Below are 57,671 nucleotides of genomic sequence, written 5' to 3'. Positions count from 1 at the left end.
GCTGGCGGTGCATGGGCTGGCCAAGGCCGAGTCCGGTTCGGCCTCGGCGGTGTTCTCGATGTTGCGCAACCTGGGCGGCGCGGTGGGCACGGCCTTGCTGGCGCAACTGGTGGTGGTGCGCGAGCAGGTGCATTCGGCGCGTATCGGTGAGTCGCTGAGCATCTTTGAACCGGCCTTGCAGCAACGCTTGCCGGGCGGCGGCCTGCTGCAGGAGCAATGGCCGGATCAGCAGCAAGTGCTGGGCTTGCTCGACCAGGGGGTGCGGCAGCAGGCCTTCTTGATGGCTTACAGCGATGCGTTCTACCTGGCGTGTGTGGCGTTGACGTTATGTGCGGTGGCGGCGTTGTTGCTTCGTCGTACCTGATGGCTGTCGCGGGCTGTCAGCGCTGGGGTTTCAAACCCCGCAGCAGCAACTCCAGCCCTTGCAGCGCTTGCTCCAGGCATTCATCCGGGCGTTCGGCATGGGCAATCCATTGCGCTGTATCCACCAGGCTGCCATTGATCAAACGGGCCAGCGCCAGGCTGGGAGCCTGTTCAATCAACCCGGCGTGCATCAACCCCTCCAGCAGCCCGCGCAATGATTGGATGCATTGCTGCTGGGCTGCGGTATTTTCGCCAAGTACCGCCGGTGCATCTTGCAGCACGATGCGCTGGATCTCGGGGTCCTGGGCCATACGCAGATAGGCGCGACAGCGTTCGCAAAAACCATTCCAGGGGTTGGCGGCCTGGGCGCTGATCTGCTGTAGACGCTCGTCCATTTCGTTGTCGAGTTGCGCAACCACCGCAGCCAATAGCCCTTTTTTATCGCCAAAGTGATGGTACAGCGCCCCACGCGTAAGGCCGGCGCGGGCGGTGAAATCATCCATCGAGGTATTGGCAAAGCCTTGGCTGGCAAAGGCCTGGCGGGCACTGGCCAGCAGGCGGGCGCGGGTTTGTTCGATCATCTCGGCGCGGGCTCGGCTCATGGGAAAACGCTCGCTATCGGCGGGTGAGTGGTTGACATACGCTGCGTATGTTACTCATTATTTGTCACATACGCAGCGTATATCTTTTCCCCGGATGGCATTGAATGGCACGCTCCAGGGTTCCCAGCAAGAGGTCACGCACCATGGCAAACCCCTACGCCGAGTTGTTCCAGGCGCCAGGTTCCAGGGCTTTTGTATCGGCCGGCATGCTCGCCCGCATGCCGATTTCCATGACCGGTATCGGCTTGATCACCATGTTGTCCCAACTGCGCGGCGGCTATGGGTTGGCGGGCGCGGTGGCGGCGACGTTTGCCCTGGCCACGGCCTTTTGCGCGCCGCAGGTTTCACGGCTGGTAGACCGTTACGGCCAGGGCCGTGTCTTGCCGGTGGCGGCCATGATCGGTGGTACTGCGCTGTTGTTGCTGTTGCTGTGCACCCGTTTGCAGGCGCCGGACTGGACCCTGTTTATCTTTGCCGCCCTGGCCGGTTGCATGCCCAATATGTCGGCCATGGTGCGGGCGCGCTGGACCGCGATCTACCGTGGCCAGCCCCGGCTGCAAACGGCCTTTGCCCTGGAATCGGTGCTCGACGAGGTGTGCTTTATCCTCGGCCCGCCGCTGTCGGTGGGGTTGTGCGTGCTGCTGTTTCCCGAAGCCGGGCCCCTGGCGGCGGCGATTTTGCTGGCAGTCGGCGTGACCAGCTTCGTCCTGCAAAAACAGACCGAGCCTGCGATCCATGCGCATCATGGCCCTCAGGGGCGCTGGTTGATCGCCTCCCCCAAAGTGTTGGTGCTGATGCTGCTGTTAATGGCCATGGGCACCATCGTCGGTGTGGTGGATGTGGTCAGCGTGGCGTTTGCCGAGCATCAGGGCCAACCGGCGGCCGCCAGTATTGTGCTGTCGGTGTATGCCATTGGCTCGTGCCTGGCCGGGTTGGCCTTCGGAGCCCTGCGCTTGACGATGCCATTGCACCGCCAGTTCCTGTTCTGCGGCCTGGCCACGGCCCTCACCACCCTGCCGTTGCTGTGGGTGGGGGATATTCTCGGGCTGGCGCTGGCGATCTTCGTTTCCGGGCTGTTCTTTGCCCCCACACTGATTGTGTCCATGGCCCTGGTGGAAAAAGTCGTGCCGGCCAGCCGCCTGACCGAAGGCATGACGTGGTTGATCACCGGCCTGAGCATTGGCGTGGCACTGGGGGCGGCGAGTACTGGCTGGATGATCGACCGCTTCGGTGCACCCAGCGGGTTCTGGGTGGCGCTGGTGGCGGGGGCGGTGGTGCTGGTGTCGGCGCTGCTGGGCGTGCGCTGCCTGGGTCCGGGGATGGACCGTCAACCTTGCACGGGGTGATGCATGAGGGGAAACCCGGGCAGGCAAGGTGCCTGCCCGGGGGGCGCGCTTAGAAGTTGGTGCGCATGGTGAACATCATATTGCGCGGGTTGCCGTAGTAGCTGTTGCTCTCGATGGTGCCCGTCTGGGAGTAATACGTGCGGTCAAAGATGTTTTCGATATTGACCGACAGATTGACGTTCTTGTTTACGTCGTAGCCAATGCGTGCGTTGTAGATGGCATAGCCACCTGTCTCATTCTTGATCCCTTTGCCGACGTTGCCCCCCACATGGCGGCCATAAACACCACTTTGGATGGTGCTGCCTGCGCCGATCTGCCACTTCGAGTACTCACCTTGCAACTGATAGTTGGCCCAGGTGCGCAGCATATGTTCGGGCATGGAGGTCTGGAATGTGGTGCCTTCCAGGTCCGGGTTGTTCGGGTTATTGACGTACTCGCTGGTGTTGTAGGTGTAGCCAGCGGTCAGGTCCAGGCCAGGCATGACCCTGCCTGTGATCTCGGCTTCAAAGCCTTGGGAGCGCACTTTGCCGCCTGCCACATAGCAATTGCAGGTGGTTGGCTGGTTCGGATCGCGCTGGGCGAGCCCGGTGTAGGTGGTGCGGAAGATGGCGAAGTTGGTGTTCAGCGTACCGTCGTAGAACTCGCCCTTGAGGCCCAGTTCGTAGGTATCCCCCGAGCGCGGTGTCAGGGCACTGCCGTCAACGGTTTCGACGTTGAGTTGCGGGGTGAAGATCTCCGCGTAGCTGACATACGTCGACCAGTTGGGGTTCAGCGCATAGACCAGGCCATAGAACGGCACCACCTTGGCGTTGGTCTGCATGTCGCTCTTGGTGTGCCGGCCGTTCGTTTCGTTGAGCTGGTCCTGCTTGTAATCGAACCAGCTGGCACGTGCGCCGACGATCACGTCCAGCGGCTCGAACACATTGACCCGCAGGGAGCCGTACAGGCCTTGCTGGTCGAGGGTCGAGGTGGTGGTGCGGTACTTTTTGGTCCGCGCATATTTGGGGGGGGTGAAATTCAGGATATCCGGGATGAAGTCGTAGGCCCTGTTGTAGTCGGTGACTTCGTAACGTGCGGCAACCCGTTTGCTGTGGGAGAGGTTGGCACCCAGGATCACTTCGCTGCGCCGGCCCAGCATGTCGAAGTTGCCGTTGACGAACAGATCGGTATTGTACTGGTAGTTGTTTTCGCCACGGCCCTCGGCCCAGTTGTAGGCGCCGGAATTGTCGATCGGGTCGATCTGGCCGCCGGTGTTGCTGTACAGGGCATCCAGGTTGAAACGGGTGTAGTTGGTGGCCAGGGTGGCTTTCCAGTCTTCATTGAGCTGGTGTTTGGCTTCAAAGAAATACTGGGTCGACTCGACGTCGTTATAGTCCGATGGCGAACTGAGGTTGGTCGAGCGTTTGAAGTCGATCTTCGAGCCGTCCTTGTAGCCCGGCAGGCCCCAGTCCATGGTCGAGCGGTTATCGGCATTCTGATAAGTGAAGCCGGCACTGAGCAAGGTATCCGGGTTGAGGTCGAACTCCAGGACGCCGTAGGTCGATGCCCGTTTGCTCTTGCCACCGTCATAGAAATAACTACGCGTGTTGTAGGAGGTCGCCAGACGACCGCGCAGGGTTTTTTCTTCGTTGAGGGCACCCTGAACATCGACTTCCTGGCGATAGTTGTCCCACGTCCCGGCCTGGGTCACGGTGCTCAGCTTGAAGTCGCCGCTGGCGCGCTTGCGCACCAGGTTGATCGCACCGCCTGGGGAACCGGCACCCTGGAACAGTCCGGCCGAGCCCTTGAGGACTTCCACGCGCTCATAGGAGATCAGGTCTGACCAGTTCAGCGAGGTGATGCCGGTGCTGGTGCCGGCCGGGATCGGAATGCCATTGATCTGGAAATTGTCGATCTCAAAGCCACGGGCATACGGTTGGTTGTCGCCGTTGAGGGCACCGTAGGTGACCACCCCTGGCACGAGGCCGTAGACGTCGTTGAGGGTGGTGATGTTTTGATCCTTGATCCGTTGGGCCGTCAGCACCGTAACGGTTTGCGGGATCTCTTTGAGGCTGCGTTCGCTCTTGCCGATGGTCACCGCGCCGGTGGTGTAGGAGCGGGTGTTTTCAGTGTTGACGCCCAGGCCGGCTTGCCCGACGACACTGGTTGCAGCCAGTTCCAGGGCATCCCCGGATTTGCGGCTGATGCTCGCGGCATTGCCCTGGAAGCTGTAATTGACGCCGGTCTCTTGCAACAGCTTCGCCAGCCCCTCCTGTGCACTGAACGTACCGTTGAGGCGTGTGCTGTGTAAGCCCTGAATATCATTCGGGCTGTACAGCACTTGCACGCCCGACTGCTGGCCGAAGGCTTGCAGGGCATTGGCCAGTGGCTGTTCCGGGATATTGAAGTTCACCGCCTGCTCCTGCGCATGTGCCACCAGAGGCAGCGCCATGGCCATGGCCAGGCTCAGGGTGGTGAGGGAGAAGTGCTTGCTCAGGGCGTGAGACATCGCAACGGCTTTGACATAAGGGTTGAGTTGTCGGAGAGCGGGCCTTGTCATTTGTTTTACCTGGTCTGTAAGAGGCAGAAAGTTATTTTTTAGTTGTGGGGTGAAGCAAATCGTCAGTCGTACACAGGTTCTGTCAGGCGGGTTGCGCCTGAGTCATCACCCGGCCGCTCTCCATGCGCACCAGTTGGTCGGCGATATCGAAATAACGGTCGTCGTGGGAGATCACGATGATCGTCTTGCCCAGGCGCTTGAGGTCCGGCAGCAGTTCGGTGTAGAAAATCCGGCGGAAGGTCGGGTCCTGATCAGCCGCCCATTCGTCGAACACCAGAACCGGACGCTCTTCCATCCAGGCGTTGACCAGCGCCAAGCGTTTGCGCTGGCCGGTGGAAAGATCGGTGGTGGTGAAGTTGCCGTCGCGCACGCTGACCTTGTGCGCGATTTCCAGGCGTTCCAGGTAACGGTTGGCGTCGTCCGGGATGTGTTGGTCGCCTTGGACAATGTCATCGAACAGGTAATAGTCGGCAAAAATCGTGGTGAACAGTTGCCGGTAGTCATCGCGGTTGGTCGCGTCAATCGCGGCGCCATTGAGGTTGATCTCCCCCTGTTGCGGGGCATACAGCCCCAGCAGCAACTTGATCAGGGTGGTTTTGCCACAGCCATTCTCGCCGACGATAAAGGTGATATCGCCCTGGTTGATCTTCAGGTTCACCGGGCCCAGCCGGAAGGGCGCGCTGCCTTCGACGGCCGGGAAGGTGTAGCTGACATTGTGCAGTTCCAGGGTCTGCACGGGCGTGGCCGGTGCGCCCGTGTCGCTGAGCAGCAAGTGCGGTTCGGGTGAGGAGAACTGCTCGCCCAGTTCGGCGATACGCCGGAAGGCGATCTGTGCACGGCTGATGATGGGCAAGGTGCCGATCAGGTGTTCCAGCGGGCCTTTCATGTACAGCAGCACCAGGACAAAGCCGCTCATCACCGTCTTATCGGCGCTTGGCCATTGCGATTGCAGGGTCAAGGCCAGGCCGATGACCACGAAGAACAGCATCGAGCCGAAGCTCTTGGCGATGATAAAGGTGTTGATCGAGCTGATCTGGGTGTCGCGAATGGCGTCGGCGGTACGCTGGATGCCCAGGGTGAACATGCGCTGGCGGCGGGGACGATGAATGCGCAGTTCCTTGGCCCCTTCGGCAATCGCGTTGTAATGCTTCTGCAGTTCGTCTTCGGCTTCGCGTGCGGCGATGAAGCCCTTGATACCGCGGGCCCGGGCAATCGACTGGACCACACTGCCGATGCCGATCGCCACCAGGATCATCAGGAACATCGGCCACGACAACATCGCCAGGTAACCCAGGCAACCGAGGATCACCGTCAGGGAAATCGCCAGTGGGGCGAAGGCAAAGGCAAAGTCGCTGATGGTGTCGACGTCATGGGTCAGTACCGGAATCAGGCGGTGCGTGCGATAGCGCTCAATCTGCTCGATGGGGGTCGACAAGACCTTTTCTCCCAGCTCTTTACGCAACCGGGCAATGATGTGCTGGCCTACATAATTGGTACCGATGTCCGAGAGGATTGAACTGGCCAGGGCCAGCAGGCATAGGCCGGCGAACACGGCGATGACGGTCTGGGTCAGGCCTTCTGGGGCGTGCAGGGCATTGTTGATAGTGGCCAGCAACACGGTCACGCTCAGGCCCCCGATCATGCCGAGCACGATGGAGACACAGACGATCAGGCGGAAGGGCTTGAGCAGGGCGAGCAATTCTTTGATTGCCCCGCGTGTTGGCTTGTTCATGGAAGTTTCCTGCCAGGAGAAGAAAAAAGGGCCGCTAATAACCAAAACGAATGGCCTGGCGGTTTATTTAAAGGACCGCAACGGGTTGCGGTCCGGTGGCAGGATCAAAGGTCGCGTTCTACGCGAAAGCCCAGCCAGTCGCCGCTCTCGTTGGGGTACATGTTGTTGCGGTTGCCGGAGCGCGAGAAGACGGGGGCTTCGAGGTAGTCATTGCCACGGATGCTTTGCAGCTCACAGCTTTTCTCGACCCAGGCACTGCCGTCAGCCGGGGCGCCGACGTAGTTGGGGTGATAGCAATCGGCAACCCATTCGGAGACGTTGCCGTGCATGTTGTAAACACCAAAGGCATTGGGGGTAAAGGCCTTGGCCGGGTTTGTGTAGGTATAGCCATCGGTCGGGCCGTAGGTGTTGGCGTGCTTGGAGATCTGATACTGCGTGCCTTCATCGAAGGGGAACGGGAACGGGCCTGGGTTACCACCACGGGCGGCGTACTCGCGTACGGCTTCGCTGACCAGGCGGTACTGCTTGCCGGTCTTGTTCGACAGCCAGGCAATATAAGCCTGGGCTTCGGCCAGGTTCATGCACACAGCCGGTTGTTGTGATTGCTGGGGGTAGCTCGGCTTGCCGTTGGTGCAGCGGCGACCGGGGCGTACATCGAAGTCATTGAGGCGGGCGCCGGTTTCACTCTGGTAGGCCTTGAACTCACCGGCCAGTACCTGGAAACGGCTGATGGCAAAGGGTTTGGCAAAGGTCACTGGGTGCTGCGGGCTTTCGTCAGGCTCGTGGCCGATTTCATCGTCCGGGGTGCCCATGGTGAAGGTGCCGGCCGGCAACACAACCATTTCCGGGCAGTCCTTGCAGTCCTTGAAGACCTTGCCTGGCTGCTGCGCGGTGGTGGCGGCTGCGGCCAGGCCTGGCAGCAAACAGAGGGCGGTGGCCAGGGCCGCCAGGGTCTTGAGGGGGCGCGTCGAAGGGGTGGGCGTGCAAGTCATCAGTCGTCTCCATAGGAAAAATCGGCACTCAAGGGCGGCCTCAGAGTTTTTTGCCAAGCAGGGTCATAAAGCGATCGACTTCGGCCTCGGTATTGAGCAATCCCGGGGCGGTGCGGATCACCGGACCGGCGTCGCGGTGCACCGCGTCGCTGACCACACGGTTTTCCATGAGGTAGGCCGCCACTTTGTCACTGCTTTGGTCCTTGACCCGGAAGAAGGTGAAACCAGCCGAAAGCTCGGGGCTGGTGGGGGTCACCAGTTCGATCTGCGAATGGGCCAGCAGGCGCTCCTTCAGATAACGGTTGAGCCCGTGGATACGGGCCTGCACGTCGGCTTTGCCCAGTTGCAGGTGCAGCTTGAACGCCTCGCTCAAGGCCCAGCGATGTTCAAAGGCGTGGTAGCCGCCCGGTGACATGGTGGTGGCAAAGTTGGTGTCTTCGGAGAAGGTCGGCACCGTCGGGGTGACGTCCTTGAGCACTTCGGAGCGGGCGCAGATGATCCCGGTGCCCCGTGGTCCGAACATCCATTTGTGGGTGCCGGCGATAAAGAAGTCGCAGTGCATCTGTGGGAAGCTGAGGTCTTCCACGCCAAAGCCGTGTACACCATCGACCACATAGAGGATGCGGTCTTGCTCGTCGCGGTTGCGGTTGAGTGCCTCCACCAGCTTGCCGATTTCGCCGATGGGCAGTTTCACGCCGCTGCCCGATTGCACCCAGGTCATGCCCAGGACCCGGGTATTGGGGCGGATATTACGGTTGATGGCGCTGAGCACTTCATCCACCGAAACCCGATGGGCGTCCTTGAACAGCTTGATCTTGCGGACTTGGGTGCCTTGCTTCTTGACCCGGTAGTCGAGGGTGAATTCGGTGGAGTAATGCTCGTGGACCGTGGTCAGAATCTCTTGATCCGGGCGCACATGAATGCCGCCGTAGATCATCGCCAGGCCTTCGGTGGTGCTGCCGGTCAAGGCAATCTGCCCCGGTTTGGCTTGCAGGTAACGGCCAGCCCAGTCACGGACCTCGGCTTCGCGTTTCCAGGTTTCCTGCAAGTCCCAGTCCATGGCCAGGCCGGGGTTGCGGTCGATCTGCGCGCGGTACCGCTCGATCGCATCGCGGACGGGCTTGGGGTGGGAGGTGACCAGGAAATTGGAGAAGTGGATGTAGTCAGGGTCCTGGGTGAACAACTGGCGCAGTTGCGCCCATTTTTCCTCGGGCACGGGGGGTGAAGCGTTCGCCAATGCGTGCCGGTTCAGGACGGCTGCGCCCAGGGGCAGGCCTGCGGCGAGTATCCCGGCCTGTTTGAGAAACGTACGGCGATCAGTCATAGGTAGGTTCACTTGTCGGCAAAAGGCAAAGGCAATCAGCGGTCGGCCACCGGTGTGGCGGCTTTTTGCACCTGGTCCCAGACCCGCAGGAAGTTGCCGCCCCACAGTTTGGCGATGTCCGCCTCGGAGTAGCCGCGGGTAATCAGCTCGGCGGTCACGTTACGAATCTCGCTGACATTGTTCCAACCTTGCACACCGCCCCCTTCGTTGAAGTCAGAGGCAATGCCAACATGGTCGATGCCGATCTTGCGCACGGTGTAGTCGATGGCGTCGCCGTAGTCTTTGAGGCTGGCCTTGGGCTCTTCTTCAAGGATCGAATACAGGCCGCTGGCGTATTGGCCAAACTTCTGTTCAGGCCAGGCGGAGATAATCGGGTCGCCCGGCATCAGCGCCATGGCCAGGTTCGGCAGCGGCGGCAGGTCGAAACGCGCGCGCAGGCGATTGAGCTTGTCCTGGGTGGGCTGGGTCAGTGGGCGCAGGTATTGGGAGAACCCGACGACCTGGACCACGCCGCCGCTGTTCTTGATCAGTTGCATCTCTTTATCGGTAAGGTTGCGCGGGATATCCACCGAGGCGCGAGGCGCCGAGTGCGAGGCCACCATCGGCGTGCGGCTCAGTTGCGCGACCTGTTCCAGGGCCTGGGTCGACATCTGCGAAACGTCGATGATCACCCCCAGGTCATTGAGGCGATGCACGGCCTGTTGGCCGATGTCCGACAGGCCATTGAGGGCGTCGGGGGAGTCGTTGAAAAAGGGCAGCGGGCGCGAGGAGTCGGCCCAGCTGTTATTGCCGATGTAGCTGAAGCCGAACATGCGCATGCCGCGTGCGGCCCACATGTCCAACAGGTTGAGGTCGTTACCCAGTGGGTAGGCATTGAGCATGCTGATAAAAATCGCGAACTTGCCTTCGCCATGCAGGCGTCGGAAGTCGTCTGGGGTGTAGGCAATGGCCACTTGATTGGGAAAGTCGCGGACCATCCCGGAAATGATTTTGTAGCGCACCTCCTGCTGGTTGCGTGCTTCTTCGACAAACCCGGCGGTGGGGCGATGGGGGGCATTGTCGCCGTTCCACATCTCGGGCCAGCCGAAGATCGTCAGGGCGGCCCCGGACAGGCGCCCACGGTTGGCCTTGACCAGATCGAACTGGCCGTCGCCGTCTTTGTCGGCTTCATGATTGTGGGTGCCGAAATTCAGCGGCAGCGAGATGTGACTGTCGAAGGACAGCAAGCGATCCTGCATTTCATTGGCTTGCTTGATCACCTCCAGCGGGTAGCCGGCGTTGCCCTTGAACCAATGGTCCCAGGCCAGAAAACCGGCCCCGGCGCCAATGGCCAAGGCCAGCGGCAGGCCGATGTAAAGAGCCTTTCTCGAACGTGGTTTTGTCATTGCCATCTCAGTTGGTTCGCCGTCGAAGTGCAGGCGCAAGGGCCTTTGCTATCTGGGAAGAACGAGCGATGGAAAGGGAAATTTAGGCCGCACGCCCGTGGCGGTAAATTTCCTGTGGCAACAAACGTTCTAGCTTGGATAAAGCCTGCTCCATGGCTGATTCCGGCCGGGCAAACCAGGCGGGACAATACAGGTAGGAACATGACGATTTCTCGACGAGGGTTCATCGCAGGCCTGGCGCTGACGGGCGCCGCAGTGCCCGCAGCCTTTTATGCCCATCGCGAGTTGACGCGTGAAGAATTCCCGGTCACGCCGGAAGAAGCGACGGTTGACCTCGCCGATACGGCCGGCCAGCGCCTGGCCGATTCCCTGCGAGGTGTCTGGAGCCTGCGCTTGGAAGGGCGTGATGGCGGGCTCCACGGTCTGCCACGTGAGGGGCTGGAGTTGTTTTTGGATATTGCTCCGCGCGGGCGCGGCTTGCGTGGCTACCTGGATACTGGCGAACAACTGCGTGCCGATGCTGAGCCGCGTTATCAGGTGATGGGGGACTTGGTGCCGGGCGAGGGGGCTGAGCTGTATTGGCGCCTGATCGACCGTGAGTCGCCGGGTGGTGCGCCGGTGTATGAACTCAAAATGATGCTGGATGAAGTCTGGGCGGATTTCGGCAATGCCGGCAGCGGCACCCTCAGCGGGCAAATCCTGCGCCTGGACCGGCCTTTGGCGCTCCCCGAGCTGGACAGCCGTTTTGTTGCCACCAAACACCTGTTTCCCGAGGCCCGGGAGCGTATTGGCTTGAATCAGACCTTGCTGGCCTGGCTGATCGCGCCTGAGCATCGCCTGTTCCACCAGCTGTGGCACGCCTCTCGCGATCAGTGGCACAAGCTCGCCGAAGACAAGCGCGACGCCTTGCGCGGGATTGGCTGGCAGCCCGGGCCACGGGATCAGGAGCGCGATGCCCGCGGCCCGCGCAAAGACCGCAACGGCTCGGGGATCGACTTCTTTTTCATGCATCGGCACATGCTGGGTACGGCGCGCTCGATGCAGGATTTGCCGTCCTGGTCGCGTTTCCCCGCGCCGCAGCCGGAGCTTGAGCGTGATCGCCAGGGGTTTGCCCGTTACTTCGACAACCACGATGGCTTTGCCCTGCCGCCCACCTGGCTGGCCAGCGGTGACAGCGATTACACGCAATGGGTCAGCGATATCAAGGCCAGCGAGACCTACCACAGCAATTTCCAGGTCTGGGAGTCGCAGTATCGCGATCCGCGCTATCTGGCCAAGCTCACCCTGGGGCAGTTTGGTTCGGAAGTTGAGTTGGGCCTGCATGATTGGCTGCACATGCGTTGGGCCTCGGTGCCACGGGACCCATCCAATGGCGCCCCGGTGCCATTTGCCCGCGACCCGGCAGACTTCGCCGGGCGTTGGTATGGGGCGCAGAATGACTTTCTCGGCGATCCGTTTTCCTCCCATGTGAACCCGGTGTTCTGGTATTTCCATGGCTGGATCGACGACCGTATCGAGGACTGGTTTCGGGCGCACGAGCGTTTTCATCCCGGTACCGTCAGCCGCCTTGAAGTCAATGGCGTGCCTTGGTTCGCGCCTGGGCGCTGGGTGGAGGTGGCGGATCCCTGGCTGGGCCCGGTGACCCACGGTTGCAGTACCACGCCGGGGTTGCAGATGGGTCGGTCGGTGGAGATGGATCCAGAGACCATGAAGCTGGCGCTGCGCATCACGTTTAGTGCGGATGACGAGCAGCTCACCCAGTTGTTTCGCAAGGTGCCCCGGCGCCCCTGGTATGCGCGGCATTTGAAGGTTGCAAAGGCGCCAGGGGGCTGATGTGGGGGCGGGTGTTACCCGCCGCGCCCGGAGTTGACCCAGAAATTCACCGACAGCGAGGTGGAGACTGACTCCACCTGATGGAACCAGCCTTCGGGCAGGAACGTCACCTCGCGGCCGCCGCTCCACGGTATTCAGGGGTGGCAGGCAGGCTGGAATTCGTTCGCTCAAGCGCGGCGGCGTTGGGTAGCGCTTGTTCTTGTCGACCCATATTGCCGCTGATCTTCAGGCGCCGGCATTGGCGAACAGCTGGGTCAGAATGCTCTGCAAATCCACGGCGATCCCTCTTGTATTGGCGATGGGCCTGAGCAAGGGAACGAGCGCTGTTGCATAAAATTTATACGTGATGTTGCAGGCACGCTGGCGTGCCCCTAATTTGCCCAGGTCTTCATCCGTTCCTTTTACACGTAATGGATTGAGGTAAACGTGGTGACCAAGCTGACACTGCTGTGCTTGCCGTACTCCGGCGCCAGCGCCATGGTCTACAGTCGGTGGCGGCGTAAACTGCCGCAATGGCTGCACGTGCAGCCGGTAGAACTGCCGGGCCGTGGCGCGCGTTTTGATGAGCCCCTGCAAACTGACATGCATGCCCTGGCGCGCCAATTGGCGACGGAGCACAAGCCGGCGCTTGAAGCCCCTTATGCGCTGTTCGGGCATAGCTTGGGGGCCTTGCTGGCGTGTGAAATGGCCCATGCGTTTCGCGCCCTGGGCTGCCCGGAACCCGTGGCGCTGTTCGCTTCCGGCACGGCCGCGCCGACCCTGCGCAGCGACTACGACCGTGACTTTGCCGAGCCCAAGACCGACGAGCAACTGATTGATCAGTTGCGTACGTTCCAGGGCACCAGTGAAGCCGTGCTGGCGGACAAGGAACTGATGAGCCTGACCTTGCCGGTACTGCGTGCCGACTTCTTGCTGTGCGGCCGCTTCCGTCCCCGGGAGCGGCCACGGCTCAAGTGCCCGGTCCATGTGCTGGGCGGCAAGGAAGACAAGGCCACCACCGAGCAACTGATCGGCTGGAGCCAGGAGACGGGCGGCAGCTTCTCGGTGGACATGATGACCGGTGGCCACTTCTTCATTCATGAGCATGAGGCGCGGGTGCTGCGGGTCATCAAGGAACACTTGGAGGGGCATCATCGCCGCTATACCCAGATGAGCGCGCTCGCTCGCTAGAACCGCGCCTGCTGGCGCCATTGATTGTTTACAGGAGGCCCGTGATGGGTGTTGCCTTGGGATTTTCCGTTGGTCCGTTACGGGCAGGGCAGGGGCGCTTGCCGCTGCTGGTCGAAGCCACTGAGCCGGACACCAGCCTGCTGGCGGTGTTTGAAGAACTCAGTGCCTTGGTGGATGAGCACTTGCTGCGCGACGGCGGGATTCTGTTTCGCGGGTTTACCCTGGCGGGGGCCGAGCAGTTTCGCGAGTTTGCCGCCAGCTTTGGTCACCCGCTGTTGAGCTACGAGTTTGGCTCGACCCCGCGCAGCAGTGTCACGCAAGGGGTGTACACCTCGACCGAGTATCCGGCGCACCAGCGTATCCCGCTGCACAATGAGCAGGCCTACTCCCGTGACTGGCCCATGCGAATTTGGTTCTACAGCATGATCGCCGCCCAGTCGGGAGGCGAGACGCCGATTGCCGATAGCCGTGAAGTCTACAAGCGCATCCCGGCGTATATTCGCGAGCGTTTCGTCAGCAAGGGCCTGATGTATGTCCGCAACTTCGGCAACGGCCTGGATGTGGCCTGGGAGCAGGTCTTCAATACCGAAGACCGAGCCGTCGCCGAGGCGTACTGCAAGGCACACGCCATTACCTGCGAATGGAAGGACGACGGCGAGCTGCGTACCCGCCAGATCTGCCAGGCGGTGGCCCGCCATCCGCGCACGGGGGAAATGGTCTGGTTCAACCAGGCGCACCTGTTCCATATCTCCAACTTGCAGCCGGAGGTGCGCGAGTCACTGTTGGACATCGTCGATGAGGAGGATCTGCCGCGCAACGTCTATTACGGCGACGGCACGCCCATCGAAGACGAGGTGCTCAACCAGATCCGTGCGGTGCTCGACGATTGCATGATCAGTTTCCCCTGGCAGTCGGGCGATGTGCTGATGCTCGACAACATGCTGGCGGCTCACGCGCGTGCGCCCTTCGAGGGCCCGCGCAAGGTGATCGTGGCCATGGCCGAAGGCTTTTCTGCCGACCAGCTGTGAAGTTTTAAGCACTGAAGTGAACCCCTGCGGCAGATTCCAGGGTTGAGGCATTCCACTCGACCCTGGTGTCTGCCGCGCCTGTATTTACCTGCTTTTTCAAAGGCCTCGATGCGCGTGGGCCTTACTCCCGGCTGCGTCGGCAGCTAAAAGATAGTTGTTCTCAAGTCGCTAATTTTCCTCGGTTGCATTCGTTTTATAGGGACGACGTGCCTTTGTGCTTCCTGCCTATTGAACCGGATGCTAAGAAATGAATGCTGAAGACTCCTTGAAACTCGCTCGCCGGTTTATCGGGCTGCCCCTGGAAAAACGCCGGCTGTTCCTTGCGGCCTTGCAAAAGGAAGGGGTGGATTTTGCGCAGTTTCCGATCCCGGCAGGGGTCGAGGTCGAGGATCGCCAGGCGTTGTCCTACGCACAGCGCCGGATGTGGTTCCTCTGGCAACTTGACCCGCAAAGCGGCGCCTATAACCTGCCCAGCGCCGTGCGGCTCAAGGGCAGCCTGGACGAGGCGGCGCTGGAGCAGGCCTTTGCCAGTCTGGTGGCGCGCCATGAAGCCTTGCGCACGGTCTTTCGCCAGTTGCCCGACGAGAGCCTGCAACAAGTGCCCGCCAGTGCCCCACTGATTGTCGAGCGCGAGGACTTCAGCATCCTCCCCGAGGACGAGCGTGAGCGTCGGGTCCGCAGCGAAGCCCAGCAACAGTCGATGCAGCCATTCGACCTGGCCACCGGCCCCTTGCTGCGAGTCAAGCTGATCAAGCTCGATGCCCAGCAGCACGTGCTGTTGTTGACCTTGCACCACATCGTTTCCGATGGCTGGTCGATGAGTATCATCATCGACGAGTTCGTGCGTTTCTATGAGGCGCACCGGCGTGGCGAGGCGCTGAGCCTCGAACCGCTGCCGATCCAGTATGCCGACTATGCCCTGTGGCAGCGGCGCTGGATGGAAGCCGGCGAGCAGGAGCGCCAATTGGCGTATTGGCAGGAGCAACTGGGCGATGAGCATCCGGTGCTTGAGTTGCCGACTGATTTCCCGCGCCCGGCGGTGGCCAGCCATCAAGGCAGCCGTTATGAGTTTGACCTGCCGCCGGCCCTGGCCGATGAACTGCGGCAGTTCGCGCGCCAGCAGAATGTGTCGTTGTTTACCGTGCTACTGGCCGCCTTCAATGTCCTCTTGTACCGCTACACCGGCCAGACCGACTTGCGCATCGGTGTGCCGATCGCCAACCGTAACCGGCTGGAGGTCGAAGGCCTGATCGGTTTATTCGTCAACACCCAGGTGATCCGTGCGCGGTTTGATGAGCAGACGCAGGTGACGGACCTGTTGCACGACCTCAAGGAACTGGCCAATGCCGCGCAGGCCCATCAGGACCTGCCATTCGAGCGCCTGGTGGATGCCCTCAAGCTGGAGCGGAGCCTGAGCCACACCCCGTTGTTCCAGGTGATGTACAACCATCAGCCGCAAGTGGCTGACATCGAGACGTTGCAGCTGGATTGCAGGCTAAGCGTGAGCCGGCTTGAATGGGATAGCCGCACCACCCAGTTCGACCTGACCCTGGATACCTATGAGAAAGGCGGCACGCTCAAGGCTGCCCTGACCTTTGCCAGTGACCTGTTCGTTGCGGCGACTATCGAGCGCATGGCGGGACATTGGCTCAAGCTGCTCAGCGAGATTGTCGCCGACAGCACGCGCCGGGTCAGTGAGCTGCCAATACTCGATGCCGCCCAGGTGCAGACCCAGGTCCTGGACTGGAACCGTACCGCGGCGCAGTTCCCGGCACAGCGCGGTGTGCATCAGTTGTTCGAGGAACAGGTGCAGCACAATCCACAGGCGATTGCCCTGTTGTTCGATCAGCAAGTCCTGACGTATCAGCAACTCAATCAGCGCGCCAACCGCCTGGCGCACAAGCTGCGCGAGTCGGCACCGGCTGGCGCCGAGTTGCTGGTGGGCGTGGCCACCGAGCGCTCGGTGGAAATGGTTGTGGCACTGCTGGCGGTGCTCAAGGCGGGTGGGGCCTACGTGCCGCTCGACCCGGAATATCCCAGCGAACGCCTGCGCTACATGATCGAAGACAGTGGTGTGGGCTTGCTGTTGACCCAGAGCCACCTGCTGGGCCGCCTGCCGTTGGGCGAGACAGTCCAGGCCTTATGCCTGGATCAGGACGGCGACTGGCTGGAAGGCTACAGCGACGCCAACCCGGCACTGCCCTGCCTGCCGGAACAACTGGCCTACATGATCTATACCTCGGGCTCCACCGGGCGGCCCAAGGGGGCGGGCAACCGTCACACGGCACTGACCAACCGCCTGTGGTGGATGCAGCGCGCCTACACGCTGGATGCCCGCGACACGGTACTGCAAAAGACCCCGTTCAGTTTCGACGTCTCGGTCTGGGAGTTCTTCTGGCCGCTGATGGTCGGTGCGCGGTTGGCCGTGGCGCTACCGGGCGAGCACCAGGAGCCGGCACGCCTGATCGAGACCATCGGGCGTTACCAGATCACCACCTTGCACTTCGTGCCGTCGATGTTACAGGCCTTTATCCATGAGGCCGGGGTCGAGGCCTGTAGCAGTCTCAAGCGCATCATCTGCAGCGGTGAAGCCTTGCCGGTGGATGCCCAGCAGCAGGTCTTTCGCAAATTACCGGGCGCCGGCCTGTTCAACCTCTATGGCCCGACGGAAGCGGCCATCGACGTGACGCACTGGCGCTGTGTCGACGAGCGCCGGGCCAGCGTGCCTATCGGTGTGCCGATCGACAACCTGCGCACCCAGATCCTCGGTTCCGGCCTGGGCCTGCTGCCGGTTGGCGCGGGTGGCGAGCTGTACCTGGGCGGGGTTGGCCTGGCCCGTGGTTATCACCAGCGGCCAGGGCTGACCGCCGAGCGCTTTGTGCCCGACCCGTTCACCCCCGGCGAGCGCTTGTACCGCACCGGCGACCTGGCGCGCTATCGGGTCGATGGGGTTATCGAATACCTCGGGCGTCTCGACCACCAGGTCAAGCTGCGTGGCCTGCGTATCGAACTGGGCGAAATCGAAGCCAGCCTGTGCGACCACGAACTGGTGCGTGAAGCAGTGGTGCTGGCCCAGGACGGCAAGCAACTGGTGGCTTATCTGGTGTTGGCCGGCGAGCAACCGCCGGCCGACTGGCGCGAACAGCTCAAGGCCAGCCTGCTGCAAGGCCTGCCGGAATATATGGTGCCGCAACACCTGCTGGAACTGGCGGCGCTGCCGTTGATGCCCAACGGCAAACTTGACCGCAAATCCCTGCCGCGCGCCGAGGCCAGCGTGCAGGCCCAATACATTGCCCCGGTCAGCGAGACCGAGAAAGCCCTGGCAGCGATCTGGCGTGATGTATTGCGGGTGGAGCAGGTCGGTCTGGAAGACAACTTCTTCGAGTTGGGCGGCGACTCCATCGTCTCCATCCAGGTGGTCGGGCGTGCCCGTCAAGCCGGGATCACCTTCAGCCCGCGGGACTTGTTCCAGCACCAGACCGTGCGCAGCCTGGCACAGGTCTGCCAGGCCAATGTGGCCGTGACTATTGATCAAGGCCCGGTCAGCGGCGAGGCGCCGCTGACCCCGGTGCAACAGTGGTTCTTCGAGCTGCCGATGGCCCGGCGCGCGCACTGGAACCAATCGCTGTTGCTCACCCCACGGGAAACCCTCGACCTGGCCGAGGTGGACGCTGCGGTACTGCGCCTGATCGAACAGCACGATGCCCTGCGCCTGCGCTTCGAGGCCAGCGCCCAGGGCTGGACCCAGGTTTATGCCGCGATGCCGGATGCGTCGCCAGTGTGGCAACGCCAGGCGGCGAGCGCTGAAGAACTCGACGCCCTTTGCGATGAGGCCCAGCGTAGCCTGGACCTGGCGCAAGGCCCGTTGTTGCGGGTGTTGTTGGTGAAGATGGCCGACGGCAGTCAGCGGCTGTTGCTGGCCATCCATCACCTGGTGGTGGACGGGGTATCCTGGCGCGTATTGCTCGAAGACCTGCAAAGCCTGTTGAGCCAGGCCCGGGCCGGCGCGCCCCTGGTACTGCCGGCGAAAACCAGTGCCTACAAGGCCTGGGCCGAACAGCTGCAAGACTACGCCCGGCGCCCGGCCCTGGCCCGGGAGCTGGACTATTGGCAGGCGGCGCTGGCCGATGCGCCGGTGGATTTGCCCTGCGATCACTCCCAGGGCGGGCTGGGCAGTGCCCTCGGGCAACAGGTCAGCGTGACCTTCGATGGCCAATTGACGCGCCAACTCTTGCAAGAAGCGCCGGCGGCCTACCGGACCCAGGTCAATGACCTGTTGTTGACCGCACTGGCCCGCGTCATTGCCCGCTGGAGCGGTGAACAATCGGTGTTGATCCAGCTTGAGGGTCACGGTCGCGAGGAACTGTTTGAAGCGGTCGACCTGAGCCGGACCCTGGGCTGGTTCACCAGCCTGTTCCCGGTGAAGTTGACCCCGGCACAGGACCTGCCCGCATCGATCAAGGCGGTCAAGGAGCAACTGCGCGCCATCCCCGGCAAAGGTCTGGGGTTCGGGGTGCTGCGCTATCTGGGCGAGCCGCAGGTCCAGGCGGCCCTGGCGCAGTTGCCGGCTCCACGCATCACCTTCAACTACCTGGGGCAGTTCGACGGTCAATTCGACGACGGCGCGCTGTTCGTGCCGTCTACCGAAAAATCCGGCCGGGCTCAGGACGAGCACGCCCCGCTGGCCAACTGGTTGAGCATCGAAGGCCAGGTGTATGGCGGTGAACTTTCATTGCAGTGGACCTTCAGCCGCGAGGTGCACGAACGCGCGACCATCGAACGGCTGGCCGAAGACTATCGCCAGGAGTTGACCGCGCTGATCGGTCATTGCCTGCACGCGCAAGCCGGTGGTGCCACACCGTCGGACTTCCCGCTGGCCAGCCTGACTCAAGAGCGTCTGGACGCGCTGGAGACCCCGCTGGGGCAGATCGAAGACATTTACCCGTTATCGCCGATGCAAGAGGGGTTGTTGCTGCACACCTTGCTCGAGCCCCATTCGGGGATTTACTTCATGCAGGATCGCTACTGCATCGACAGTGACATCGACCTGCCGCGTTTCCGTAGCGCCTGGCAGCAAGTCATCCAGCGGCACGATGCCTTGCGGGCCTCATTCAACCTCGACCGCCAGGGTGAAATGCTACAGATCATTCACCGCCACGCGCCGCTGCGCCTCGACTACCTGGACTGGAGCGAGGTGCCGGCCGAGCAGCACGAAGCCGATTTGCAGGGGTTGCTGGAGAACGAGCGCCAGCAAGGCTTCAACTTGCTGGAGCAGCCCCCTTTCAGCCTGCGCCTGATCCGTCGCGGGCCCCAGCAATACTGGTTCATCCTCAGCAACCACCACATCTTGATCGATGCCTGGTGCCGGTCGTTGCTGCTGCAAGACTTCTTCACCCTTTACCAGGGCAAGCCGCTGCCGCAACCGGCGGCGCGCTACCGCGACTTTATTGCCTGGCTGCAAGCGCAGGGCGAGGAGGCGGCAATCAGCGCCTGGCGCGAAGAGTTGCAAGGCTTCGAGCAACCGACCGGGCTGCCTTACGACCGGCCGCTACAGCGCCAGGGTGGCCAGTCGCAGATCGGTGACCGTTACCTGAACCTGGAACGCAGTGAAGGTCGCGCGTTGCGTGAGCTGGCCCAGCATTATCAATTGACCGTCAATACCTTCACCCAGGCGGCCTGGGCCTTGGTCATGCACCGCTACAGCGGTGAGTCGGATGTGCTGTTCGGTGTGACGGTGGCGGGTCGACCGATCAGCCGTCCCGAGATGCAGGACACGGTCGGCCTGTTCATCAACAGTATCCCGCTGCGGGTGCGCATGCCGCAGACCGGTAGCGTCAAGCAATGGCTGCAAGCGTTGTTCGAGCACAACCTGGCCTTGCGTGAGCACGAGCATCTGCCGCTGGTGAAAATCCAGGCGTGCAGCCACATCGACAGCAGCCAGCAGTTATTCGACAGCCTGTTTGTGTTCGAGAACGCGCCGCTGGAGAGCACGGTGGTCAGCGGCGCCCAGGCGCTCAGCGCGGTTGCCGACAGCGCTCGGACCCACACCAACTACCCGCTGACGGTGGTGGTCTACCCGGGCGACGAGCTGGGGCTGCACCTGTCCTACGACCAGCGTTTCTTTGATGAAGCAACCATTGATCGCCTGCTGGACGATATGAAACGTGTGCTGGGGGCGCTGGTCAGCGGTTTCCATGGCCAGTTCTCGTCCCTGGCGCTGCTGTCCGAGGCGGACCGCTACCAGTTGGTGGAAGCGTGCAACCAGACCGAGCGCCGTTACCCGCTGGAGCAGGGTTATGTGCGCCTGTTCGAGGCCAGTGTGGCGCAGTATGGCGAGCGCACGGCGGCGTCGTGCCTGGACCGGCACTGGAGCTACAACGAACTCAACCGCCAGGCCAACCGTGCCGGGCATGGGCTGATTGCCGCGGGCGTACAGGTTGATCAGCCGGTGGCGTTGCTGGCTGAACGTGATCTGTCGTTGCTGGGCATGATCATCGGCAGTTTCAAGGCCGGGGCCGGTTACCTGCCACTCGACCCGCATTTGCCCGATGAGCGCCTGCTGCGTCTGCTGGCGCTGAGCCGCACGCCGGTGCTGCTGTGCAGCGCCGCCTGCGCCGAGCGTGCCCGCAGCCTGTTGGCCGGCCTCGACGCGGACGACGCGCCACGGCTGCTGGTCTGGGAAGACCTCCAGCAGGGTGAGGTTGCCCAGGGCAACCCGCAGCTCTACGTCGGCGCCCGTCACTTGGCGTATGCCATCTATACCTCCGGTTCCACCGGCACGCCCAAGGGGGTGCTGGTCGAGCAGGGCGGCATGCTCAACAACCAGTTGAGCAAACTGCCGTACCTGGAACTGGGGGAAACGGACGTGATCGCCCAGACGGCGTCGCAGAGTTTTGATATTTCGGTATGGCAGTTCCTCACCGCCGCGCTGTGCGGGGCGCGCGTGGATATCGTGCCGAACGATATCGCCCAGGAGCCGGCAGCCTTGCTGGCCCATGTGCGCAAGGTGGGCATCACGATCCTGGAAAGCGTGCCGTCACTGATTCAGGGCTTGCTCGATGAGCCGGTCATGGTTTTTGAACACCTGCGCTTTATGCTGCCGACCGGTGAAGCGATGCCGCCGGAACTGGCGCGCCGCTGGCTGCAACGCTACCCGGCGATTGGCCTGGTCAACGCTTACGGTCCGGCTGAATGTTCGGACGACGTGGCCTTGTACCGTGTGGAAATGGCTGCGACCCAGGGTACTTGCCTGCCCATCGGCAGCCCGACCGACAACAACCGCCTGTACCTGCTCGACGCCCAGTTGCAACCGGTGCCGGTGGGCGCCGTGGGTGAGCTGTGGGTCGCCGGTGTCGGGGTGGGCCGGGGTTACCTGAGCGACCCAGCGCGTACGGCCACGGCCTACCTGCCGGACCCGTTTGCCCTGGAGGCCGGTGGCCGGCTGTACCGCACCGGCGACCTCGGTCGTCGGCGTAACGATGGCCTGCTCGAATACGTGGGGCGCGTCGATCAGCAGGTCAAGGTGCGTGGTTTTCGGATCGAGTTGGGCGAAATCAGTGCGCACCTGCTGGAGTTGGAGGCGGTGCGCGATGCGGCGGTCGATGTCTTCGCGAGCGGCACCGGCAAGGCCTTGGTGGGCTACGTGGTGCCGGCGTCGGCCGACCTTGCCCAGGATGCATTGCGTGACAGCCTGCGCGACAGCTTGCGCCAGCGCCTGCCCGATTACATGGTGCCGTTGCAGTGGGTGTTCCTTGAGGCGCTGCCGCTGACCCCGAACGGTAAACTGGATCGCAGAGCACTGCCTGCGCCGGATGCCAGCCCGTTGCAACAATCCTTCGTGGCCCCGCGCAGCGAGCTGGAACAGCGCGTCGCGCAGATCTGGCAGGACGTGCTCAAACGCGAGCGTGTCGGCCTCAATGACAACTTCTTTGAATTGGGCGGCCATTCGTTGTTGGCGACCCAGGTGGTTTCCCGGGTGCGCCATGCACTGAATATCGACCTGGCGCTGCGTACGCTGTTTGAGCACAGCACCTTGCACGCCTTTGTCCAGGCCCTGGGCCAGAGCCGTGCCGGTGACGAGCCGGCGCTGGTGGCGGTGGATCGTCAGCAGCCGCTCTTGCTGTCCTATGCCCAGGAGCGGCAGTGGTTCCTCTGGCAACTGGAACCGCACAGTGCTGCCTATAACATCCCGCTGGCCTTGCGCCTGCATGGCAGCCTGGATGTGGCAGCCCTGGCCCGCAGCTTCAATACGCTGATCGAGCGCCATGAAAGCCTGCGTACGCGCTTTACCCAGGACCAGCAGGCGCTGCAAATCATTGATGCCCCACTGGCATTGGCGCTGGTGGCAGAACCTTTGGCCAGTGACGCGCTGATCGCCGCTGCGGTGCAAGCCGAAGCCCAGGCACCGTTCGATTTGCAGCGCGGGCCGTTGTTGCGGGTGAAATTGCTGCAACTGGCGACGGACGATCATGTGTTGCTGCTGACGCAGCACCACATCATTTCTGATGGCTGGTCGATGCAGGTCTTGGTCGAAGAGTTGATTGCCCTGTACGGCGCCTATAGCCAGGGCCAGGGTCTGGAACTGCCAGCCCAGCCGATCCAGTACGCCGACTATGCGCAATGGCAGCGCCAGTGGATGGAGGCCGGTGAGCTGCAACGGCAACTGGCTTACTGGAGCAACCAGTTGGGCGGTGAGCAACCGGTCCTGGAACTGCCGACGGACCGGCCGCGTCCGGCGGTACAGGACACGCGTGGCGCGCGCCTGGAAATCCCGCTGGATGCGGCGCTGAGCGCCGGCCTGCGACAACTGGCACAGCGCGAAGGCGCGACGCTGTTTATGCTGCTGCTGGCGTCGTTCCAGGCCTTGCTGCATCGCTACAGCGGGCAAAGCGATATTCGTGTCGGCGTGCCGGTGGCCAACCGGCAGCGGGTCGATATCGAGCGCTTGATCGGCTTCTTCGTCAATACCCAGGTGCTCAAGGCCGAGGTGGATGGCCAGGGCGCGTTCATCGACCTGTTGCACCAGGTCAAGCACACGGCGCTGCAAGCCCAGGCCCACCAGGACCTGCCGTTCGAGCAACTGGTCCAGGCGCTGCAGCCCGAGCGCAGCTTGAGTCATAGCCCGTTGTTCCAAGTGATGTACAACCACCAGAGTGCGGGCAAGCAAAGCATCGATGTCGACTTGCCTGGGTTGCGGGTCGAAGGCCTGGCCTGGGACAAGCCGACCGCGCAGTTCGACCTGACGCTGGAAACCTACGAATCCCGCGACAGCCTCAGTGCTTCGCTGGTGTATGCCAGCGAGCTGTTCGACGCCAGCACCATCGAGCGCCTGGCGCAACACTGGCAGCGCCTGTTGCAGGCCGTGGTGGCTGACCCGACGCAGCGCATTGCCCAATTGCCGTTGCTGGCCGCCGCAGACGAGCGGGTGATCCTCGAAGACTGGAACCGCAGCGCCGTGGCCTACCCGGCCGGGCAGTGTATCCAGCAGTTGATCGAGGAACAGGCGGCGCGTACCCCGCAAGCGCTGGCGCTGGTATTTGCCGAGCAAGCACTGAGCTACGCCGAACTCAATGCCCGGGCCAACCAGTGGGCACACCGCTTGATGGCGCTAGGCGTCGGCCCGGATGTGCTGGTGGGCGTGGCGCTCGAGCGTTCGCTGGACATGGTCATCGGCCTGCTGGCGGTGCTCAAGGCCGGTGGCGCCTATGTGCCGCTGGACCCGGATTACCCGCAGGATCGCCTGGCCTACATGATCGAAGACAGCGGCCTCACACTGCTGTTGAGCCAGGCCCATTTGGCCTTGCCGATCCCGGCTGATGTGCAGGCGTTGGACCTGGGCCAGGCCCTGGACGGCTACAGCACGGCGAACCCGCAGGTCGCGCTGGACCCGGAAAACCTCGCCTATGCGATCTACACCTCCGGCTCCACCGGCAAACCCAAGGGCGTGATGGTGCGCCATGGTGCGCTGACCAACTTCATTGTCAGTATGGCCGCTGCACCGGGGATCGTTGCGCAGGATCGCCTGCTGTCGCTGACCACGTTCTCCTTCGATATCTTCGGCCTGGAGTTGTACGCGCCGTTGATGGTCGGCGCGCGGGTGGTGCTGGCCAGCCAGGACACCCAGCGCGATCCCGAATTGATCCTGCAACAGGTGCAAGAGCAGGGCATCACGCTGCTGCAAGCCACGCCCTCGACCTGGCGCATGTTGCTGGAAAGCCCCAACGCGGGGGCCCTGGCGGGCCGGCGCTTGCTGTGTGGCGGTGAAGCGCTGGCCGATGAATTGGCGCAGCGTATGACGGCCCTGGGGGCCGAGACCTGGAACCTGTATGGCCCGACCGAGACCACCATCTGGTCGGCCTTGCAGCTGTTGACGGGCGAACACAGCCAGCCATACCTGGGTAAGCCGATCCACAACACCTCGCTGTATATCCTCGGTGAAGACCTGTCGGCCAACCCGGTGGGAGTGGCCGGCGAGCTGCTGATCGGTGGCGATGGCCTGGCGCGCGGTTACTTCGAGCGCCCGGCGCTGACTGCCGAGCGTTTCCTGCCCAACCCCTATGGCGAACCGGGCGGGCGCTTCTATCGCACCGGCGACCTGGCGCGCTACCGGGCGGATGGGGTGATCGACTACATCAGCCGGATCGACCATCAGGTGAAGATCCGTGGGTTCCGCATCGAGCTGGGGGAAATCGAAGCGCGTCTGCTGGAGCACAGCGAGGTGCGCGAAGCCGTGGTGGTGGCCCAGGACGGTGCGCACGGCGCGGTGCTGGTCAGCTACCTGGTGGCACCAGACGCTGCACAAGACAGCTTGCGCGAAGCGCTGAAACACCGCCTGCAGCAACAATTGCCGGACTATATGGTGCCGCAGCACTGGCTGTTCATGGCGCGCCTGCCGCTGACGCCCAACGGCAAGCTGGACCGCAAGGCCCTGCCCAAGCCGGACGCCAGCCAGGTGCAAAAGCACTATGTGGCGCCGAGCACCGAACGCCAGCGCCAAGTGGCGCAGATCTGGCAGGCAGTACTCAAGCTGGAGCAAGTGGGGCTGACGGATAACTTCTTTGAACTGGGCGGGCACTCGTTGCTGGCCACCCAGGTCATGTCGCGGGTGCGGCAGTTGCTGGGCGTAGAAGTCCCGCTGCGTACCTTGTTTGAACACAGCACCTTGCAGGCCTTTGTCCAGGCCCTGGGCGAGGAACAGGCAAGTGCGGCGCCGCCGTTGTTGCCTGTGGCCCGGGACCAGGGGTTGCGCCTGTCCTATGCCCAGGAGCGGCAGTGGTTCCTCTGGCAGCTGGAGCCGCAGAGTGTCGCCTACAACCTGCCCCTGGCCTTGCGCCTGCAAGGGCAGTTGGACGTGATGGCACTGGAACGCAGCTTCAATAGCCTGATCGCCCGTCATGAAATCCTGCGTACGGGGTTTGCGCAGCATGACCTGCAGGTGGTGCCGGTGATTCATGCCCAGGCCGACCTGCAACTGGAGGCGCAGGCGCTGGACCACGAGGCCGGGCTCGAGGCTGCGGTGGATGCCGAGGCGCATCGCCCGTTCGACCTCAAACACGATGCCCTGCTGCGGGTAAAACTGCTGCGCCTGGGGGCTGAGGAGCATGTCCTGATCCTCACCCAGCACCACATCGTGTCCGATGCCTGGTCGATGCAGGTGATGGTTGACGAACTGATTGCAACCTATGCCGCCTACAGCCAGGGGCACACGCCGAGCCTGCCGGCACTGGCGTTGCAGTACCTCGACTATGCGCAATGGCAACGGCAGTGGATGGAAGGCGGCGAGCAAGCCCGGCAACTGGCCTACTGGACCGACACCCTGGGCGGCGAGCAGCCGGTATTGGCCCTGCCCACCGACCACCCACGGCCGAGTGTGCAGAGCTTTGTCGGCGCCAGCCAAGAGGTGACATTGCCGGCCAGCCTGCTGCACTCACTCAAGGCCCTGGCCCAGCGTGAGCAGGTCACGCTGTTTATGCTGCTGCTGGCTTCGTTCCAGGCCTTGTTGCACCGTTACAGCGGGCAAAACGATATTCGGGTCGGCGTGCCCATCGCCAACCGTAACCGGGTGGAGATCGAGCGTCTGATCGGCTTTTTCGTCAATACCCAGGTGCTCAAGGCCGAGGTGGATGGGCAGGGCAGCTTCAGCGACTTGCTCGCTCAGGTCAAACAGACCGCGCTGCAGGCCCAGGCCCATCAGGACCTGCCGTTCGAGCAACTGGTGCACGCGTTGCAGCCCGAGCGCAGCCTGAGCCACAGCCCGCTGTTCCAGGTGATGTACAACCACCTCGACGAAGGCCGCAAAGGGCTCGATATTGCCTTGCCGGGCCTGAGCCTGTGCGGCCTTGAAGCCCGAGGCCGCACGACGCAGTTCGACCTGAGCCTGGAAACCTACGAATCCCACGGGCAGTTGGTCGCGACCCTGACCTATGCGGTCGATCTGTTTACAGCGCAAAGCATGGCGCAATTGCTCGGCCACTGGCAGAACCTGCTGCACGCCATTGTCGCCGAGCCGACGCAGCGGGTGGCGGCATTGCCGCTGCTGGCTGGGGCCCAGGCTCAACAAGTGCTGCTGGACTGGAACCAGACCCAGGCCGAGTACCCGCTGCACCTGGGGGTCCACCAGTTGATCGAGGCCCAGGCCGAGCGCACGCCAGAGGCCATCGCCCTGGTGTTCGGCGACACGCAACTGAGCTATGCCCAGCTTGATGCCCGGGCCAATCAATGGGCCCGGCGCCTCAGCGGCCTGGGGGTGGGCACCGATGTGCTGGTCGGCGTGGCCGCGCAGCGCTCGCTGGAAATGGTCATCGGTTTGCTCGCCGTGCTCAAGGCCGGCGGCGCTTATGTCCCGCTCGACCCCGAGTATCCGCAGGAACGTCTGGGCTACATGATGCAGGACAGCGGGATCGGCCTGTTGTTGACCCAGGCGCACCTGCGTGAGCAGCTTCCGGTTCCCCAAGGGCTGCAAGTGCTTGACCTCGATGAGTCGGTGGCAACCTTCAGTACCGAACGGCTCCAGCGCGAACTGGACCCGCAAAGCCTGGCGTATGTGATCTACACCTCAGGCTCCACCGGGCAACCCAAAGGCGCCGGCAACCGGCACGCCGCGCTGACCAACCGCCTGTGCTGGATGCAGGAGGCCTATCCACTGGATGCCACGGACGCGGTGTTGCAGAAAACCCCGTTCAGCTTTGATGTGTCGGTCTGGGAGTTCTTCTGGCCGCTGATGACCGGTGCGCGCCTGGTGGTTGCCGAACCTGGGGCCCATCGTGACCCGGGCGCCCTGGTCGAGCTGATCAACCAGCACGCCGTGACCACGCTGCACTTTGTGCCCTCGATGCTCCAGGCCTTCTTGCTGGACGCCCGCGCGGCCAGTTGCACAGGCTTGCGCCAGGTGATCTGCAGCGGTGAAGCGTTGCCGGTGGAGGCTCAGCAGCAGGTGTTCAAACAACTGCCGCAGACCCGTTTGTACAACCTGTATGGCCCAACCGAAGCGGCCATTGACGTGACGCATTGGCACTGTGTCGATGAAGGGCGCGACAGCGTGCCGATCGGTCAGCCGATCGCCAACGTGGGCACCTATATCCTCGGCCCGGATCTGGAGCCGTTGCCCGTGGGTGTGGCCGGAGAGTTGCACCTGGGGGGTGAAGGCCTGGCCCGTGGTTACCACCGTCGGCCGGCGCTGACCGCCGAGCGTTTTGTGCCGAACCCGTATGGCGCCGGGCGTCTGTACCGTACCGGTGACCTGGCACGGCATCGGGCCAGCGGGGTGATCGAGTACCTCGGGCGTATCGACCATCAAGTGAAGATCCGCGGCCTGCGTATCGAGCTGGGGGAAATCGAAGCGCGCCTGATGGAGCAACCGTCGGTGGTCGAGGCGGTCGTGATCGCGCAGGACGGGCCGACCGGCAAACGCCTGGTGGCCTACGTGGTGCCAGGCGATGGGCAACTGCTGCACAGCAGCGAGCAGGATCAGGCCCGGTTTGGCGCAACGCTGGGCGCAAGCCTGTCGCGCCACCTGCCGGACTATATGGTGCCGGGGCAGTGGATCGTCCTCGCGCGCATGCCGTTGAGCCCCAACGGCAAGCTGGAGCGCAAGGCCTTGCCCAAGGCCGATCCGGTGTTGGCGCAGCAGGTTTACCAGGCGCCGGAAACCGAACTCGAACAACAGATCGCCGCGATCTGGCAGGACATCCTGCACATCGAGCGCATTGGCCTGGGTGACAACTTCTTTGACCTGGGAGGGCATTCATTGCTTGCGACACAGGCGATCTCGCGCATCAACTCACAACTGGGCATCGACATTGCGCTGCGCCTGATCTTTGAAACGCCGACCCTTGCCGAGTTCGCCCAGGCGGTGCTCGAAAGCCGTTCGGCCCTGAGCGAAGAAGGGCTGTCGGATATTGAAAAAATGATGGACCTGATGGAGGAGGCTTGAAATGGATAAGACTACCGCAGAGCGTATTGCCAAGCGTTTCATCGGCCTGGGTCTGGAGCAGCGGCGCCAGATCCTGGCGAAGATGAACGAGGCCAACAACAGCTTCAAGCTGTTGCCGATTGTCGCCAGTCGCCATGACGTGCCCCGCATTCCTTTGTCTTTTGCCCAGCAACGCCTGCTGTTTCTCTGGCAGATGGAGCCGCAGAGCCCGTTCTACAACGTGCCGCGTGCCGTGCGCCTCAAGGGGGAGTTGAACGAAACCAGCCTGCGCCAGGCCTTCGATGCGTTGGTGCAGCGCCATGAAGTGCTGCGCACCCGTTTCGTCTCGCAAGACGGTGCCTTCTATCAGCATATTGACGAGCACGCGCCGGTGCATCTGCAGTGCATCGACGTGCCTGCAGCGGCCCTGGACGCGGCAGAAGCCGGGCTCAAGGCCCTGGTCGCCGAGGAACTGGCGCAGCCCTTCGATCTGATCAATGGCCCGTTGCTGCGGGTCAAACTCTACCGTCTCGGCGCCCAGGAGCATGTGCTGGTGGTGACGGTGCATCACATCGTTTCCGATGGCTGGTCGAGCCAGTTGATGGTCGAGGAATTTGTCCACCTGTATGACGCGATCGCGCACCAGCGTGAGCCCCGGTTGCCAGTCTTGCCGATCCAGTACGCGGACTTTGCCCTGTGGCAACGCAGCTGGATGGAGGCCGGTGAAAGCGAGCGCCAGTTGCAGTACTGGACGCAGACGCTGGGCGACGAGCAGCCGTTGCTGGCGTTGCCGTTGGACCGCGAGCGTCCACCGCAGCCCAGTTATCGCGGCGCGGCGTTCACCGCCGATTGCTCCAGGGCCTTGTCCCAGGCCCTGAAAACCCTGGGCAGCGAGCGCGGTTACACGTTGTTCATGCTGGTGCTGGCGGGGTTCTCGGTGGTCTTGGCCCGCCAGAGCGGGCAGTGCGATATCCGTCTGGGCGCGCCGAACGCCGGGCGCAATCGCAGTGAAACCGAAGGCCTGATCGGTTTCTTTATCAACACCCAGGTCTTGCGGGTCGAGGTCGATGAGCAGCAGAGTTTCGAGCAGTTGCTGGCACAGGTCAAAGAGGTCGTATTCGGGGCCCAGGCGCATCAGGACTTGCCCTTCGAGCAGTTGGTGGATGCCCTGGCGCCTGAGCGTAACCTGAGCCACAACCCGTTGTTCCAGGTGAAGATCAACCAGAACCTGGCGGGTAGCGGCCTGAGCCACAATGGCCAGGGCAGTTTTTCCGCGCTGGGCATTGAGCCCTTCGAGATCGCGGAACATGACGCGCGTTTCGACCTGGCATTGGACTTCACCGACACTGAACACGGCATCCAGATCAGCTTCAGCTACGCGACCGACCTGTTCGAGCGCGGCACTGTCGAGGCCATGGCCGAGGCGTTGCAGGCCGTATTGCAGGCGATGGTCGCGGCGCCTGCCGCGCCGATTCATCAACGGCCTGGCGTGGCCGGGGTGGTGGGCGAAGAGGTCACGCAGGCTTTCGCGCACCCGCATTTCCTGGCGTTGTGGCAAGCCAACGGGCCGACCCGTGGCGATGCCGCCGCCGTGCGCTGCGAGCAGGCACTCATCAGTTTTGCCGAACTGGAGCAGCAGTCCAACCGCCTGGCCCGGCACTTGCGCGAGCAAGGGTTGCGCAGCGGCGAGGTCGTGGCCCTGGCCCTGGAGCGCAGCGCCGCCTGGACCGTGGGCCTGCTGGCGATACTCAAGGCCGGTGGCGTGTACCTGCCGCTGGATGTGCAACAACCGGCCGAGCGCTTGCAACAGGTGCTCAGTGGCAGTGGCGCGGCCTGGCTATTGCGCCCGGCGGGCGATAACCGTATCGAGTGCCAGTGTGCGGTGGTTGACTATGAGCCGGCGCGGTTTGCTGCGTACAGCGCCGCCCCGCTGGACCTGCAAGTGGCCCCGGAGCAACCGGCCTACTTGATCTTCACCTCGGGTTCCACCGGGCAGCCCAAGGGGGTGCTGGTCAGCCATCAGGCCTTGGGTAACTACGTACAAGCGATTTTGCAGCAGTTGCGCCTGCCGAGCGATGCCAGCCTGGCGATGATTTCCACCCTGGCGGCGGACCTGGGGCACACCATGCTGTTTGCTGCGCTGGCCAGCGGGCGCCTGTTGCACCTGGTGCCGCAGGCTTATGCGTTCGACCCGGACCGTTTCGCCCGTTACATGCGCGAGCATCGGGTCGGCGCGCTGAAAGTCGTGCCCAGCCATTTGCATAGCCTGTTGCAGGCCGGCAACCCGGCCGATGTGCTGCCGGCCCATGTGTTGGTGCTGGGGGGCGAGACGTGCCCGTGGTCCTTGGTGCACCAGGTGGCGCAACTGGCGCCGGATTGCCGGATCATCAACCATTACGGGCCGACCGAAACCACGGTCGGCGTACTGACCCACGAGGTGACGGGCGAGCGACCCGCGACCTTGAGCGTGCCCGTCGGCCAACCCCTGGCCAATACCCGCGCGCGCCTGCTGGACGCCTACCTCAACCCGGTCGCCGCGCGAGTGGCGGGGGAGTTGTACCTGGGCGGTGCCGGTGTGGCGCAAGGTTATCTGAACCAGCCAGGCTTGACCGCCGAACGTTTTGTGCCTGATCCACAAGGGGGGCAGGGCGAGCGGGTGTACCGCACCGGCGACCGTGCGCGCCGTGTCGATGGCGCGCTGGAGTTTCTCGGGCGTGGCGACGACCAGGTGAAAATCCGTGGCTACCGGGTCGAGCCTGGCGAAGTCCAGCAGGTTCTGCGGCAGTTGGACAGCGTACAAGATGCGGCCGTGCTGGCGTTGCCGATGGACAGCGATGCCGGGCGTATGCAACTGGTTGCCTACTGCGTACTGGCGCCAACGGCCAGCACCGATGCCGAACAACTGACCCGCGAGCTGCAGGGGCGGCTGCCCGACTACATGGTGCCGGCGCGGATCATGTTGCTCGAACGCTTGCCGCTGACGGCCAACGGCAAGCTGGATCGTCGGGCCCTGCCGGTCCCGGATGCACAGGCCCAAGCCTATGTGGCCCCCGGCAATGAGCTGGAGCAGGCGTTGGCCGAAGTCTGGGCCCAGGTGCTCAAGGTCGAGCAGGTCGGCACGGGCGACAACTTTTTCGAACTGGGCGGTGACTCGATCCTCAGCCTGCAAATCATTGCCCGGGCCAAGCGTCGCGGGATCAAGCTGACCCCCAAGCAGTTGTTTGAAAAACAGACCATTGCCCAGTTGGCGCAAGTGGCCAAATGGGTCGAGATCAAGGCCCCTGCGGCGCCGGCCAGCACCCGACAGATCAGTGGCGCCCAGGCGATGCTGCCGATCCAGGCACGTTTCTTTGCCCTGGATATTCCCCAGCGTCATCACTGGAACCAGTCGATCCTGCTGCACCCCCAGGCCCGCCTGGATGGGGCCGCGTTGAACCTGGCCTTGCAGGCGTTATATGCCCAGCACGATGCGCTGCGCCTGGCCTTCACGCAACAGGGCGAGCAATGGCGCGCCGACTATCAGGCGCACATACCCGGCGAGTTGCTGTGGACCCCCGCGGCCCTGGCGACAGTGGATGAGGTCCAGGCCCTGGCCGATCAGGCCCAGCGCAGCTTGAGCCTGGAGCAGGGCGTGTTGCTGCGTGCCGTCTTGATGGAGTTGCCCCAGGGGCAGCAACGCCTGCAACTGGTGATTCATCACACCGTAGTCGACGGCGTGTCCTGGCGGGTGTTGCTGGAAGATCTGCAAAGCGCCTACACCCAGGCGGCGCGCGGGGAGCCGGTCAAACTGGCAGGCAAGGGGGCTTCGCTGCAAGCCTGGGGCGAGCGTGTGCAGGGCTATGCCCAGAGTGATGCACTTAAGGCCCAGTTGGGTTATTGGCAGGATTGCTTGCAGGGCAGCGTGTTGGATCTGCCTCGCGACAACCCGGACGGCGGATTGAGCCTGTCCCAGGCCGCTGTGGTATCGACCCGCCTGGATCAGGCCTTGACGCATCAGCTGTTGAAAGTCGCGCCAGCGGCCTACCGGACCCAGGTCAATGACCTGTTGCTGACCGCACTGGCCCGCGTGCTGTGCCGCTGGAGCCAACAGTCTGCGGTGGCGATCCAGCTGGAGGGGCATGGCCGTGAAGCCTTGTTCGATGAGCTGGACATCTCCCGGACCATGGGCTGGTTCACCAGCCTGTTCCCGGTGAAGCTGACCCCGGCTGCCGATCTCGACACGTCGATCAAGCACGTCAAGGAGCAACTGCGTCAGTTGCCGAACAAAGGCATCGGCTACGGCTTGCTGCGTTACTGTGGCGATGCGGCCAGCCAGGCGGCGTTGGCCGACCTCGGCGAGCCACGGATTACCTTTAACTACCTGGGCCAGTTCGACGGGGACTTTGCCGCAGGCCAGGGCGCGCTGTTCCTGCCGGCGCCTGAAGCCGACGGTGCCGCACGCAGCGAACTGGGGGAACTGAGCAACTGGCTGAGCATCAACGGTCAGGTGTACGGCGCCGAGCTGGAACTGAGCTGGACCTTCAGCACGGGCATGTATCACCACCACACGGTGCAGGCGTTGGCCGACGATTACGCCGCTGAGCTGGCGGCGCTGATCGAGCATTGCAGTAACGAACAGCACAGTGGTGTGACGCCGTCGGACTTCAACCTGGTGAATGTCACCCAGGCGCAGCTGGAGCGGCTGCCCGTCACGCCACGGGACATCGCCGATCTGTATCCGCTGTCGCCTATGCAGCAGGGGATTGTGTTCCACAACCTGCACGAGCCGGATGGCCCGGCCTACACCAACCAGTTGCGGGTCGATGTGCAGCAATTGGATGCCGAGCGTTTCCGCGCGGCCTGGCAGCAGACCCTGGACGCCCACGATATTCTGCGCACCGCGTTTGTCTGGCCGCAGGACATGAATGCGCCGCTGCAGATCGTGTTGGGCAGCGTGCCCATGCCACTGGTGATTCATGACTGGCAGGGCCGGGCGAACCTTGAACAGGCCCTCGATCAGTTGGCCCGTGAGGATTTGGACACTGGTTTTCAGCTTGATCGTGCGCCGTTGCTGCGGGTAATCCTGGTACGTACCGGCGCCAGCACTTATCACCTGATCTACACCAGCCATCACATCCTGATGGACGGCTGGAGCACTTCGCAGCTGTTTGGCGAGGTGTTGCAACGCTACGCCGGGCAGGCGCCTGCCGCAGCGCAGGGGCGCTATCGCGACTACATCGAGTGGTTGAGCCAGCGGGATGCCCAGGCCAGCCAGGGGTTCTGGCGCCAGGCCTTGGAGCACTTGCAGGAGCCGACCCGCCTGGCTGACGCCGTGGGCCCGCAACAGGTGCTGGGCAGTGGTTATGCGGACCATGAGCATCGGTTCAGCGCCGAGCTGACGGCGCAGTTGAACGCGTTTGCCCGCGCGCAAAAAATCACCCTCAACACCCTGATGCAGGCTGCCTGGCTCTTGTTGTTGCAGCGCTACACCGGCCACGCCACGGTGACCTTCGGTGCCACTGTGGCCGGGCGCCCGATGGACTTGCCAGGGGTCGAGCAGCAGATCGGCCTGTTTATCAACACCTTGCCGGTGGTGGCCACGCCGTCGCCGCAACAGACGGTGGCGCAGTGGGTTCAGCAGGTGCAGGACCTTAACCTGGCCTTGCGCGAGCACGAACACACGCCGCTGTATGACATTCAACGCTGGGCCGGGCTGGGGGCGGGCCCGTTGTTTGACAGTCTCCTGGTGTTCGAGAACTACCCGATGTCCGAGGCCTTGCAGCAAGGGCAGGGGAGTGGCCTGGTGTTCTCGCCGATTCGCCGCCAGGAGCAAACCAACTACCCGCTGACCCTGGTGGCCGTGGCAGGCGGCGAGCTGACCCTGGGTTGCAGTTTTGACCAGGCCTGTTTCGACGTGGCGAGTGTCCAGCGTCTGGCCGAGCAACTGGAACATCTGATGAGCCAGTTCATGGCTGACGCCGGCCAACCACTCGGCGCCCTGGAGTTGTTGCGTGCAGACCCGCGTCAGGCCGCATTGGCCTGGGGGCGTGCGCCGAGTCGCGCACTGACCACCGCGAGTGTGGTCGCGCAGATCGAAGCCCAGGTACGGCGTGAGCCGCAGGCGCCGGCGTTGGTGTTTGGCGAAGAGCAACTGGATTACGCCACCCTCGATGCCCGGGCCAATCAGTTGGCGCACAAGCTGCGGGCGCTGGGCGTTGGCCCGGAAGTGCGAGTGGGCGTGTGCCTGCGCCGCACCCCGCAGATGGTCATTGGCCTGCTGGCGATCCTCAAGGCGGGCGGTGCTTATGTGCCGCTGGACCCGGAGTACCCACAGGAGCGCTTGCTGCATATGCTCGACGATAGCCAGGCAAGCGTGCTGCTGAGCGAAGCGCCATTGCTCGAGGTGCTGCCCGCCGAACTGCAAGCCCAGGTGCTGCTGGTCGAGCCGGGCCCGCAATGGCTGCATGACTGGCCGCAGACCTGCCCGGCGCCGCTGACCTGCGCGGCTAACCTGGCGTATGTGATTTACACCTCTGGCTCCACCGGCAAACCCAAGGGCGTGGCCATCACCCATGGCAACGTCGCGGCATTGGTCCAGTGGTCGCTGGCGACCTATCCGCGTGAAGCCCTGCAAGGGGTGCTGGCCTCGACGTCGATCTGCTTCGACCTGTCGGTGTGGGAGATCTTCGTCACCCTGGCCGGCGGCGGTTTCATGGTGCTTGCGGACAACGCCCTGGCCTTGCCCGAGTTGCCGGCGCGCGCGCGCGTACGCCTGATCAATACCGTGCCCTCGGCGATTGCCGCCTTGCAGCGGGCCGGGCAGATCCCGCCCTCGGTGCAGACCATCAACCTGGCGGGCGAGCCGCTCCGGCAGGCGCTGGTCGACAGCTTGTACGCCAGCACGGCGGTGGAGCGTGTCTACGATTTGTACGGCCCCTCGGAAGACACGACCTATTCGACCTTCACCCTGCGTGTGCCGGGCGGGCGGGCGAATATCGGGCGGCCACTGGAAAACACCACGGCCTACTTGCTCGATTCGCAGTTGCAGGTGCTGCCGGCGGGTGTCGCGGCCGAGTTGTACCTGGCGGGCGCCGGGGTTACCCGTGGTTACCTGATGCGCCCAGGGTTGACCGCAGAGCGGTATGTGCCGGATCCCTTCTCCACTGGCGGTGAGCGGCTGTACCGCAGCGGCGATCTGGTACGCCAGGGCGCCGAGGGTGATATCGAGTACATCGGGCGGGCCGACCATCAGGTGAAAGTCCGCGGTTTCCGTATCGAACTGAGCGAGATCGAAGCCCGCCTGCTGGCGCATCCCACCGTGTGCGAGGCGGTCGTACTGACGCAGGAGGGTGCTGGCGGCAACCAGTTGCTGGCCTATGTCGTGGCTGAGCCGGCTGCCGGCGCGCAGCCCGGCCTGGTGGACAGCCTGCGCCGCCATCTGGCGGCCAGCCTGCCGGCGTATATGGTGCCCAGTCATCTGCACCTGATCGACGCGTTGCCATTGACGCCCAATGGCAAGCTTGACCGCAACGTCCTGCTGGCCCTGGGCGGCAACCCACGGCTATTGGAATACGCCGCGCCGCGCACTGACGTGCAACGGGAGGTGGCGACTATCTGGCAGCAAGTGCTGGAAGTCGAACAGGTCGGCTTGAACGATAGTTTCTTCCAGCTCGGCGGCCATTCGTTATTGGCGACCCTGGTGGTTACGCGGATCAGCGAGCGCTTGGGTGACCAGGTGCCGCTCAAGGAGTTGTTTGCCGCAGACACCCTGGAACAGTTCTGTGACCGCATCGAAGCCCTGCGCGCCGATTTGTCGCCGGTTCAGGATCAATTGGCTAAATCTCTGGAGGCCCTCAAACGTCTATCTCTCGATGATCTTGAAAAACTGATTTCTTGAGTGAGGACAACGCGTGCAAGAGCTAATCGAGTCGGTAGGAAAACTTTCGGCCAAACAAAGAAAGGCACTGGCCGTTCTGCTCAAGCAGAAAGGCCTGAACCTTTTTACGATTGCCCCGGTTTTCCAGCGCGCGGCCGAAGAACCGCTGTTGCTGTCCTATGCCCAGCAACGGCAATGGTTCCTCTGGCAGTGGGCGCCGCAGAGCACGGCTTATAACATCCCCACGGCCCTGCGACTCAAGGGGCGACTGGATACTGCTGCGTTGCAACGCAGCATCGAGGCCCTGGTCGACCGACACGAAAGCCTGCGCAGCGTGTTCACTCAACAAGATGATCAACCCTTGCAAGTGATCCTGCCCCCAGGGCCTTTTGCATTGGCTATCGATGAACTGCACCTGCCGCAGGGCGAGTCCCTGGAGGCTCACTTGCAGGCATTCGTTGCCGAGGAAACCGGCAAACTCTTTGATTTGCAGGCAGGTCCGCTGATACGCGCGCGTTTGTTGCGTCTGGCTGCGGATGACCATGTGCTGGTGATGACCTTGCATCACATCGTCTCCGACGGCTGGTCGATGCAGGTCATGGTCGAGGAGCTGGTGCAGTTTTATACAGGCTTCAGCCAGGGCCAGGCCGTCCAGCTGCCGGAGTTGACGATCCAGTATCCCGACTACGCGCAATGGCAGCGCCAGTGGATGGAGGCTGGCGAGCAAGAGCGGCAACTGGCCTATTGGCAAGACAAACTTGGCGGTGAACAACCGGTGCTGGAACTGCCGACCGATTTTCCACGGCCGGCGTTGCAGAGTTTTGCCGGGGCCAGCTGTGGCCTGATTCTGGATGCGGCGCTCGCCGAAGGCCTCAAGGCCCTGGCCAAGCGGGAAAACACCACGCTGTTTGTGCTGTTGCTGGCGTCATTCCAGGCGCTGTTGCACCGTTACACTGGTCAGGAAGACATTCGCGTTGGTGTGCCTGTGGCCAATCGGGGGCGCGCTGAAATCGAGCGTTTGATCGGCTTTTTCGTCAATACCCAGGTGCTCAAGGCGGATATCGATGGCCAGGGCTCCTTCATCGAGTTGCTGCGCCAGGTGCGCCAGACCGCCCAGGATGCCCAGGCCCACCAGGACCTGCCGTTCGAGCAACTGGTGGAGGCGTTGCAGCCCGGGCGCAGCCTGAGCCACAGCCCATTGTTCCAGGTGATGTTCAATCACCAGGCCGAAAGCCGCAACGCTGCGCAAACCGGCCTGGGCGAACTGAGCATTGAGCGCCTGGAATGGCAAAGCCAGACGGCCCAGTTCGACCTGGTGCTCAACACGGTCGAACATGCCCATGGCATCGAAGCGGTGCTCAAGTACGCCACGGATCTGTTCGACGCCAGCACCATCGAGCGCCTGGCACAACACTGGCAGCGCCTGTTGCAGGCCGTGGTGGCTGATCCGACGCAGCGCATTGCCCAATTGCCGTTGCTGGCCGCCGCAGACGAGCGGGTGATCCTCGAAGACTGGAACCGCAGCGCCGTGGCCTACCCGGCCGGGCAGTGCATCCAGCAGTTGATCGAGGAACAGGCGGCGCGTACCCCCGAGGCGCTGGCGCTGGTGTTTGCCGAGCAAGCACTGAGCTACGCCGAACTCAACGCCCGGGCCAACCAGTGGGCACACCGCCTGATGGAGCTAGGTGTTGGCCCGGATGTGCTGGTGGGCGTGGCGCTCGAGCGTTCGCTGGACATGGTTATCGGCCTGCTGGCGGTGCTCAAGGCCGGTGGCGCCTATGTGCCGCTGGACCCGGATTACCCGCAGGATCGCCTGACCTACATGATCGAAGACAGCGGCCTCAAGCTGCTGCTGAGCCAGGCCCACCTGGCCTTGCCGATCCCGGCTGATGTGCAGGCGTTGGACCTGGGCCAGGCCCTGGACGGCTACAGCACGGCGAACCCGCAGGTCGCATTGGACCCGGAAAACCTCGCCTATGCGATCTACACCTCCGGCTCCACCGGCAAGCCCAAGGGCGTGATGGTGCGCCATGGCGCGCTGACCAACTTCATTGTCAGCATGGCCGCTGCACCGGGGATCGCTGCGCAGGATCGCCTGCTGTCGCTGACCACGTTCTCTTTCGATATCTTCGGCCTGGAGCTGTACGCGCCATTGATGGTCGGCGCGCGGGTGGTACTGGCCAGCCAGGACACCCAGCGCGATCCCGAATTGATCCTGCAGCAGGTGCAAGAGCAGGGCATCACGCTGCTGCAAGCCACGCCCTCGACCTGGCGCATGTTGCTGGAAAGCCCCAACGCGGGCGTCCTGGCGGGCCGGCGCTTGCTGTGCGGCGGCGAGGCGCTGGCCGATGAGTTGGCGCAGCGCATGACGGCCCTGGGGGCCGAGACCTGGAACCTGTATGGCCCGACCGAAACCACCATCTGGTCGGCCTTGCAGCCGTTGACGGGCGAACACAGCCAGCCATTCCTGGGCAAGGCGATCAATAACACCTCGCTGTACATCCTCGGTGAAGACCTGTCGGCCAACCCGGTGGGGGTGGCCGGCGAGCTGCTGATCGGTGGCGATGGCTTGGCGCGCGGCTACTTCGAGCGCCCGGGGCTGACCGCTGAGCGTTTCCTGCCCAACCCGTATGGTGAGCCGGGCGGGCGCTTCTATCGCACCGGCGATCTGGCGCGCTACCGGGCGGATGGGGTGATCGACTACATCAGCCGGATCGACCATCAGGTGAAGATCCGTGGGTTCCGCATCGAGTTGGGAGAGATCGAAGCGCGTCTGCTGGAGCACACCGAGGTGCGCGAAGCCGTGGTGGTGGCCCAGGACGGTGCGCACGGTCCGGTGCTGGTCAGTTACCTGGTGGCGCCTGAGGCGGCACAAGACAGCTTGCGTGAAGCGCTGAAACACCGCCTGCAGCAACAACTGCCGGACTATATGGTGCCGCAGCACTGGCTGTTCATGGAGCGCCTGCCGCTGACGCCCAACGGCAAGCTGGACCGCAAGGCCCTGCCCAAGCCGGACGCCAGCCAGGTGCAAAAGCACTATGTGGCGCCGAGCACCGAACGCCAGCGGCAAGTGGCGCAGATCTGGCAGGACGTGCTCAAGCTGGCGCAGGTGGGGCTGACGGATAACTTCTTTGAACTGGGCGGGCACTCGTTGCTGGCCACCCAGGTCATGTCGCGGGTGCGGCAGTTGCTGGGCGTGGAAGTCCCGCTGCGTACCTTGTTTGAACACAGCACCTTGCAGGCCTTTGTCCAGGCCCTGGAGCCAGAAGCGTCGAGTGTGCAGGCCCCGGCGTTGACCCGGGTCGTGCGCGATCAAGCGTTGCCGCTGTCCTATGCCCAGGAGCGCCAATGGTTCCTCTGGCAGTTGGACCCGGACAGCGCCGCCTACCATATTCCGACGGCGTTACGCCTGCGCGGCGTACTGGATGTGGCTGCTTTGCAGCGCAGTTTCAACGCGCTGCTGGCGCGTCATGAGAGCCTGCGCACGCAGTTTATCGAGGCCGATGGGCGCACCGTGCAGGTGATTCAGCCCGAGATGACACTGACCCTCGCCGTCGAACCCTTCGGCCCCACAGACGATTTCGATAGCCGGCTCAAGGCCCGGGTCGATGAGGAAATCAGCCAGCTGTTCAATCTGCAACAAGGCCCGTTGCTGCGGGCCAGGCTGCTGCAATTGGCCAGCGATGACTACGTGCTGATCGTGACCCAGCACCATATCGTCTCCGACCGCTGGTCGATGAAAGTGACCGTGGATGAGTTGATTGAACGCTATGCCGGGTACAGCCAGGGCCGGGACGTGCAACTGCCGGCCTTGCCGATCCAGTACGCCGACTATGCACTGTGGCAGCGCCAGTGGATGGACAGCGGCGAGCGCGAGCGTCAACTGGCCTACTGGCTGGAGCAACTGGCCGGTGAGCAGCCCGTGCTGGAGTTGCCGACCGATCACCCGCGCCCGGCCCAGCAGAGCTACCGTGGCGCGCAAATTCATATCCCGTTGCGCCCAGGGTTGGGCATGGCGTTGAAGCAGTTGGCCCAGCGCGAGCAGGTCACGCTGTTCATGCTGCTGCTGGCTTCGTTCCAGGCCTTGTTACATCGCTACAGCGGGCAAAACGACATTCGGGTCGGGGTGCCCATCGCCAACCGTAACCGGCTGGAGACCGAGGGCCTGATTGGCTTCTTCGTCAATACCCAGGTGCTCAAGGCGCAGTTCAGCGAAGGCCTGTCGTTTCGCGACTTGCTCGGCCAGGTACGCCGCACCGCACTGGCCGGCCAGGCCTGGCAGGACCTGCCGTTCGAGCAGTTGGTCGACCGCTTGCAACCCGAGCGCAGCCTGAGCCATAACCCGTTGTTCCAGGTGCTGTTCAACCATCAGAGCCAGGACCCTCAGGTCCAGCACAGCACTCAACTGGGCGCGCTGCAGGTCGAAGGTTTGAGCTGGGAGAGCACCACTGCGCAATTTGACCTGACCTTGAACACCTTTGAATCCGAAGACGGGGTGTCGGCGTCACTGATCTATGCCACTGATCTGTTCGAGGCCGCGACCATAGAGCGCCTGGCCTTGCACTGGCAAACCCTGCTGGAGGGGATTGTCAGCCATCCGCAGCAGTCGGTGGCCGAGCTGGCGCTACTCAGCGCCCACGAGGTGCAACTGATCAGCCACGACTGGAATGCCAACGCTTCGCCCTTTGCCGATCAGCCCGGTATCCAGCATCTGATCGAAGCGCGCGCGGCGCAACAACCGGAGGCCCTGGCCCTGGTGTCGGGCGAGCACACCCTCAGTTACGCCCAGCTCAATGCGCGGGCCAACCAGTTGGCACACCGTCTGATCGAGTTGGGGATTGCCGCGGAAGTCCGGGTGGGTGTGGCGATGCCGCGCTCCAGCGAGTTGGTGATTGCCTTGTTGGCGGTCTTGAAGGCCGGTGGCGCCTATGTGCCGCTGGACCCGGATTACCCGCAGGAACGTGTGGCCTACATGCTTGAAGACAGCCAGGCCAAGGTGTTGTTGACCCAGGCCGGCTTGCTGGCACAACTACCCCAGGGGGACGCCCAGGTACTGCTGGTGGAGGCCGGTGGCCATGAATTTGCCGGGTATCCTGAGCACAACCCGGGGCCGCGTGGGCACTCGTCGAACCTGGCCTATGTGATTTACACCTCCGGCTCCACGGGCAAACCCAAGGGCGTGGCGATTGCCCACCGTAACGTGCTGGCGCTGATCCACTGGTCGCAGCAGGTGTACCGCCAGGCTGACCTGCAAGGTGTCCTGGCCTCGACGTCGGTGTGTTTCGACCTGTCGGTCTGGGAAATTTTCGTCACCCTGGCCAGTGGCGGCTCACTCATCATGGCGCGCAACGCCCTGGAGCTGCCTGACCTGGCGGCCCGCGATCAAGTGCGCCTGATCAACACCGTGCCGTCGGCGATTGCCGCCCTGCAGCGGGCCGGGCAGATTCCCGCGAGTGTGCGCATCATCAACCTGGCCGGCGAACCGCTGAAGCAGGCGCTGGTAGACGTCCTCTACGCGCAGCCCACGGTGGCGCACGTCTATGACTTGTATGGCCCATCGGAAGACACCACCTATTCGACCTGGACCCGGCGCGGCCGCGGGGCGTCGGCCAATATTGGCCGGCCCCTGGCCAACACCGCCAGCTACTTGCTGGACCGCCAGTTGCAAAGCGTACCGGTGGGCGTCGCGGCCGAGCTGTACCTGGCGGGCGAAGGCATTACCCGTGGCTACCTGTTCCGCCCCGGCCTGACTGCCGAGCGCTATGTGCCCAACCCGTTCTCGACCACGGGCGAGCGTCTGTACCGTACCGGCGACCTGACCCGTTACCGCGCCGATGGCGTGCTCGAATACGTTGGGCGCATCGACCATCAGGTCAAGGTGCGTGGCTTCCGTATCGAATTGGGGGAAATCGAGGCGCGGTTGCTGGCCCTTGAGTCGGTGCGCGAAGGCGTGGTGTTGGCGATCGACGGGGCCAGCGGCCAGCAGCTGGTGGCCTATCTGGTGGCATCGGTCAGTGCCAGCGCAGGGCCGGCCGCCCTGGGCGAGGCGATCAAGGCACAACTCAAGGAGCACTTGCCGGAGTACATGGTGCCGGCGCATGTGGTGTTCCTCGACCAGTTGCCGCTGACCCCCAATGGCAAGCTCGACCGCAAGGCTTTGCCGGCCCCGGACCTGACCCAGAACCTGCGGGCCTATCTCGCCCCGGGCAATGCCCTGGAGCGCCAGCTGGTGGCGATCTGGCAGGACATCCTCAAGCTGGAACAGGTCGGGGTCACCGATAACTTCTTTACCCTGGGTGGCGACTCGATCATCTCGATCCAGGTGGTCAGCCGGGCGCGTCAGGCGGGCATTCGCTTTACCCCTAAAGATTTGTTCCAGCAACAAACCGTGCAGCGCCTGGCGAGGGTGGCCGAGGTCGGCGAACCGGACGTACTCGGTGAGCAAGGCCCGATAAGCGGGAGCAGCGCCCTGTTGCCGGTGCAGCAGTGGTTCTTTGAACAGGCCATTGCCGAGCCTCAGCGCTGGAACCAATCGGTGTTGCTCAAGCCGTTGAACCCTTTGGACCCGCAACGCCTTGAGCAGGCCTTGCAGGCGCTGATCAGTCATCACGACGGATTGCGCCTGAGCTTTGATCCGCAGGCCCTGACGGCCCGCTATCGCTCCCTGGCGCAACAGCAGCAGATGCCCGCGCCGCTCTGGCACAGAACGGTGGCCGACCTGGACGAGCTGGAACGGCTTGCCGACCAGGCCCAGGGCAGTCTCGACCTGGAGCAGGGGCCACTCCTGCGCGCCGTGCTCTTTGAGTTGCCCAATGCCCAACAGCGCCTGTTACTGGTGGTGCATCACTTGGTGGTGGACGGCGTGTCCTGGCGCATTCTGCTGGAGGACCTGCAAGGTGCCTACAAGCAGCTGTTGGCTGAGCAAGCGGTGCTGTTCAGCCCCAAGACGGTGTCATTCAAACGCTGGGTCGAGCACGTGCAGGCCTATAGCCAGAGCGCCGCTTTACGGCAACAGTTGCCCTACTGGCAGGCCCAGGGGCTGGCCGATGCCGTGCAACTGCCTTGCGACAACCCGCAAGGCTCACTGCAAAACTGTCACGCCCAGACGGTCTACACGCGCCTGGACTCAACCCTGACCCGCCAGTTGTTGCAAGACACGGCCGCAGCCTATCGGACCCAGATCAACGACTTGCTGTTGGCCGCGTTGGCGCGGGTGGTCTGCCGCTGGACCGGGCAGGGCTCAACGTTGATCCAGCTTGAGGGCCATGGTCGTGAGGAGTTGTCCGAGCCGTTGGACCTGACTCGCACCCTGGGCTGGTTCACCAGTATGTTCCCGGTCAAGCTGACGCCCGCCGACGCGATTGCCGACTCGATCAAACAGATCAAGGAGCAACTGCGTGCGGTACCGGACCGCGGGATCGGCTTTGGCCTGTTGCGTTACCTGGGCGACGAGCCGACGCGCCAGGCCCTGAGTCAACAGGCAGTGCCGCGCATTACCTTCAACTACCTGGGGCAGTTCGACGGCAGTTTCGATGCCGAGGACGCTGGGCTGTTTGTCCCGGCCATTGAAGCCAAAGGCGCCGAGCACAGCCCGCTGGCGTCATTGGGCAACTGGTTGTCGCTCAATGGCCAAGTGTATGGCGGTGAGCTGAGCCTGGGTTGGACCTTCAGTGAGCAGATGTTCAGTGAACCGGTGATCCAGCGCCTGGCCGATGAATACGCCCGTGAGCTTAAGCAACTGATCGAGCATTGTTGCCAGCCGCAGCATCGTGGGCTGACACCGTCGGACTTCCCGCTGGCGAACCTGAGCCAGCAGCAACTGGACGCGTTGCCGGTCAGCGCCGATGCGATGGAGGATGTGTACGCGTTGTCGCCGATGCAGCGCGGCATGTTGTTCCATGCCTTGTATGAACCACAGGGCGGCAGCTACACCAACCAGGTCCGGCTGGATGTCGAGGGCCTCGATCCGCAGCGTTTCAAGGCGGCCTGGCAAGCCACGATGGATGCCCGCGATGTGTTGCGCACCAGCTTTGTCTGGCAGGGCAGCCTGGAGCAACCGGTGCAGGTGGTTCACCCACACGTCAGCGTGCCGTTCACGGTAGTGGACTGGCAAGGGCGTGCCGACCTCGAAGCCGCACTGGATGCCCGGGCCTTGGCCGAGCTGGCGCAGGGCTTTGATTTGTCGCAGGCGCCGCTGTTGCGCCTGGTGCTGGTACGCGTCGATGCACAGCGTTATCACTTGATCTATACCAACCACCATATCCTTATGGACGGCTGGAGTGCCTCGCAGTTGATGGGGGAGGTGCTGCAGCGCTACAGCGGTGAAGCGCTGGCGTTGAATGCCGGCCGCTATCGTGACTACATTCAGTGGCTGCAACGCCAGGATGCCGAGGCCAGCGAGCGATTCTGGAAAGAGCAACTGCTGGCGCTCAATGAGCCGACCCACCTGGCCCGTGCGATCGCATACGCGCCGGTTGCCGGTGTGCAGACGCTCTATGGCGAGCAACGCCAAGTCTTGGACGAGCCCACCACCCAGCGTCTGCGCAGCCTGGCCCAGGCTCACAAAGTCACCCTTAACACCTTGGTCCAGGCGGCCTGGCTGTTGCTGCTCAAGCGTTATACCGGGCAAGCGAGCGTGGCGTTCGGGGCCACCGTGTCCGGGCGCCCAGCGGACCTCAAGGGCGTCGAGCAACAGATCGGGCTGTTCATCAACACGCTGCCGGTGATTGCCAGCCCACAACCGGAACAAAGCCTGGAAAGCTGGTTGCACAGTGTGCAGCAGTTGAACCTGCGCCTGCGTGAGTACGAATACACGCCGCTGTTCGACATTCAGCGCTGGGCAGGGCAAGACGGTGGTGACCTGTTCGACAGCCTGTTGGTGTTCGAGAACTACCCGGTGTCTGCGGTGCTGGAGCAGGAAGCGCCGCAGGAACTGGTGTTCAAGAACGTCAGTTATTTCGAGCGGACCAACTACCCGTTGACCGTGATGATTGGCGTCGGTCAGACCCTGGCGTTCAACTTCAGTTACCAGTGTGCGCATTTCGCGGCTTCGAGCATTGCTCAGGTGAGCGAACAACTGCTGGCGGTGCTTGAGCAGATGCTTGAGGTGGCAGCGGACAGTCCGCTGGGCGAGCTCAAGCTGTTCGCGGCCAGCCAGCAGCAAATGCTGCATGACTGGAACCGCAGCGCCGTGGCCTACCCGGCCGGGCAGTGCATCCAGCAGTTGATCGAGGAACAGGCCGCGCGTACCCCCGAGGCCCTGGCGCTGGTATTTGCCGAGCAAGCACTGAGCTACGCCGAACTCAACGCCCGGGCCAACCAGTGGGCACACCGCCTGATGGAGCTAGGTGTTGGCCCGGATGTGCTGGTGGGCGTGGCGCTCGAGCGTTCGCTGGACATGGTTATCGGCCTGCTGGCGGTGCTCAAGGCTGGTGGTGCCTATGTGCCGCTGGACCCGGACTACCCGCAGGATCGCTTGACCTACATGATCGAAGACAGCGGCCTCACGCTGCTGCTGAGCCAGGCCCATTTGGCCTTGCCGACCCCGGCCCATGTGCAGGCGTTGGACCTGGGCCAGGCCCTGGACGGCTACAGCACGGCGAACCCGCAGGTCGCATTGGACCCGGAAAACCTCGCCTATGCGATCTACACCTCCGGTTCCACCGGCAAACCCAAGGGCGTGATGGTGCGCCATGGTGCGCTGACCAACTTCATTGTCAGCATGGTCGCCGCGCCGGGGATCGCTGCGCAGGATCGCCTGCTGTCGCTGACCACGTTCTCTTTCGACATCTTCGGCCTGGAGCTGTACGCGCCATTGATGGTCGGCGCGCGGGTGGTACTGGCCAGCCAGGACACCCAGCGCGATCCCGAATTGATCCTGCAACAGGTGCAAGGGCAGGGCATCACGCTGCTGCAAGCCACGCCCTCGACCTGGCGCATGTTGCTGGAAAGCCCCAACGCGGGGGCCCTGGCGGGCCGGCGCTTGCTGTGCGGCGGCGAGGCGCTGGCCGATGAACTGGCGCAGCGCATGACGGCCCTGGGGGCCGAGACCTGGAACCTGTATGGCCCGACCGAGACCACCATCTGGTCGGCCTTGCAGCCGTTGACGGGCGAACACAGCCAGCCATTCCTGGGCAAGGCGATCAATAACACCTCGCTGTATATCCTCGGTGAAGACCTGTCGGCCAACCCGGTGGGAGTGGCCGGCGAGTTGCTGATCGGTGGCGATGGCCTGGCGCGCGGCTACTTCGAGCGCCCGGCGCTGACTGCCGAGCGCTTCCTGCCCAACCCCTATGGCGAACCGGGCGGGCGTTTCTACCGCACCGGCGACCTGGCGCGCTACCGCGCAGACGGGGTGATCGACTACATCAGTCGGATCGACCATCAGGTGAAAATCCGTGGGTTCCGTATCGAGCTGGGGGAAATCGAGGCGCGTCTGCTGGAGCAAACCAGCGTCGTCGAGGCCGTGGTGGTGGCTGTTCCCGGACCCACCGGGCCGCGCCTGGTCGGTTATGTGGTGCCTCAGGACCGCTGGCTGCTGGCGGCCGAGCAGCCGCGCCAGGCGGATTTCGTCAGCCAGCTGAGCGAGCAATTGAGCACCAACCTGGCCGATTACATGGTGCCGTCTGCCCTGGTATTGCTTGAGCGCATGCCGTTGACTCCCAACGGCAAGCTGGACCGCAAGGCCCTGCCGGTGCCGGACCAGGCATTGGCCCAACCGGCGTTTGTCGCGCCCGGCAGCGAGGTCGAACGTCTGCTGGCCGAGATCTGGCAAGGTGTGCTGGGGGTTCGTCAGGTCGGGGTGAGCGATAACTTCTTTGCCCTGGGGGGCGACTCCATCAGCTCGATCCAGGTGGTCAGCCGTGCCCGTCAGGCGGGCCTTGAGCTGAGCCCAAGGGATATTTTCCAGCACCGTAGTATCGAGGCCCTGGCCCGGCATATCCGCTGGGCTGTACCGGCGATTGCGGCTGACAGCACCTTTAGCGAACAACCGTTGCATGGGCTCAGCGATGAACAGTTGCAGGGTCTTGGGTTGCCTCTGGAGCGTATCGAACAGCTGTATCCCTTGTCGCCCATGCAGCAGGGTATGTTGTTCCTCGGGCTGAATGCGCCGGATGCCGAGCTCTACATCAACCAGTTGAGCATTCCGGTGCAGGGCCTGGATGTCGAGCGCTTCAAACGCGCCTGGGGCGCGGCTTGCGAGCGGCATGCCATTTTGCGCACCGGCTTTGTCTGGCAAGGCCTGGAGCAGCCGTTGCAATTTGTCATGGCGCGTCTTGAGCTGCCATTGGTCGAGTTGGACCTGCAAGGCGCCAACGATTTGCCCCAACGCCTGGAGCAGTTGGCCCGCGATGAGCGTGAGCGGGGCTTCGATCTGGAGCGCCCGCCGTTGCAGCGCATTGTCCTGGCACGGCTGGGGCCCGACAGCTACCAGATGGTCTGGACCTATCACCACTTACTGATCGACGGCTGGAGCGTGTCGCAACTGCTGGGAGAGATCCTGCAGCACTACTCGGGCGCAGCGTTGCCGGAGCCTGTGGCCTATCGCAATTACATCGCCTGGCTGCGCCAGCAAGACCCACAGGCCAGCCAGGCGTTCTGGAGCCAGCAGTTGGCACGCCTGGACGCACCGACCTACCTGGCCAATGCGTTTGCGACCGGGCAACGCGGCGACGGCCATCATGCGTTGTACAGCCGCCTGGGCGGGGCCGCGACCGAACGCTTGAAAGGTTTTGCGCAAGCCCAGCACGTCACGCTCAATACCCTGGTGCAAGCGGCCTGGCTGATCTTGCTCAGTCGCTACAGCGGCCAGAGTAGCGTGGCGTTCGGCGCCACGGTTGCCGGGCGTCCGGCTGAACTGGCCGATTCCGAACGCATGCTGGGGTTGTTCATCAACACCCTGCCGGTGATTCAAGTGATCGATCCTGCGCGCCCATTGGGTGACTGGCTACGCGAGATCCAGGATTACAACCTGCAACTGCGCGAACGCGAGTACACGCCGCTGTCCGATGTACAACGCTGGGCCGGGCGCAGTGGCCAGGCCTTGTTCGACAGCATTATCGTGTTTGAAAACCACCCGGTCGACCAAGCTCTCAATGCGGTCGAGGATCCACGCCTGCGCTTTGGCGAGACCGGCAGCTACGGGCGCACTGACATTCCGATGGACCTGATGGTGACGCTCGAAGACGGCCTGGTCATCGAGTACATGTACTTGCAGGCGCATTTCGACGAAGCCTCGGTGCAGAGCATTCGCCGCAACATGGAAGGGCTGCTGGAACAACTGGCGAGCAATGCGCATCAGCTGTTGGGCACTCTCGGTCTGCCTGAGGCACTGACTGGCGAGGCGCCGCCGGTGGAGGCCGGATTTGATGGCCTGTATGTGCACCAGCGTATTGCCCGGCATGCCGCCCGTGCGCCGCAGCAACCTGCCGTGTTGTTTGGCGAGACCGTGTGCGGCTATGCCGAACTGGACGCCGCCGCCAACCGCCTGGCGCACCTGTTGGTCGCCGAAGGCGTGGGGCCGGAGGTGCGAGTGGGGGTGGCCATGCCACGCGGCGAATCGCTGATCGTGGCCTTGCTCGCGGTCTTCAAGGCCGGTGGCGCCTATGTGCCGCTGGACACCGGCTACCCCAAGGAGCGTCTGGCCTACCTGATGGAAGACTCCGGGATTGCCTTGCTGCTGACCGACACCGCGTTGCGCCAGACGCTGCCGGTATTGGCCCATGTGCGGGTGCTGGAACTCGATCGACTGGACCTCGCCGACCGGCCCGCGACAGACCCGCAAGTGCCGCTGCACGCGCAAAACCTGGCCTACGTGATCTACACCTCGGGGTCTACCGGCCTGCCCAAAGGCGTGGCAGTGGCCCATGGTCCGCTGGCCATGCATTGCCGGGCGATTGGCGAGCGCTACAGCATGGGGCCTGAAGACTGCGAATTGCTGTTTATGTCCTTTGCCTTCGACGGTGCCCATGAGCGCTGGCTGACCACGCTGACGCACGGCGGGCGCCTGTTGATTCGCGATGACAACCTATGGACGCCGGAACAGACCTTTGCGGCCTTGCACCAGCATCGCGTGAGCGTCGCGGCGTTCCCGCCGGTGTACCTGCAACAGTTGGCCGAGCATGCCGAGCGTGAAGGCAACCCGCCGGCGGTGCGTATCTATTGCTTTGGCGGGGATGCGGTGCCGCAGGCCAGCCTGGCCCTGGCACAGCGGGCCTTGCAACCGCAGTTCATCATCAACGGCTACGGCCCGACCGAAACCGTGGTCACGCCGCTGATCTGGAAGGCGGGGCCCGACGACACCTGCGGGGCGGCTTATGCGCCCATTGGCAGCAAGGTCGGTGCGCGCAGCACCTATGTCCTGGACAGCGACCTGAACCCCTTGCCCAAAGGCGCCGCGGGTGAGTTGTACCTGGGGGGCTACGGCATGGCCCGGGGTTACCTGGACCGTGCGGGGCTGACGGCCGAACGTTTTGTAGTGGACCCGTTCAGCCTCGACGGTGGGCGCTTGTACCGTACCGGTGACTTGGTGCGCGAACGCCAGGATGGGGTCTTCGATTATCTGGGCCGTATCGACAACCAGGTGAAGATCCGTGGGTTCCGTATAGAACTGGGCGAAATCGAATCGCGCCTCAAGGGCTGTGCCGGGGTGCGGGACGCCGTCGTCGTCGCCCGTGAAGGTGGCAGCGGCAAGCAACTGGTCGGCTATGTGGTGCCCCAGGACATGCAGGGCGACCGCAACTGGTGCGAGCACCTGCGCGAACAACTGCGGGGCGAGTTGCCGGACTACATGGTGCCGGCGCACATGATGGTGCTGGCGCGTATGCCGCTGACCCCCAATGGCAAGCTCGACCGCAAAGGCCTGCCAGACCCCGATATCAACCAGCAGCAACGCGGCTATGTCGCGCCGCGCACCGAGCTGGAGACAGCCCTGGCGCAGATCTGGCAGAACGTACTCAAAGTCGAGCAGGTCGGCCTGACGGACAACTTCTTCGAGCTGGGTGGCGACTCGATCCTCAGCCTGCAAGTGGTGGCCAAGGCGCGTGCGCTGAAGGTGCATGGCTTCAGTCTGAAACTGCGCGACCTGATGCAGAAACCGACGATTGCTGAACTGACCGGCAGCGCTGAGGCGCCGGCGCCTGAGGCGAAACCGACGTCGATGCTGACGATGAATCAGGCGGGGACGCAACTGGCCCCCTTGTTCTGTGTACACGCCGGCTTTGGCACGGTATTCGACTACGAGCCCGTGGCGCGGCTGTTGGCCGGGCGCCGCTCGGTGCAGGCGATTCAGTGCCGCATGCTGCTTGACGCCCACTGGCAGGAGCAGTCGCTGGAGCACATGGCCGTGGCTTACGTCGCTGACTTGCGCACACGGCAACCCGAGGGGCCTTACCATTTGCTGGGCTGGTCCCTGGGCGGCACGCTGGCCATATTGATGGCGGCGGAGCTGGAGCGCCAGGGCCAGCAGGTCGAGTTCCTTGGCCTGATGGACAGTTTCGTTCCGGGCACCGAGCCCGGTGCGCAGAGGGATGAGGGGCTGGAGGATCTGCACGCGTTTATCCAGGTGATGATGCCTGGCGTGCAGGCGACCCTGCCGCTGACCCTGGATGAAAGCCCGGCGGGCTTGCGTCAACTGTTCGCCGGCTTACTCGCGCAGCAGACGGTCGCCGTAGGCTCGCTGTCCCAGGTGTTGGGGGCGGATGAGCTGGGGCATATCTTCAGCGTGGCTCGGCGTCTCAAGCATTTGTCCCAGGCATTGGTCCGGTGCCCGCCGATCCAGGCGACGCCTCATTGTTGGTGGGCCGCAGGCCATGAAGCGGCGGCCCAGGCATTGAGCCTGCAAATAGGCCAGGACGCTGGCGGTCCGAGCTTGCCTTGCGGGCATTTTGAAGTGCCTCGCAATCCGCGTTTCCTTGAGAGCCTGGATCAGGCCCTTACCCGGTTGCTGAACCCCATCAGCGCTTGAACCTGAACCTGGCCGGGCGCATCGCCTGGCCAGTATGGAGTTGTTTCATGTCGTTAAACCCTGATATTGCTGCCTTCCTTGAATTGGTCGGTGCCGGTCGTGACAGCGGCAAGCGCACGGCTATGCATCAGTTGAGCCCACAAGCCGCCCGTGAACAGTTTGATCAATCCTCCCAGTTGATGATGGCTGACTGCGAGGAGTTGCCACGGGTTGAAAACCTGTCGATAACGGTGCGTGACGGCAGCCACCTGCACGCGCGCCTGTACAGCGCTGCGCTGCCTGGCGCCAGCAGGGGGGCGGTGTTGTATTTCCATGGGGGCGGTTATGTGGTCGGCAGCCTCGACTCACACGATGCGCTGTGTCGCGCGCTGGCGGCGCGGGCCGGTTGCGTGGTGATTGCCGTGGGTTATCGACTGGCCCCGGAGTGGGTGTTTCCCACGGCGGTCCACGATGCCCAGGACGCCTGGCACTGGCTGTTGCAGGAAGCTGAGGCTCTGGGTATCGATCCGACGCGCCTGGCCGTGGCCGGTGACAGTGTCGGCGCCAGCCTGGCCACGGTGTTGTGCAATCAGTTGGCGGTTGACCCGCGCCAGGCTCAGCCGTGTTTGCAGGTGTTGATCTACCCGGTGACCGATGCCAGCCGCCCGACCGCTTCGCTGCAGCGTTATGGCTCGGGTTATCTTTTGGAAAAGGACACGCTGAGCTGGTTCTATGAGCATTACGCTGGCGAGCCCAGTGACCGCCTGGATCCGCGCTTTTCACCGCTGTTGGCGCAGATTGCGCCGAACGTGGCGCCGGTGTTGCTGGCGGTGGCCGAGTGCGATCCGCTGCATGACGAAGGGGTGGCCTATGCCGCTCACTTGCAAGCGGCGGGCGTGGCGGTGGATATGAAGCTTTATGCGGGCATGACCCATGATTTTATGCGGATGGGGGCGATTGTCGACGAGGCTGAAGAGGCGCTGGAGTGGATCGCCGACGCATTGCGGGTAGCGTTCGCGCGCCACTGACCGCCCGGCTCAAGCGTAGGCGCCGGCAAGCCGGCGCCTACTGTGCCTGCCAGCCTCCGCCCAGGGCCTTGTACAGCGCCACACTGGCCTCCAGCCGCGCCTGGCGCAGTTGCACGTTCAGGTCCTGGGCGGCATAGAGCGTGCGTTGGGTTTCCAGTACCGTCAGCAAGTCTTCCGCGCCGGCCTCATAGCGGCTCTGAGCGAGGCGGAAGGCGGTCTGCGCCTGGCTCAACTCCTCACGCTGCCACTGGCGTTGTTCGTCGAGCTGGCGAATGCTGTTCAGGGCCTTTTCCACATCGGCAAAGCCATTGATGATCGCCCCGCGATAGGTGTGCAGCAATTCTTCCTGGCGTGCCGTAGCCCTGTCGCGTTCGGCGCCGAGGCGACCGTTGTTGAAGATCGGCGCGACCAGCCCGCCCGTAAGGCTGTAGAGCGGGTTGCGCAGCATATCGGCCGCGCGATTGGCGCCGGAGCTGAGATTGGCGGTCAGGGTGACCGTGGGCAGCATGGCGGCGCGGGCGACGATGATGTCGGCCTGGGCCGCTGCCAGTTGTGCTTCGGCGCTAGCGATGTCTGGGCGGCGGCTGAGCAGATCGCTGGGCACTCCGGCAGCAATGCTGGGCCAGCGCAGTTGGTCAAAGGATTGATCGGTAAATTGCAGGGCCTGTACCGGTTGGCCGAGCAGGGCTGCCAGGCTGATCCGGGCGGCTTCGGTGCGTTGGCGCACTTGTGGTAGCTGGCGTTGCTGCGCGGCGACCAGGCTCTTTTGCTGCGCCAGTTCCAACGGGGTGGCAGAGCCGGCGTCATGGCGGGTCTGCACCAGTTTGAGGACACTTTGCGCATTGGCCAGGTTCAGCTCGGCGATACGTTGTTGTTCATGCAGTGCCAGCAGTTGGGTGTAGGTCGTGGCCACGCTGCTGAGCAGGGTCAACTCCACCGTGGCGCGGTCGAATTCGCTGGCGCGCACGGCCAGTTGCGCGCTGTCGCGTGCAGCACGCTTGCCGCCCCAGAAGTCGATTTCGTAGGTGGCGGTGAGGTTCGTACTGAAGTAGTCCACCGCGTCGTTGTTGCTGCTTTGCAGTTGATTGTTGCCCGTGCCCCGCAGCTGTTTCTGCCGGTTGGCGCTGAGCCCGCCCGTGAGTGCGGGCAGCAAGGGCGCGCCGGCGACCACTGCGCTGGCCTGGGCCTGGCGTACCCGGGCCATGGCGCTGGCCAGGTCATGGCTGGTGCTGCGGGCCTGTTCGATCAGTTGGTTGAGCGGTGGGCTGGCAAATGCCGTCCACCATTGCCGGTTGACGTGCACAAGGGCGGCGTCGCTCGCGGTGTTCCAGGCGGCAGGTGCTTGCAGGCCGCTGTCCGGGCGCGGCGCCGGGCTGCTGCACGCGGCCAGCAGCAGGCTGGCGGCGATAAGGGTCAACTGCGCTTTCATAGGGCGATCATTCACTGGTAAGGGCCGTGACCGGGTCGAGCCGGGCTGCTTTGCGGGCCGGCATAAAGCCGAAGATGACACCGGTGACCAGTGCACAGGCGAAGGCTCCAAGGGCGGCGGGCAGCGAAAAGGCGACCGCCACGCTGCTGAGGATCAATGCGCCGCCGACCAGCAGGGCCAGGCCGATCCCGGCCACCCCGCCGACCACCGTGAGCATCACGGCTTCGGTGAGGAACTGGCGCAGGATGTCCCGTTGCCGGGCGCCGGTGGCCATGCGGATGCCGATTTCCCGGGTCCTCTCGCGCACGGTCATGAGCATGATATTCATCACCCCGATGCCGCCCACCAGCAGCGAGATGGCGGCAATCGAGCCGAGCATCAGCGACAGGGTGTTCTGGGTGCGGGCCTCGGCCTGGATCATCGCGGCGTTGTTGGTCAGTTCAAAATCCCGCTTGCCGTTGTGCAGGCGCAGCAGCAACTGGTCGATGGCTTTTTCGGCCTCATGGACCTTGCGCGCATCGGCGGCGGCAATCACCACGTATTCAGGGTTATAGCTGCCGAACAGGCGGATACTCGCGGCGGAGTAGGGGATGGCGACACGGTCGTCGCTGTCCTTGTCGCCGGAGCTGGCGCCTTTTTCGGCGAGTACGCCGATCACCTGGAACGGCACGTTTTCGATCAGGATGTATTGGCCGATGGGGCTCGGCAGGTCCTTGAACAGCTTGTCACGCACCCGTTTGCCAATCACCGCGACGGTGGCGGCGGCGCGCTCGTCCGCTTCGGTGAAGTAGCTGCCCTCGACCACCGGCCAGTTGAAGATCGCCGGAAAGTTGGTGTCATTGCCGCCCACGTAAGCCATATGGTCCACATTGCCAAAACGCACCCCGGCTTCCGCGCCATTGACCGGCATGATGCGCTTGACCTGGGGCAGGGCGGCCATGGCCGCGACGTCGCTCATGGTGATAATCCCGGGCGGCGTACGCGGGTTGGGGGCCGAGCCGCTGACATAGAGGATATTGGAGCCAAAGGCGCCCATCTGCGCCATGACCTGGCGCTTGCTGCCTTCGCCCACGGCCAGCATCACCACCACCGAGGCCACGCCGATAATGATCCCCAGCAGGGTCAGGGCGGTGCGGAAACGGTTGATCCACATCACCCGCCAGGCCGCCTGCACCGCGTCCAGCAATTCGGCTTTCCAGGCGCCGTTGTGTTCGGCGCCATCGGCCAGGCGCTGGCGCAAGTCCACCGCCTGCAACGCCTTGGGGTTGGGCGCGGCGGTGGATAAGGCGCAGGCATTGGGCGTGTCGCTGATGATCAGGCCGTCGCGGATCTCGATGATGCGCTTGGCCCTGGCCGCCACTTCGCGGTCGTGGGTGATCAGGATCACCACATGGCCCTGGCTGGCCAGTTCATCGAGCAGGCTCATGACCTCGGCGCCGCTGTGGCTGTCGAGCGCGCCGGTGGGTTCGTCGGCGAGGATGATATGGCCGCCGTTCATCAGGGCGCGGGCAATCGACACCCGTTGCTGCTGGCCGCCGGACAGTTGGTGCGGGCGGTTTTCGGTACGCCCGGCCAACCCCAGGCGGGTCAGCAGGGCGGCGGCGCGGGCGTGGCGTTCAGCGGCGGGCGTACCGGCATAAATCGCCGGCATCTCGACGTTTTCCTGGGCCGAGCCGGACGGGATCAGGTGATAGCCCTGGAATACAAAGCCAAAGGCCTCGCGGCGCAGCCAGGCCAGCTCATCGGTGTCCAGTTGGGCGACGTTTTCCCCGGCGAACAGGTATTGGCCGACGGTGGGCCGGTCGAGGCAACCGAGGATATTCATCAAGGTGGACTTGCCGGAACCGGACGCGCCGACAATCGCCACGAACTCCCCGGCATGGATCGACAGGTCGATCCCGCGCAGCACATCGACCTGGGGTGCATCGCCGCCGCCATAGGATTTGCGGATGTCGCGCAGTTCGATCAGTGGCGTCAACATTCAACCTCCGCTGCTGTCGGCGGGGCCGATCAGCAGGTGGTCGCCTTCATTGAGGCCGTCAAGGACCTGGATGCGCAGGCGATCGCTGATGCCCACCCGTACTTCGCGGTCTTCGATACGTCCATCCTTGGCCACCACCCGCGCCAGTTGGGTGTCGGGGCGGGTGCTGCCTTGCAGGGCCGCGACCGGCGCGGTCAGCACATTGGTGGCTTGGCTGGCGACGAAGAACACCTGGGCGGTCATTTCTGCCATCAGCGCATTGTCGGCGTTATCCACATCCAGCAGCACGGTGTAGAGCACTACGCGGCCGCTGCCGCTCTTGTTTGAGCTGCTGGGGCTGCCGCCGCCCTGGCTGGTTTCGTTGAGGGGCTTGGGCGGCACCGGGAGGATCTGGCGCACAGTGCTGGTCCAGCGCCGGTTGCCGCCGCTCAGGGTGGTGAAATAGGCCTGCATGCCCGGTTTGACATGGCCGATATCGGCCTCCGAGACTTCCGCCCAGACGGTCATCGGCGACAGGTTGGCAATGCGCAAAATCAGCGGCGTCTGTTGCTGGCTGTTGAGGGTCTGGCCTTCGCGGGCATCCACGGCCACCACCGTGCCGGAGATCGGCGCATAGATGCGGGTATAGCCCAGTTCGGCCTGGTCCACCCGCAGCGTGGCCTGGGCCTGGCTGATCTGGGCCTTGAACATATTGATGCGCGCCTGGGTGGCGTCCAGTTCGGCCTGGGCGGTCTGCACGTCTTCATCGCGGGTGGCGCCGCCGGCGGCCAGGCGTTGCTGGCGCTGGTATTTCTGCTGGGCCAGGCGGTGTTGCGCGTGCTGTTCCTGCAGTTGCGCCTGCAGATTGGCGATGGAGTAACGGGTGGCGTCGAGCTTGGCTTGTTGGGTGGCAGGGTCGATCTCTACCAGCAGGTCGCCTTCCTTGACCTGGGCGCCGGCCTCGACGTGAATCTTGCGGATCTGCCCGGAGGCCTGCGCGCCGACATCGACGTAACGCCGCGGTTGCAGGGTGCCCAGGGCCGTCACGCTGCTCTCGATATCGCCCCGGTGCACTTGCAGCGTGGCAAATTTATCCCGGCCGGGCGGGATCAGTTGCCAGGCGGCAAAGGCCGCCACGGGGATCAGGCAAAGTGCTGCCAGCAGAGCGCGCCGGGTGTGTCGAGGACGGTTCATGCACGGGTTCCAGCCAGGAAAGTTCGGACCGCGGCTCAATCGCCCAGACGGAGGCAGCGACAGGCGCGGGAAGCTGTCAGGTAAACGAGGGATTTGCCCTGAAATTTAAGTGATTACATGCGCCGTTACAGCTACGTGAACGGCAAATCACTAATGGCAAGTGCAGGCTGTCTTAAAATTTTTATAAGAATCACTATAAATTAAATAGTGGCTAAATGCCATAATTGTGTGCTTGGGCGGTTGCGTCTGTGTCCAGCTAGCGCTGTAGCACCATTTCCTGCAGCTGTATTTAGAGGGTTGGGACTTCGTAGCCCAACATATGCACCCATTCGTACACCCATGGGCACTGCATGAGTGCCCGCTGGATGTCACGAAAAATGAGCGGAGAACTGCTCAGACCGTCGTAATGGGGCTCTTCGCATTTAAGGGTGTAGCTGATTTCTAAACCCTCCTGACTTCAGCAAGCACCTGGCTATGTAATTGGTTAAATTTCTAAAGCCCAAGGCGGTACCTCGTAAGTGCTCAAGTCGCCCGTTG

Annotated in this window: 18 protein-coding genes and 1 pseudogene (1 of these 19 running past the window's edge); 9 read left to right on the top strand and 10 right to left on the bottom strand. The window is 63.5% G+C overall.

Annotated features, from left to right (window positions below; genetic code table 11):
* Positions 1-364 carry the 3' portion of an MDR family MFS transporter gene (locus BLL38_RS19435; RefSeq protein WP_076963956.1) on the top strand. It extends 1,157 nt beyond the left edge of the window, so 364 of the gene's 1,521 nt are visible here — the last part of the coding sequence; the start codon falls outside the window, past its left edge; it ends in the stop codon at positions 362-364.
* Between the two features lie 16 nt (positions 365-380).
* Here the strand turns inward: BLL38_RS19435 and BLL38_RS19430 are convergent, their stop codons facing one another.
* Positions 381-965, bottom strand: coding sequence for a TetR/AcrR family transcriptional regulator (locus BLL38_RS19430; protein WP_076963955.1), 585 nt, complete (start codon positions 963-965; stop codon positions 381-383).
* A gap of 143 nt (positions 966-1,108) precedes the next feature.
* On the opposite strand from BLL38_RS19430, the gene BLL38_RS19425 reads away from it, so the two are divergent.
* Positions 1,109-2,311: an MFS transporter gene (locus tag BLL38_RS19425; RefSeq protein WP_076963954.1), complete on the top strand. Its 1,203-nt coding sequence runs from the start codon at positions 1,109-1,111 to the stop codon at positions 2,309-2,311.
* A gap of 49 nt (positions 2,312-2,360) precedes the next feature.
* On the opposite strand, the gene BLL38_RS19420 is transcribed toward BLL38_RS19425, so the two are convergent.
* From BLL38_RS19420 to pvdM, 5 genes are all read right to left on the bottom strand, one after another.
* Positions 2,361-4,799 carry a TonB-dependent siderophore receptor gene (locus BLL38_RS19420; protein ID WP_076963953.1) on the bottom strand — a complete coding sequence of 813 codons (2,439 nt, stop codon included), beginning with the start codon at positions 4,797-4,799 and terminating at the stop codon, positions 2,361-2,363.
* Positions 4,800-4,932: 133 nt separating this feature from the next.
* On the bottom strand, positions 4,933-6,582 hold the full coding sequence (locus tag BLL38_RS19415) for a cyclic peptide export ABC transporter (protein WP_076963952.1): 1,650 nt from the start codon (positions 6,580-6,582) through the stop codon (positions 4,933-4,935).
* 104 nt (positions 6,583-6,686) lie between these two features.
* A complete protein-coding gene (locus tag BLL38_RS19410; RefSeq protein WP_076963951.1) occupies positions 6,687-7,574 on the bottom strand; it encodes a formylglycine-generating enzyme family protein in 888 nt (295 codons plus the stop codon).
* Between the two features lie 40 nt (positions 7,575-7,614).
* Positions 7,615-8,898 carry a pyoverdine-tailoring periplasmic protein PvdN gene (pvdN, locus tag BLL38_RS19405; RefSeq protein ID WP_076963950.1) on the bottom strand — a complete coding sequence of 428 codons (1,284 nt, stop codon included), beginning with the start codon at positions 8,896-8,898 and terminating at the stop codon, positions 7,615-7,617.
* 35 nt (positions 8,899-8,933) lie between these two features.
* Positions 8,934-10,283 (bottom strand): pyoverdine-tailoring dipeptidase-like protein PvdM, encoded by a 1,350-nt coding sequence (gene pvdM, locus BLL38_RS19400; protein WP_076963949.1) that lies wholly within the window; start codon positions 10,281-10,283, stop codon positions 8,934-8,936.
* 201 nt (positions 10,284-10,484) lie between these two features.
* Between pvdM and pvdP the strand changes: the two genes are divergently transcribed.
* Positions 10,485-12,116, top strand: coding sequence for a pyoverdine maturation tyrosinase PvdP (gene pvdP, locus BLL38_RS19395; RefSeq protein WP_076963948.1), 1,632 nt, complete (start codon positions 10,485-10,487; stop codon positions 12,114-12,116).
* A gap of 14 nt (positions 12,117-12,130) precedes the next feature.
* Here pvdP and BLL38_RS31255 read toward each other — a convergent pair.
* A pseudogene (locus BLL38_RS31255) lies at positions 12,131-12,229 on the bottom strand (cupin-like domain-containing protein); the annotation flags it as partial.
* Positions 12,230-12,542: 313 nt separating this feature from the next.
* Between BLL38_RS31255 and BLL38_RS19390 the strand changes: the two are divergent.
* From BLL38_RS19390 to BLL38_RS19365, 6 genes are all read left to right on the top strand, one after another.
* Positions 12,543-13,286: a thioesterase II family protein gene (locus BLL38_RS19390; RefSeq protein WP_076963947.1), complete on the top strand. Its 744-nt coding sequence runs from the start codon at positions 12,543-12,545 to the stop codon at positions 13,284-13,286.
* A 44-nt stretch (positions 13,287-13,330) separates the two neighbouring features.
* A complete protein-coding gene (locus BLL38_RS19385) occupies positions 13,331-14,314 on the top strand; it encodes a TauD/TfdA family dioxygenase (protein WP_076963946.1) in 984 nt (327 codons plus the stop codon).
* Between the two features lie 247 nt (positions 14,315-14,561).
* Positions 14,562-28,745 (top strand): non-ribosomal peptide synthase/polyketide synthase, encoded by a 14,184-nt coding sequence (locus BLL38_RS19380; RefSeq protein WP_076963945.1) that lies wholly within the window; start codon positions 14,562-14,564, stop codon positions 28,743-28,745.
* Between the two features lies 1 nt (position 28,746).
* Positions 28,747-36,600 (top strand): non-ribosomal peptide synthetase, encoded by a 7,854-nt coding sequence (locus BLL38_RS19375; RefSeq protein WP_076963944.1) that lies wholly within the window; start codon positions 28,747-28,749, stop codon positions 36,598-36,600.
* A 13-nt stretch (positions 36,601-36,613) separates the two neighbouring features.
* A complete protein-coding gene (locus BLL38_RS19370; RefSeq protein ID WP_076963943.1) occupies positions 36,614-51,544 on the top strand; it encodes a non-ribosomal peptide synthetase in 14,931 nt (4,976 codons plus the stop codon).
* Positions 51,545-51,591: 47 nt separating this feature from the next.
* The gene (locus BLL38_RS19365; protein WP_076963942.1) at positions 51,592-52,551 is read left to right on the top strand and encodes an alpha/beta hydrolase; all 960 of its coding nucleotides are present in this window, start codon (positions 51,592-51,594) and stop codon (positions 52,549-52,551) included.
* A gap of 37 nt (positions 52,552-52,588) precedes the next feature.
* On the opposite strand, the gene BLL38_RS19360 is transcribed toward BLL38_RS19365, so the two are convergent.
* The 3 genes from BLL38_RS19360 to BLL38_RS19350 are packed head-to-tail and all read right to left on the bottom strand — an operon-like array spanning position 52,589 to position 57,134.
* On the bottom strand, positions 52,589-53,980 hold the full coding sequence (locus BLL38_RS19360; RefSeq protein ID WP_076963941.1) for an efflux transporter outer membrane subunit: 1,392 nt from the start codon (positions 53,978-53,980) through the stop codon (positions 52,589-52,591).
* 7 nt (positions 53,981-53,987) lie between these two features.
* On the bottom strand, positions 53,988-55,961 hold the full coding sequence (locus tag BLL38_RS19355; protein WP_076963940.1) for a MacB family efflux pump subunit: 1,974 nt from the start codon (positions 55,959-55,961) through the stop codon (positions 53,988-53,990).
* Positions 55,962-57,134, bottom strand: a complete 1,173-nt coding sequence (locus tag BLL38_RS19350; protein WP_076963939.1) for an efflux RND transporter periplasmic adaptor subunit — start codon at positions 57,132-57,134, stop codon at positions 55,962-55,964.
* Between the last annotated feature and the right edge of the window lie 537 nt (positions 57,135-57,671).

The organism is Pseudomonas gessardii, from assembly GCF_001983165.1.
Classification (GTDB): Bacteria; Pseudomonadota; Gammaproteobacteria; order Pseudomonadales; family Pseudomonadaceae; genus Aquipseudomonas; species Aquipseudomonas gessardii.
The sequence above is the reverse complement of the archived record's forward strand: the minus strand, read 5'-3'. Positions and strand labels throughout refer to the sequence as shown.

Bases quoted from the DNA above. Each gene is read 5' to 3' on its own strand.
- BLL38_RS19430 (WP_076963955.1), bottom strand. From the start codon at position 965: ATGAGCCGAGCCCGCGCCGAGATGATCGAACAAACCCGCGCCCGCCTG.
- BLL38_RS19425 (WP_076963954.1), top strand. From the start codon at position 1,109: ATGGCAAACCCCTACGCCGAGTTGTTCCAGGCGCCAGGTTCCAGGGCT.
- BLL38_RS19420 (WP_076963953.1), bottom strand. From the start codon at position 4,799: ATGTCTCACGCCCTGAGCAAGCACTTCTCCCTCACCACCCTGAGCCTG.
- BLL38_RS19415 (WP_076963952.1), bottom strand. From the start codon at position 6,582: ATGAACAAGCCAACACGCGGGGCAATCAAAGAATTGCTCGCCCTGCTC.
- BLL38_RS19410 (WP_076963951.1), bottom strand. From the start codon at position 7,574: ATGACTTGCACGCCCACCCCTTCGACGCGCCCCCTCAAGACCCTGGCG.
- pvdN (WP_076963950.1), bottom strand. From the start codon at position 8,898: ATGACTGATCGCCGTACGTTTCTCAAACAGGCCGGGATACTCGCCGCA.
- pvdM (WP_076963949.1), bottom strand. From the start codon at position 10,283: ATGACAAAACCACGTTCGAGAAAGGCTCTTTACATCGGCCTGCCGCTG.
- pvdP (WP_076963948.1), top strand. From the start codon at position 10,485: ATGACGATTTCTCGACGAGGGTTCATCGCAGGCCTGGCGCTGACGGGC.
- BLL38_RS19385 (WP_076963946.1), top strand. From the start codon at position 13,331: ATGGGTGTTGCCTTGGGATTTTCCGTTGGTCCGTTACGGGCAGGGCAG.
- BLL38_RS19380 (WP_076963945.1), top strand. From the start codon at position 14,562: ATGAATGCTGAAGACTCCTTGAAACTCGCTCGCCGGTTTATCGGGCTG.
- BLL38_RS19375 (WP_076963944.1), top strand. From the start codon at position 28,747: ATGGATAAGACTACCGCAGAGCGTATTGCCAAGCGTTTCATCGGCCTG.
- BLL38_RS19365 (WP_076963942.1), top strand. From the start codon at position 51,592: ATGTCGTTAAACCCTGATATTGCTGCCTTCCTTGAATTGGTCGGTGCC.
- BLL38_RS19360 (WP_076963941.1), bottom strand. From the start codon at position 53,980: ATGAAAGCGCAGTTGACCCTTATCGCCGCCAGCCTGCTGCTGGCCGCG.
- BLL38_RS19355 (WP_076963940.1), bottom strand. From the start codon at position 55,961: ATGTTGACGCCACTGATCGAACTGCGCGACATCCGCAAATCCTATGGC.
- BLL38_RS19350 (WP_076963939.1), bottom strand. From the start codon at position 57,134: ATGAACCGTCCTCGACACACCCGGCGCGCTCTGCTGGCAGCACTTTGC.